Here is a 55,408-nt window from a genome sequence, read left to right as displayed (position 1 = left end):
GAAATTCGGCCGCGAGGCCAGGTCGTCGCGGACTGCGAACGGCTCCTCGCCGATGGACATGCCCCATCCTCCGTAGGATCGAAGAGCGCCACGCCGGCGGGCCGGCGGTGGATGACGCGCAACGTTACCGCTGCTCCGACTGCTCTGTCGTCCCACCCCGGTACGGATTTCGGGCTGCCTGACGGGTGGCCCGGCATCGGCGTCCCGCCCGATCGCAGGTGGCTGCTCGTCCGGGTTCGCGCCAGGGAACCGGTCGGCGACGCGGCGTGCCGTATCGACCCTGTTCACCAGCGCCGGGAGGGGACGGGTGGGGCCGATGAGAGTGAGACAGACCCGCGTCTTGACAGGTACTTAGGTTAGGTTAGCCTAACCGCATGTCGAGCGGACTGATGTCGAAAGACGCCGAGCAGAGCCTACGGGGTGTCGACCTGCGCCTGGGCTACCACGGCACCACGGTGGTGCACGGCGCCGCGATCACCCTGCGTCCCGGCACGGTGACCGCGCTCGTCGGTCCCAACGGCAGCGGCAAGTCCACCCTGCTGCGGGCGTTGGCCCGGCTGCATCCGCTCGACAGCGGCAGTGTGCTCTTCGCCGACGGCATCGCCGCCGCGGGTCTGCCCGCCAAGGAGTACGCCCGCCGGGTGACCCTGCTCGCCCAGAGCAGGCCGATCCCCAACGGCGTCACCGTCCGCGACGTCGTCGGCTACGGCCGCCACCCCTACCGGGGCCGCTGGCGGGCCGACGACCCGGACGGCCCGGCCGCCATCGCCCGCGCGATGGAGGTCACCGGCGTCACCGCGATGGCCGGCCGGCCGGTGGACGAACTCTCCGGTGGCGAACTCCAGCGGGTCTGGCTGGCCACCTGCCTGGCCCAGGACACCCCGGTGCTGCTGCTCGACGAACCCACCACCTTCCTCGACCTGCGCTACCAGGTCGGGATTCTCGATCTGATGCGTGACCTCGCCGACGACCACGGGGTCGCGGTCGGCGTCGTGCTGCACGACCTCAACCAGGCCGCCGCGGTGGCCGACGAGGTGGTCCTGCTGCACGGTGGCCGGGTCCGCGCCACCGGCACCCCGGCCGAGGTCTTCACCGAACACGACCTGACCGAGACCTACGGCATCCGGATCGAGGTCAGCATCGACCCGCTCAGCGGGCTGGTGACGACCCGACCCGTGGGCCGGCACCTGGCCCGAATCCCGGTCTGAGCACAGACCGTTCACGACACCCACCCGAGAAAGAACATCATGTCCCGTACCCGTGTAACCGCCCTGGTGGCCGCCGCCACCGCGGTGCTGCTGGCCGCCTGCGGCACCACCGAGAACACCACCGAGCCCGCCGCCACCACTCCCGCCGCCAGCGGCCCGGTCACCGTCACCGACAGCCGGGGCAAGGAGGTCAAGCTCGACGCCCCCGCGACCAAGGTGGTCGGTCTCGAATGGGGCGAGGTCGAGATGCTGGTCAGCCTCGGCGTCATGCCGGTCGGCGTCGCCGACCCCAAGGGGTACGCGACCTGGGTCAGCGCCGCCAAGCTCGACGCGGGCGTCAAGGACGTGGGCACGCGCGGTGAGCCGAGCATCGACTCCATCGTGGCGCTGCAACCCGACCTCGTGGTCATGGAGGACGACCGCGGCGCCAACGTGATCACGCAGTTGGAGAAGTACGTCCCGGTCATCGTGACCAAGGGCAGCGACGCCGCGGACAACCTCGGCCGGATGCGGGCCGACCTGAACATGATCGCCACGGCGGTCGGCAAGGCCGCCGAGGCCGAGAAGCTGCTCGCCGACTTCGACGCCGCCATCGCCGACGGCAAGAAGAAGATCGCCGACGCCGGTGCCGCCGGCAAGCCGTTCGCCATCGCCGACGGCTGGAAGGAAGGCAGCACGGTAAGCATCCGGATGTTCGGCGAGGGCGCCCTGGTCTCCCAGATCGGCATCCAGCTCGGCCTCACCAACGCCTGGACCGGCGAGACGGACCCGGCCTGGGGCCTGGGCCAGACCGACGTCGAGGGCCTGACCGTGCTCAAGAGCCCGGACCTGCACTTCTTCTACAACGCCTCGGACGGCGTCGACGTCTTCGCCGACGGGCTGAACAGCAACGCCATCTGGAAGTCGCTGCCCTTCGTGAAGCAGGGCAACCTGCACCGGATGCCCGACGGCATCTGGACCTTCGGCGGGCCGCTCTCCGGCAAGCAGTACATCGACCAGCTCGTCAACACCTACGCGGTGTGACCATGCTGTCCGCGCCCTCGCGTCCGGAGCCGGCTGTCCAGCCGGCTCCGGCCGGGCGCCCCTCGGTTCCGCGCGTCGCCGGGATCTTCGTCATCGCCACCGTGCTGCTGCTGGTGGTCGTGGCGGTGCACCTCACCCAGGGCACCTCCGCCGTGGGTGCGCTCGACCTGCTCCGCCTGCTGACCGGCGGGGACGACGAGACCGCCCGGGTGCTCGTCGCGTCCCGGGTGCCCCGGCTGCTCGCCGGGCTGACCATCGGTGTGGCCCTCGGCTTCGCCGGTGCGGCACTTCAGTCGATCGCCCGCAACCCTCTCGCGTCCCCGGACACCCTCGCCGTCAACGCCGGCGCACACCTGGCCATCGTCTCGGTCGCCGCGTTCGGCATCGCACTGCCCGCGCTGCCCGCCGGTGGTCTGGCCTTCTGCGGTGGCCTCGCCGCGGCCGGCCTGGTGATGGCGATGTCCTCCGGCGGCCAGGCCGGCACCACCCGGCTGATCCTCGCCGGCTCGGCCACCGCGCTGGCGCTCAGCTCGGTGACCATGCTGCTGCTCCTGCTGTTCGAGCAGGCCACCATCGGCCTGTTCGCGTGGGGCAACGGCTCCCTGGTGCAGAGCGACCTCGACACGCTCACCCAACTCGCCCCGGTGATCGTGGCCGCCGTCGCGGCGTTGATGCTGTTCGGCCACCGCCTCGACATCCTCGCCCTCGGCGACGACACCGCCACCGTGCTCGGCATCGACGTACGCCGGACCCGGCTGATCGTCACCGTGCTGGCCGTGCTGCTGTCCGCCGCGGCGGTCACCCTCACCGGCCCGGTCGGCTTCGTCGGCCTCTGCGCGCCGGTGATCGTCCGGCTGCTCGGTCCGCTTGTGCCCGGAGTCCATCGGCACCGGATCCTGCTGCCGCTGTCCGGCATGGCCGGCGTCATCATCGTCCTCGGCTCCGACGTGCTGCTGCGGGCCCTGATGGGTGGTCAGGCCGGCGTCGACATTCCCACCGGCGTGGTGACCACCCTGTTCGGCGCGGGAATCCTGATCTGGCTGGCCCGCCGGCACCGCGACGCAGGCCCCACCCGCCGCCCGACCGGCGGGCACGCCGCCGTACGCTCCGCGGCCTTCCACCGCACCGTGGTGGCGGTCGCCGCCACGGTCACCGCCGGGGCGGTGCTGCTCGGCATGCTCGCCGGGGACACCTGGCTGCTGCTCGGCGACATCGTCAACTGGATCAACGGCAGCACCGGGCCGGCGTACACCTTCGTGCTCGATCAGCGGTGGCCGCGGGTCGCCGCCGCGATGCTGGCCGGCGCGGCCCTGGCGGTCGCCGGCACCACCGTGCAGGCGGTCTGCCGCAATCCGCTGGCCGAGCCCGGCATTCTCGGCATCACCGCCGGCGCTGGACTGGGGGCGGTCTCGCTGCTCACCTTCGTACCGCTGGCCGGTGTCTGGGCCGTCTCCGGGGTCGCCGGGCTCGGCGCCATGCTGGCCTTCGCGCTCGTGTACGGCGCGGCCTGGCGTGGCGGCCTCAGCTCCGACCGGTTGGTCCTGATCGGCTTCGGTGCCTGGCAGGGCGGCATGGCCATGATCACCTTCATGATCGTCGCCTTTGATCCCTGGAACACCGGCAAGGCCCTCACCTGGCTCTCCGGCTCCACCTACGGCCGAACCGCGACCCAGGTGCTGCCGGTGGCGATAGCCCTGCTGGTGCTCACCCCGGCCGTGGTGGCCGCCCGGCGCGAGCTGGACCTGATGACACTCGACGACGACACCCCACGGGTACTCGGCGTCCGGCTGGAACGCACCCGACTGATCGCGCTCGGCGCGGCGGCCCTGCTCACCTCGACAGCGGTCTCCGCCGTGGGCGTGATCGGCTTCGTCGGCCTGGTCGCACCGCACGCGGCCCGGGCCCTCGTCGGCGGCCGGCACACCCGGGTGCTCCCGGTCGCCGCCCTCCTCGGCGCGGCCCTGGTCAGTCTCGCCGACACGCTCGGCCGCACCGTGATCGCCCCGGCCCAGATCCCCGCCGGGCTGGTCACCGCCATGATCGGCACCCCCTACTTCGTCTGGTTGCTGTGGCGTTCACGCGCCGCCGCCCCACCCCGGTAAGCGCACCGAACCGACCCGGAGAGGCACCATGACCCACACCCTGCCCGTCGCACCCTGGCGACTGTTCGCCGTCGAGGTCCGCGCGGTACGTCGGCTCAGCCCGTCCTTCGTCCGGGTCACCTTCACCGGTCCCGACCTGGACCGCTTCGCCGACAACGGCTACGACCAGCGGATCAAGCTGGCGTTGCCGCTGCCCGGCCAGGCCAGCGTCCACCTCCCGCAGGGGCCGGACTGGTACGCGCGGTGGCGGACCCTGCCGGATCACGAACGCAATCCAATCCGTACGTACACGGTGCGCGCGGTCCGGCCGTACCTGGGCGAGGTCGACGTCGACCTGGTGCTGCACGGCGACGGCGGACCAGCCACCCGGTGGGCCCGCCGGGTCCGCCCCGGTGACGAGATCGCCATCGTGGGCCCCGACTCGGCGTACGGCGGCGACCACGGCGGGGTCGAGTTCCGGCCCCCGTCGACCGGGTGCCTGCTGCTGGCCGGGGACGAGACGGCGGTGCCGGCGATCAGCGGCATCTGCGAACGGCTACCGCTGGACGCGCGCGGCCGGGTGCTGCTGGAGGTCCCCGAGGCCGGTGACGCGCTGCCGCTGATCACACCGCCGGGTGTCGAGGTGACCTGGCTGCCCCGGGGCGCCGGTGGATACGGCAGCCGCCTCGTTGCCGCGGTCGCCGCAGCCGCCGGCGACCTGCTGGGCAGCGCCCCGGTCAACGGGAGCGGGCCGACCCCGCAACCGGTCGACGAGGTGGACGTGGACCACGAGATCCTCTGGGAGGTGCCCGACGCACTCCCGACGGCCCCGCTCTACGCCTGGCTGGCCGGAGAGGCCGGAGTCATCCGTAGCCTCCGCCGACACCTGGTCGCCGAGCGCGGCCTGGACCGCCGCGCCGTCGCCTTCATGGGCTACTGGCGCAACGGCCGCCCCGACCCCTCCTGACCCACAACCCCACCCACCCACCCCACCCACCCCCCCACCCCCCCACCCACCCACCCACCCACCCCGTTGATCATGAGGTTAGCGGCAGTCTTGGAGATCAACACCGCCGCTAACCTCATGATCAACCGGGCGAGGCGGGGTGGGTGGGGTGGGTAGTGGGGGTGGGGGGTGTGGGGTGGCTAGGGGAGGGGGTGGGAGATGTTGCGGGCGTGGTCGGTGAGGGCGGCGGAGACGACTGTGGCCTCCAGGGGGAGCACTTCGAGGCAGCGGCGTACGGCGGTGGCCATCAGGGCGTTCGGCACCCGCATGGACAGGGTGCAGTGCGGTACCCACCGGCCCGGCCGGTAGTGCTCCACCAACGTCACCCCGCCCGCGACCAGCAGGTCGTGCACCCGCCGGTGGTGCGCCAGCAGTTCCGGGGTGGGTACCGGACCCAGCCAGAGCACCCGGCCGACGAACTGGCCGGCGTGCTGGAACGACAACCGCAGCGGTGCCGCCACCGTGGTGCCGGCCAGCGCCGCCGTGACCTGCTCCGGGTCGAAACGCGGCGCGACCGCGAGTGAGACGTGTGGCCGGTGCCGCTGTTCCAGCAGGGAGCGCATGCTCTGCACCCCCTCGGCCTCCAGGGCGTCCCACAGCACCCGGATCCGCCGGGTGGCGACGGTGTCCAGGTACAGCTCCAACGCGGCGACCACATGATCATTCTATGGGGACGACTCGCCCGGGCAGCTCACGGCACGATGACGGCCCGACCTTCCAGACTGCCGTCCTGCATCATCCGGTACGCGCTCATCGCCTCGTCCAGGCCGAACGTGGTGGTCTTCGGTCGCACCAGCCCGCGCGCACCCAGGTCGAGCACCTCAAGCAGTTCCGGGCGGCTGCCCCAGTAGGTGGTCTGGATGCTGACCTCGTACGGCACGGAGAAGAAGCCGACCGACAGGGAGCCGCCGCCGAGCCCGACGACGGTCAGGTCACCCACGGTGCGGGCGGCGGCGACGCCCAGCTTCAGCGTGGTGTCGGCGCCGACGAAGTCGAGCACCACGTCGGCGCCCCGGCCGCCGGTGACCCTGCGGATCTCCTCGGCGGTGCCTTCGGCCGAGCGCATCGTCAGGTCGGCACCGCACTCCTCGGCGAGCCGCAGCGCCTCCTCCCGGGTGTCCACCGCGACGACCCGGGCCGCGGTGGTCGCCTTGAGGATCTGCACGCCGACGTGCCCGAGCCCACCGACACCGATCACCAGCGCGGTGCTGCCGGGTGGCAGCTTCGGCCAGGACCGGCGAATCGCGTGGTACGGGGTGAGCCCGGCGTCGGTCAACGGCGCGGCGTCGACCGGATCGAGCCCCTCGGGCAGCGGCAGCACGTGCCGGGCATCCGGCACCAACTCGTATTCGGCCATTCCGCCGTCCAGACCGAGGCCACCACCTCCACCCGGCACCGGCGCGGCGGTCGGGTTCTCGCAGTAGTTGTCGACACCGACCCGGCAACGGGCGCAGCGACCGCAGCCCCAGGGGCCGTAGACCGCCACCGGCTGGCCCACCTCCAACCCGGTGACCCCGGAGCCGAGCCGGTGCACCCAGCCCGCGTTCTCGTGACCGAGCGTGAACGGCGGATTCCAGGGCAGACCACCGGCTTCGAAGTCGTGCATCAGGTGCAGGTCGGAGTGGCACGCACCGGCGGCCCCGATCCGCACCACCACCTGGCCCGGGCCGGGTGTCGGTTCGTCGACCTCGACCAGTTCGGGCTCGGTCTTCCAGGCGGGTAGCCGCAGTGCACGCATCCCTGTCTCCCGTCCTCGTGACGCCTGCCCGGGGGCTCCCCGACGGAACCCGACTCAAACCACCTCCGCCGACCTCGTGCCCTCCGCCCCCTCCGCCGTCGGTGCCACAGCGCCGGGCGGTGCCGACCCGGCAGGACCAGGCGGTGCCGACCCGGCAGGACTAGGTCGGGCCGCCGGCAGCGGGTCCGCGTCGGCCGGCACGGATGCCGGGCGGAGCCGGGTCAGCGTCCGGTCGGTGCCGACGAGCAGCAGGCCGAGCAGCCAGAACACCACGGCGAGGCAGGCCGAGACGATCCCCACCCCGACGTAGCCGAGCTCTGCCGCGTCCAGGAAGGGGTACGGGTAGCGGTGCACCAGCAGCCCGCGCACCAGGGCGAAGCCCAGGTAACCCAGCGGGAACGCCAACCACCACAGCGCATGCCGCAGGCGCAGCAGCCCGTGCCGGCCGAGCAGCGCCCAGTCGGCGACGGCGAGCAGCGGCACCACCGTGTGCAGGAACTGGTTACCGAACGCCTCGCCGAGGGCCCGGTCCGGCTGGGGCATGGCGAACGGGCTGGCCGGGTTGGCCAGCACCAGGTGGTACACCACGGCGGTGATGGTGATGTAGAGGGTCACCGCACCGGTGAGCCCGTCCGGCGGATCGGGCCGACCCCGGCGAGCCCGCCAGACCGCGTACCCGGCGACCAGACCCACGGCGAGGTTGCTCTGGATGGTGAAGTACGGCAGCAGTCCGGTCACCGTGGCCGGGCCGAGCGCGGTGAGCACCACACCGGCCAGCACACTGATCACGATCGTCAGGCGGAGCACCACCGCCACGGATCGACGCCGCAAGGTCATCGCGGCACGTTACCAACGGGTCGGCCCGGCGGTCACCGCCCAGCGGTTGCCGATCCGCCCGTTCGGCGGTCCACTGAATTACATGGGTGTCATCAAGGTGGGCACGTCCTCGTGGGCGGACCGGACGCTTGTGCGTTCCGGCTGGTACCCGCGCCAGGTGAACACCCCGGCCGGTCGGCTGGGCCACTACGCCGGCCGGTTCGGGTTGGTCGAGGTGGACACGTCGTACTACGCGGTGCCCGCACCAGAGACGGCGCAGGGCTGGGTCGACGCCACACCCGACGGGTTCACCTTCAACGTCAAGGCGTTCAGCCTCTTCACCGGTCACCCGACCCCGGTCGCCACCCTGCCCGCCGACCTCCGCCCTACCGGCGGGCCGGCTCGGATCCGGCGGCGTGACCTGCCGGCGGCCGCGTACGACGAGCTGTGGAGCCGGTTTCGGACGGCGCTGACGCCGATCGCGGCGGCCGACCGGCTCGGTGCGGTGCTGTTGCAGTTTCCGCCGTGGCTGGCCCGTGGCGAGGCGGCCCGCCGACGGATCGCGGAGCTGGCGTCGCGCTGCCGGCCGTGGCGGGTCGCCGTCGAGCTGCGGCACGCCTCCTGGTTCGACGGGACGGCGGCGCTGGAGACGCTGGCCTTCCTGCGCGCGCAGGAGCTGACCTTCTGCTGCGTGGACATGCCGCAGGGGCATCCGGACTCGGTGCCGCCGATCCCGGTCGCCACCGCCGATCTGGCGATGATCCGGTTCCACGGCCACAGCAGCGCCTGGACCAGTGGCGACAAGGAGAACCGGTTCCGGTACGCCTACGGCGACGAGGAACTGCGCCGCTGGTCCGAGCTGCTGGTCGACCTCGCCGGGCAGGCCGACGAGTTGCACGTGCTGTTCAACAACTGCTGCGCCGGTCAGGCCCAACGTGACGCGGAACGGCTGGCCGGCCTGCTCGACGAGGCCGCCCGGCGGGCCGTACGGTCCTGACCGGACGCCGTGGTGGCGCTCAGCCGCGCCAGGTTCCCTCCGGGTGCATCCCGGTCGCCTCCTCCAGCGCGTTGTCCGGCAGGTCTCCGTCGGCCTCGTCGTCGGGGAAGCTGCGCCGCGACGGCGCCGGGTCCGGCGGCGCACCGGGCCCGGCCACCGGCGCACGGGTCGGCTCCACCGAGCCGAACCCGTGCCGCCCGGCGGGCCGGTCCGTCGGATCACCGGCGACGGTGCCGGCCGCGCGTCGTTCACCACGCCGTCCCTCGGGCACGGCGGTCTCCTCGCTGCCCTCGTCCATCGGGGAGTGCTCACCGGCACCCCACGGCGGATCCGCGTCGAAGCCGTCGGTGGTCCCCCAGGGCGCGACACCCTCGGGTGCCCGGTCCTGCCTGTCCCGATCCGTCATGGCCACCTCGCTGATCGGTGCCCGGTCGCCGGCCTATGTGACGCCGACGCTCGGCACATGGGTGCGCTGGCGTTCGTGCGGTCTCGCCGTCAGTGGCCGGACATCGTCATCTGCCGGATCGCCTTGGCCGCCGCCATCCCGCCGGCACCCTTGCCCATCGTCTTCGACGTGTGCCCCAGGCCACCCACGCGGCCGAGCATGCCGCGCAGGACCTGCCCGGGCTTCTGCTGCTCACCCATGTAGGCGGTGACCACGATCAGGGCGCCGGTCAGTGCCGGAATCGCCCATTGCAGCATCTTCAGCTGGCGTTGGGAGGAGGCCACGTTCGCCGGTGTCTGCTGGTTCGGCTCGGTGATCCCCTCGACCGACGGCTGGCCGGCCTTTGCCAGTCGCATGCCGAGTAGTCGGCTGTACCCGGTCACCGCCAGGGCGCCGACGGTCAGTGCGGTCTTCACGGTGCTGGCCCGGCCGACGCCGGCCTGGGCGGCCATGCGTGGACTCTCGGTCACCAACTCGCCGACCGCCCCGGCGAGGTGGGCGCCGATGGCCGCCGCGTTGACCGGCGTCCACCGGTTCCAACCGGTGGAGGCCACCGAAAGTCGTTGGGTCGAGTCGCCGATCCGGGCCGCGGCTCCGTTGACGCCGAAGGCACCCATCAGGGAGCCGCCGAACCAGGCCGCCAGGCCCAGGTCGTGCATCGAACGCAGTGCGGTGTGGCTGTCAGACATCTGGTCCCCTTCCGCCGTGTCGGGCGCAGCGGCTTACCCACCTTCGGTGGGGCTAATCGCCGCGACCTCGGGCGACGCGCCCCCGACGCTCCGGCGTTCAGCGTCGGGCGAGTCGGGTCTCCGATTCGACCCGGGTCAGCTTCTCCGGGTTGCGGACGTAGTAGAGGCCGCCGATGCCCGCCTTCCCGACCCGGACCGCCATCACGCCGTCGAGCTCACCATCCAGCTGTACGACGAGGGCCGGGCTGCCGTTGAGCAACGTGACCGCCGCGGTCAGCCGGCCCGGCACCTTGCCGAGAGCACCGACGATCATGCGGGCCACCTTGTCCGCGCCGATGATCTGGTTCGGTACGGCCTGCCGCACGCCGCCGCCGTCGGCGACCAGGACGACCTCGGGGGCGAGCACGTCGAGCAGCGCCTGGAGATCGCCGGTCTCGACCGCGCGCTGGAACGACTCCAGCGCTGCCCGGGTCTCGCCGGGGGAGACCACGTCGCGGGGCCGGCGGGCGTTGACGTGCTGGCGGGCCCGGTGCGCGATCTGCCGCACGGCCGCTGGGCTGCGGCCGACCGCGGCGGCGATCTCGTCGTAGCTGACGTCGAACGCGTCGCGCAGCACGAACACGGCCCGTTCGGTCGGCGACAACGTCTCAAGGACGAGCATCAACGCCATCGAGACGCTCTCGGCGAGTTCGACGTCCTCGGCCACGTCCGGCGCGGTGAGCAGCGGCTCGGGCAGCCACGACCCCACGTAGGCCTCCTTGCGGCGGCGCATCGTGCGCAGCCGGTTGAGGGCCTGCCGGGTGGCGATCCGGACCAGGTAGGCACGCTGGTCGCGGACCCGTCCCAGGTCGACGTCGATCCACCGCAGCCAGGTCTCCTGAAGGACGTCCTCGGCGTCGGCGGCCGACCCGAGCAGCTCGTACGCGACGGTGAACAGCAGGTTGCGGTGGGCGACGAAGGTCGCGGTCGCCGGTTCGGTGGCGCGATCACTCACTGTCTCGACCTCTCCTCCGTGCGGGTTACGGTACGTCCACGGCGCGGTCCGATCGGACCGCGCCGTCGACCGCCGGTCTACGCACGCTCCGCCGTGGACGGAGCCGTGCGGGCCCGGCCCGCAGCACCTGGCGGCGCTTGTCATCCTTGAACGGCCAGCGGTACGAGCCGGGTTCGCGCGCCTCGTGCGCCAGCTCCTTGAGCACCGACCTGATGGCGTACTCCTTGATGGTCGCGGCGAGCCGTCCGCCGAGGTAGAACCGGTTCGCGGTGTCGTCCCGGGAGGCGATCTGCGCGGTGGCGGCCCGACGGCCCAGCCCGATGCACTGGCCGAAGAACCCGATGTTGATCGGCTCGGGTGGTTCACCGGCGATCCGGCGGAGCACCGTGTCGGCGGCGTGCGCGCCGAGCGGACGTGCGGACTGGCAGCTCATCCGCAGCGGCCGGTCCGACGGCGCCGCCGCGTCACCGGCGGCGACGATGTGTACGTCGTCCACGCTGGTCAGCGTCTCGTCGGTGCGCAGGCGACCCAGTGCGTCGGTGCTCAGCCCGCTGCGCGCGGCCAGGTCAGGCACGCCGAACCCGGCTGCCCAGACGGTCACCGTGCTGACGAGTTCCCGGCCGTCACCGAGCCGCACGGCGTCCGGCGTCACCGCCGTCACCTTCGTGCCGGCGCCGTCGAGCACGGTCACCCCGAGCCTGGCCAGCCGGCGGGCGATCGACCGTCGGCCCCGGGGATGCAGGTACGGCCCGAGCACCCCACCGCAGACCAGGGTGACCGTACGACCCGCCTCCGCCAACTCGGCGGCGGTCTCGATACCGGTCGCACCGGCGCCCACCACCGTCACCGAGGCCGTCGGCGGCGCGGCGGCGATCACCCTCCCCAGCCGCTGTGCATCCTCCAGGGTGGCGACCGAGTGGGCGTGTTCGGCCGCCCCGGGCACCTCCGGCTCGACGCTGCCGCTGCCCGCCGCATAGATCAGGTAGTCGTAGTCGATTGTCCCACCGGACCAGGTCGTGATCCGGTGGCCCGCCGCGTCGATGCTGGTCGCGGCATCGACCTCGAGCCGGACGCGGTCGGCCAGTATGTCCCGGTAGTCGACGACCGCCTCGGCGGACCCGCCCGCCACCTGGTGCAGTCGCAGCCGCTCGACGAAATTCCGCCGCGGGTTCACCAGCGTCACCTGCACGTCGGCGCGCCGGGTCAGGCGGTTGGCGGCCATGACACCGGCGTACCCGCCGCCGATGACGACCACCTTCGTGTGCTGGGTCATGGTGCCTCCTTCGCGTCAGGGTCCGGCCGCAAGACACCGCAGCCCTGGCCGCTGTGCCGCCGAGTGGCGTAGGTCACATTTACCTCGGGTGGGTCGCCCGGGCGGCGGTGGTCGACCGCCGCCGGTAGGTCCCCACCCGATCGCATTGACCGGTCCCATTAGGCTCGCCGCATGGCGCACCCGGCACCCGAAACGGGCTCGGAACACCAACTCGTGTGGGCCCCCGGCGAGGTGATGGCCCGCATCGAGCAGGAGGTACGCCCGCAGCCGAGCCTGCCGGGCAGGATCGCGCTGGCGGCGCCAACCGCCTTCGTCCTCACCTGGCCACCGAGCTTCGTCGTGTTCGCGCTGGCCACCCTCGTCGCGCCGTCGGTGACCGACGAGGCCGGTGTCGGGCGGGTTGCCCTCTGGGCCCTGCAGTTCGCCGGTCTGACCGCGGTCGCGGCGGCGGTCGGCGCGGCTCTGCGGCGATCCGGCGAGCCCGACATGAATCTGTCGCCGGGACGGATCGTGGTGCGGATCGCGGGTCATGCGCTGGTCACCGTGGTGTGCGCCGGGGTGGTGCTGGCCGTGGCCGGGCTCTCCGTGGGCCAGTACGCGACGCTGACGGCCGTGCTGGTGGTGGTGCTGCACCTGCTGCCGATGACCGTGGCCCGGCTGCTGTTCCGGCTTCGCCGACGCGGTTCGGCCGGCCCGTCGGCTTAGGCACTGCCCTGCCGACAGTCAAGATCGACTAGGCGGGCCGAGCGGCTGTCGGGGAGCCCGCGTGGAGTCCCGACCGGCCGCTCGGCGGATCAGCGTGCGGGCAGGGTGGTGACGAAATCGGCCACCCGTGCGGCCAGCGGGCCGGCGGCGCGTACCCAGGTGAAGTGGTCCAGGTCGGTGCCCGGTGCGCCGTAGCGCTCACGCTCGACCGGAGCTGCGGTCAGCTTGGCGCAGAGCCGGTCCAGCGTGGGATGCGGGGTGTACTGGTCGCCGTCGACGCTGATCGCCAGCACCGGGGTGCGGATCCGGCGTACCGCCGCCTCGGTGTCCATCCCGTCCAGCTCGGGAAAGCGTCCGGTGCGGGCGGTGTGCGCCCAGTCGCGGATCACCCCGCGTGCCTGCCGACCACCGAAGCCCCATCCGGGCCAGACGCCGAGCAACCGGGCGGTGGCCGCGATGCCCTGGGTGTACGGCAGTACCCCGTACCGTCGGGGGCCGGCGAAGTCACGCCAGTAGGGGATGCCGACCGCGATCAGGGCCAGCCCGTCCACCTCGTGCTCGCCGTGCAGGGCCAGGTGCAGCACGGCGGCCTGGCCGCCGAGGGAGTGCCCAAGCAACAGGGTCCGCCGGCCGTCCAGCCGGGGCTTGAGCGCCGCCCGTACCGCCCCGATGTCGGCGGCCAGGTCGGCGTAGCCGTACCGGCAGGTCCGGCTCGGCCTTGGAGTGCTCTCGCCGGTTCCGCGCAGGTCCGCCACGACCACGGCGAGCCCGGCGGCGCGCAGCGCGGCGGCGAACGGTCGGTAGTAACGGGCCCGGACCCCCATCGCGGGCGCGATCACCACCACCGGGGCGTCGGTCACACCGTCGGGCTCCGGGTAGACCTGGATGCCGAGCCGGGCACCGTCGACCTGGACGAACTCCTGCTGGTACTCCACCGCGTTCACGACCACAGGTTACCGGCGGGTAGGTAGCGGCCGGGGGTCGCCCCCGGCGGGGCATCGGCCGCCGGGGACGACCGGGGAGTCAGTGTGCCTCGCCGCGCAGCATGCCCGGGCCGAAGACCTCGTAGGCGATCCGCTCCACCGGTACGCCCCGACGCAGCAGACCGCTGCGGACCACGTTCATGAAGGGCAGCGGACCGCAGAGGTGCACGTGGGCGTCGGGCGTGAGCGGGATCAGCTCCGGATCGACCCGACCACCGCTCACCGTGGCGGCGAGTCCGCCTGGCGTGGCTTCGCTCGTGTCCTCGTACCACAGCGTGGTGTGCAGGTTGGGCAGCGCGGCGTGCAGGCGTGGCAGGTCGCCGCGCAGGGCGTGCGTCGCGCCGGCCCGGTCGGCGTGCACCAGCACCACCGGGCGTCGTGGTGCGGTGACCGCCAGATGCTCCAGCGCGGCCATCGCCGGGGTCAGCCCGATACCGGCGCTGACCAGCAGTAGCGGCCCGTCTCCGGCTACCGCGTTGACCTCGCCGAAGGGCGGGCTGAGCCGCAGCGTGTCACCGACCGCCACCTGCTCGTGCAGGAAGGTCGAGACCAGGCCGTCGGGTGCGCCGTCGATCCCGCGTAGCCGCTTCACGGCGATCCGCCAGTCGGCGGCCCCGGGGCGACCGGTGAGGCTGTACTGCCGGATCTGCTGACCGCGACCGCCGTCGAGGTCGACGGCGACCGAGGTGTACTGGCCGGGGATGAAGGTGGGTGCGGCCGTGCCGTCCGCGGGTGCCAGGGCGAACGACACCACGTCACTGGTCTCCTGTCGGCGGGCGGTGACGCGCCACGTCCGCCACACCGACTCGCCCTCCGCCAGCCCGGCAGCCGCGTAGAGCCGGGCCTCCCGGGCGACCAGCTCGCAGGCCAACAGCCAGTAGACCTCGTCCCAGGCGGCGGCGACCGGCGGAGTGACCGCATCGCCGAGCACCTCGCCGACGGCGGCGAGCAGGTTGCGACCCACGAGGGTGTACTGGGCCGGGGTGATGCCCAGCGACGCGTGCTTGTGGGCGATCCGGTCCAGAATCGGCCCCCAGGGCATGGTGCTCGCACCGGTCAGGTGCTCGGCGTAGGCGACCACCGCGGCGGCCAGGGCGGCCTGCTGCGTCCCGCTTGCCTGGTTGCCCCGGTTGAACAGGTCGAGCAACTCCGGATGAGCCTCGAACATCCGCTGGTAGAACCGCCGCGTGATGGCCTCGCCGTGCGCGCGTACCGCGGGCAGGGTCACCGACACCACCGCTGCTGAGGACTGCGTGAGCACGATGTTCTCCTTATGGTTCGACCGTTCGGGCCCTCACACAAAACAGGAGTCCCAGATACCTGTTTTAGGGTCGAAGGTCCCGGATCGACGGTCGCACAGGTCACACCGACGCCTCGGCCGACCGTGGCACCGTGCCGTCGCGGCCTAGGGTCGATACGTGAAGCTCAACAGGTCCACCGACATGGCACTACGGATCGCCATGCACGCCGCGGCGACCGGCCGCCGGACGACGGTGGACGAGTTGGCCGACCAGTTGGCGCTGCCCCGCAACCATGTGGCCAAGGTGGTGCAGCGACTCCAGCGCCTCGACGTGCTGGTGACCATCCGGGGTCGCTTCGGCGGGGTGGCGTTCGCCGCCGAAGGCGCGGCGTACACCGTCGGGCAGGTGGTCCGGGCGTTCGAGGGCGACGGCGAGGTGGTGGACTGCGACGCACCGGCCTGTCCACTGCGGACAGCCTGCCGGCTGCGGGCCGAGCTGCGCCGGGCACAGGAGGCGTTCCTCGCCGTCCTCGACGAGGTCAGCCTCGGCGAGCTGGTCGACGGGCCGGCCGGGCCGGTGCTGCTCGCCCTCGGCCCGACACCGGCATCATGAGCAACGGGTACCGCCCGGACCTCGCGGGTCCGGGCGGTACCCGAGCCGGTCAGGAAACGCTGATCGTGCCGTTCGAGCCGCGTACGCAGGCGACCGAGCGGGCAGCGGTGGTGGCCGCGCCGGAGAGGCACTGGCCCAGCACCTGGTGCCCGGCGGCGTTCGGGTGCCACGACTCCTGGCAGGTCTGGAAGTAGCTCACACAGGTGTTGGCGATCCGCTGGATGGCGATCTTGTCCTTGCCGGAGAGGCTGGTCACGAAGGTCCCGTTCGGCGGGTTGTCCATCAGCCGGATCGGGGTGGCCAGGGTGCCGGTCGGGCTGTTCGTGTTCTCGCAGAGCCGGGCGCCGTCGAAGGCCCGCTGCACGTTGAGGTAGACCAGATCGGTGCCGGCGAACTCGGCGGCCAGGGTGTCCCGGGCGGAGCGCACGATGGTTCCGAGGCCCTGCGAGAACCGGTGACCGGGAGCGAGGCTCGCCCGGTGGATCGGGCAGCCGGCCGCGTACCGCTCGGCACCCAGTGCGCGGAACTTGTCCCGGGTGTCGTCCCGGTTGTCCTCGGAGTGGTAGGTGGGGGCCAGGTCCAGCGGCAGCGGGTTGGTGTAGTCCTGCAACACCACCCGGTGCTGGCCGTCGGCGTCCACCTCGCGCAGGGTGTTCAGGATCTGGCGTACCGCCGCGGTGGTCTCCGCCGTCGCGGCGGTGAGCTGTGCCGCGGTGGCCAGGTCGGCGTCCGTGCACGGCTTCTGCTCCACCGGCCCGTTCAGGTATGCCCAGAACTCCCACCAGCCGGTCCAGGCGTCGGCGATGAACCGGTTGGCGCACTTCTCGGCGACCCCGCCGAAGGTGAACGAGCTGTTGTTCGAGCCGAGACCGATCAGCACCAGGTCGATGTCGTGGCTCTGGGCGACTGCGCGGAGCTGGTCGAGTTGGGCGGCGACCTGTCGGCCGTTCGTCCGGGCCGACGAGGCGGCGGCGATGTCGTGCGGCTGGCCGCCGGAGCAGGCGAGATTGAACCGGTCCTGGATGCCGGGCAGCGTCGCCTTGTGCAGTGAGGCGTTTGCCGAGCGGTGACAGAAGAAGGCGTCGCTGTTGGGCGCTGTCCACCCCGGGAAACCCCGCGCCACGCCGGTCACGTCGACCACCGGCTGGTAGGAGCCGGCGCCCTCGCCGCTGATGAAGCTGTCGCCGAGGGCCACCGCCGCGGTGGGTGGTGCGGCCGCGGCGGCGGGGGCCGCGACGGCGGTGGAGAGGGTCGCCGCGGTGACGGCCAGGGCCATCGCGGCGGCGGTACGACGCAACGCGGACATCGGCATCCCCATCCGTTCATAGAAATATGAAAGATCCTCTGGTGCCGTGATGAGATCACGCGGGTGTGACGAACGTCAACAGTGGGAAACATCTGTGACCGACGGGCCCACAGAGGTGGCAGATGCTCCCGTGACCGGTCGCCGGGCCGGCGTCGAGCAGCACCGCCGGGCATAAGACCGGTGGCCGGGGCGTTGACCGCAGCAGGTCCGCCAGCAGCGGCCCTCGGCGTGCCGGGCGGGTGTCCGCACAGGTTGTCGGGGCGTGCGGCTACGCTCGCTGCGGCGTGCCCGCGCCGGGCCGACCGCCGACGGCGCGGGAGAGCACATCGCCGAGACCGGGGAGTACGACCAGTTGACCGCAGAGCCTGACACCCTGTATGGGGCCGACGACCTCACGCACCTTGAGGGGCTGGACGCCGTTCGCAAGCGGCCCGGCATGTACATCGGCTCCACCGACAGCCGTGGCGTGGGTCACCTCGTCAACGAGATCCTGGACAACTCGACCGACGAGGGCGTCGCCGGCCACGCCACCGCCGTCGAGGTCGTCCTGCACGCCGACGGCTCGGTTCAGGTCGACGACAACGGCCGAGGCATCCCCACCGACGTGCACGCCCGCTCCGGCATCTCCGGCGTCGAGTTGGTGCTCACCCGCCTGCACGCCGGCGGCAAGTTCGGCGGCTCCGGCTACAAGACCTCCGGTGGGCTGCACGGCGTGGGTGCCTCGGCGGTCAACGCCCTGTCCCGCCGCTTCGACGTCACCGTGCGCCGGGGCGGCAAGGTGCACGCCATGTCGTTCCGGCACGGCGTGCCGGGCATCTTCGACGGCGACGGCCCCGACGCGCCGTTCACCCCCGGCCCCGGGCTCCAGGTCGTCGGCGCCATGAAGCGCGGCCACCGCACCGGCACCTCGATCCGCTACTGGCACGACGCCCGCTACTTCGAGACCGGTGCCACGCTCGACCACGACGCCGTGCGGGCCAAGCTGCGCCACACCGCCTTCCTGGTCCCCGGCGTCGGCTACACGCTGCGCGACCGCACCACGGAGGAGCCCACCGAGGAGCGCTTCCACTACCCCAACGGCCTCACCGACATGGTGGAGTTCCTGGCACCGGCCGGCGACCGGCCGGTCTCCGGCACCCTGCTGGTCACCGGCGAGGGGACGTACCGGGAGAACGCCGCCGACGCCAACGGCGTCATGCAGTCAAACGTGCAGCGCCGGGCGGAGGTCGAGATCGCCTTCCGCTGGGGCACCGGCTACGAACGCACGGTCGAGTGCTTCACCAACACCATTCGCAACGCCCACGGTGGCACCCACCGCAAGGGTTTCGAGCGGGCGCTTGCGCGTACTCTCGCCGACGCCGTGCGCAACACCCGGGGCCTGCTCAAGGCCAAGGAGGACGCGCCCACGCTGGACGACGTCCTGGAGGGCATGACGGCGGTGGTGCACGTCCGAGTGCCCGAGCCGCAGTTCACCTCGCAGACCAAGGACGAGCTGTCCACCGCCGGCATCACCAAGGTCGTGCAGGGCCTGGTGGAGCAGCACGTCAAGTCCTGGCTGGACGACCGTAAGACGCGCACCGAGGCGCGTACGGTCCTCCAGAAGATCGTCGACGCGTCCCGGGTACGCCTCACCCAGAAGCAGCAGAAGGACGCGGCCCGCCGCAAGACCGCGCTCGAAGGCGCGGCCATGCCCGCCAAACTCGTCGACTGCCGCGCCTCGGGCATCGACAGGAGTGAATTGTTCATTGTGGAAGGGGACAGCGCCCTCGGAACAGGCCGACTTGCCCGTTCTGCGGAGTATCAGGCGCTTCTTCCGATTCGAGGCAAGATCCTCAACGTGCAGAAGGCCAACCTTCAGCAGGTGCTCGACAACGCCGAGTGCGCGGCGATCGTGCAGGTGCTCGGTGCCGGCTCCGGGCGCACCTTCGACCTGTCGGCGCTGCGTTACGGCCGGGTGCTCATCATGGCCGACGCCGATGTCGACGGCGCACACATCCGGACGCTGCTGATCACCCTCTTCGCCCGGTACATGCGGCCGTTGATCGAGGCGGGCCGGCTCTACGCCGCGATGCCACCGTTGCACAAGATCACGACCAAGGGGCGCAACCCGGAGACCGTCTACACCTACACCCAGGCGGAGATGGAGTCGACGGTGCGCCGGTTCGAGAAGGCCGGCAAGCAGATCGTCACCCCGGTGCCCCGGTTCAAGGGTCTCGGCGAGATGGATGCCGACGAGCTCTGGGAGACCACCATGAATCCGGCCACCCGCGCGGTCCGCCGGATCACTCTGGACGACATCGAGGCCGCCGAGCGGATCCTCGAACTGCTGATGGGGGAGAAGGTCGAGCCGCGCCGCAAGTGGCTGATCGACTCCGCCGACCGGGTCGACCGTGACGCCATCGACGCCTGACCATCGGGTCTCTCGGAAGGAAAGCTGAGCCATGGCACGCCGCAAGGAAACGAAGGTCGACCGTTCCGCGTTCGACCTGGCCGGCGCGCGGATCATCGACAACCCGCTGACCACCGAGGTGTCCGACTCCTACCTGGAGTACGCCTTCTCGGTCATCCACTCGCGGGCACTGCCCGACGCGCGCGACGGCCTCAAGCCGGTGCACCGACGCATCCTCTGGTCGATGTACGAGCAGGGCCACCGCCCGGACCGGGCGCACGTGAAGTCGGCTCGGATCGTCGGGGACGCGATGGGCAAGTACCATCCGCACGGCGACACCGCGATCTACGACGCGATGGTGCGGCTGGCGCAGGACTTCTCGCTGAACGTGCCACTCATCGACGGGCATGGAAATTTTGGGAGCCCGGACGATGGACCGGCGGCGGCGAGATACACCGAGGCCCGGATGTCGCGGGAGGCGATGCTGCTCGTCGGTGAGCTGGGCGAGGACACCGTCGACGTCGAGCCCAACTACGACGGCTCACTGACCCAGCCCACCGTGCTGCCGGCCGCCTTCCCGAATCTCCTGGTCAACGGTGCCGCCGGGATCGCGGTCGGGATGGCGACCAACATGATCCCGCACAATCTGGGCGAGGTCGTCGCGGCGGCCCGGTGGCTGATCCGGCACCCGAACGCCACCCTCGACAAGCTGATGGAGTTCGTGCCCGGTCCCGACCTGCCCACCGGCGGCATGCTGCTCGGCCTCGACGAGGTGCGCCGGGCGTACGAGACCGGCCGGGGCGTGGTGCGGATGCGCGGCAAGGTGGAGATCGGGCCGCTGGAGGGCAGCCGGGGTCGGCAGGCCATCACGGTGGTCGAGTTGCCGTACGGCGTCGGCGCGGAGAAGGTCATCGCCGCGATCACCAACGAGGTGACCAAGACCAAACGGCTCACCGGGATCGCCGACGTCAAGGACCTCACCGACCGGGAGAGCGGCACCCGGCTGGTCATCGAGTGCAAGGTCGGCGTGAACCCGCAGGCCCTGCTCGCCGATCTCTACCGGTTGACCCCGCTGGAGCAGTCCTTCGGCGTCAACAACCTGGTGCTTGTCGACGGGCAGCCGCGCACCCTGGGGCTCAAGGAGCTGCTGGAGGTGTTCCTGGCCCACCGCTACGAGGTGGTGACCCGGCGCAGCGCGTACCGCAAGCGTAAGCGGGAGGAGCGGCTGCACCTGGTCGACGGTCTGCTGATCGCCCTTCTCGACATCGACAAGGTGGTGAAGCTGATCCGGGCCAGCGAGGACGCCCAGGCGGCCCGCAGCGGCCTGATGCGCCAGTTCAAGCTCTCCGAGATCCAGGCCAACTACATCCTGGACACTCCGCTGCGCCGGTTGACCAAGTACGACCGGCTGGAGCTGGAGGCCGAGCAGCAGAAACTGCGTGCCGAGATCGCCGAGCTGTCCACCATCCTCGACGACGAGAACGTGCTGAAGAAGGTCGTCTCCGACGAGTTGGCCGCCGTGGTCAAGCAGTTCGCCGCGCCCCGGCGGACGACGCTTGTCGACGGTGACCTCAAGGAGGTGCTGGCCGCGTCCGCTCCGGCCGGGCCGTTGGAGGTGGCCGACGACCCGTGCCAGGTGATCCTGTCGGCGACCGGGCTGGTGGCCCGTACCGCGGCCGAGTCGGAGGAGTCCGCCGAGGGGCGTCGGCGGCACGGCCGGGTCAAGCACGACGCGGTACGCGCCGTGGTGCACTCCACCGCCCGGGGGCGGGTGTTGCTGGTGACCAGTGCCGGCCGGGCGTTCAAGGTGGACGTGCTGCCACTGCCGGTGCTGCCGGAGCAGGCCGGCACGGTGTCGTTGCGTGGCGGGATGTCGGCCGCCGAACTGGTGCCGCTCGAGCCGGGGGAGACCGTGGTCGGCCTGGCGCCGCTCGGCGCTGCCGCGGAGGGTTCCCCGGGTCTGGCACTCGGTACCCGGCAGGGTGTGGTGAAGGTGTGTGCCCCGGACTGGCCGGTGCGATCCGACGAGTTCGAGGTGATCGGGCTGCGGGACGGTGACGCGGTGGTCGGGGCGACCTGGCTGGTCGACGGTGCCGAGACGCTCGCCTTCCTGACCAGTGCGGCCGCGCTGCTGCGGTTCCCCGCCGGGACGATCCGCGCCCAGGGGCTCAAGGGCGGCGGGATGGCCGGGATCGCCCTGCCGTCCGGGTCGCGGGTGGTGTTCTTCGGCGCGGTCCGCACCGACGATCCGGAGCACGGTGAGCCGATGGTGGTCACCTCGACCGGCGCGACGGTCAAGGTGACGCCGCTGTCGGCGTACCCGGCGAAGGGGCGGGCGACCGGCGGAGTGCGTGCCCATCGGTTCCTCAAGGGTGAGACCGACGTGGTGGTCGGTTGGGTCGGTCCCCGGCCGGTCGGCTCGACGGCCAACGGTGAGGCGGTGGAACTGCCGGCGGCCGACCCGCGCCGCGACGGTTCCGGCTTCGCCGTCATGCTCGGCCCAGGCGTGGTGGGTCACCAGATCGACCGCGAGTAGGTATCTGCGCCTCGACTGCGGCGTGCCGGACACGATCGTCCGGCACGCCGTCATCCATCGACGTCGGTCATTGACGTATGACGTATTACGACGATACGTTGAGCCTTGCTCGCTGGTGGCCCGACGTGTCGACACCACCATCCACAACGTCGGTGCCTGCGACAACACGCGTCCTTCCCGATCGCGTGTGGTCCTAGTCGAAGGAGTGGATCAATGAATGGTGAGGTTCGTCCCGCCTCTCCTCCCAGGCGTCGGCGGCGGTCGGTCGTGGCGGCGGTCGGTGCGGCGGCCCTGGTGGCCGGCAGCCTCGTCGCGGTAAACGCGGCACCCGCAGCGGCGGCGACGGTGGACCCGAACGCCTGGTACGTGTTGGTCAACCGCAACAGCGGCAAGGCGTTGGACGTGTACGGCCTGGCGACCAACGACGGCGCGCGGATCAGCCAGTGGACCCGCAACGACGGCGCCAACCAGCAGTGGCAGTTCGTGGACTCCGGCGGAGGCTGGTACCGGCTCAAGTCGCGGCACTCCGGCAAGGTCCTGGACGTGTCGAACGCATCAACCGCCGACGGCGCCACGATCGTGCAGTGGTCCGACCACAACGGCACCAACCAGCAGTTCCGGTTGGCCGACTCGGACGGCGGTCACGTCCGGCTGATCAGCCGGCACAGCAGTAAGGTCGTCGAGGTGCAGGGCGCCTCCACCGCCGACGGCGCGAACATCGTGCAGTACGCCGACTGGAACGGCGCCAACCAGCAGTGGCAACTGGCCCGGGTCGACGGGGGCGGCCCCACGTCGCCACCACCGACCGGTGAGCCGGGCGCGGGGTGCGGCCGGACGCCGACGCTGGGCAACGGTACGCACACCATCCAGAGCGGCGGCCAGAGTCGTAGCTTCATCCTGAGGATCCCCGCCAACTACAACAACAACACCCGCTACCGGTTGATGTTCGCGTTCCACTGGTGGGGTGGCACCGCCGGCGATGTCGCCTACGGTGGAGCCGACGGGGCCGCCTGGGCCTACTACGGGCAGCAGGAACAGTCCAACAACAGCGCGATCCTGGTCGCGCCCCAGGGCATCGGCAACGGCTGGGCCAACTCCGGTGGTGAGGACGTCACCTTCGTCGACGACATGATCCGTCGGATCGAGAGTGACCTGTGCGTCAACACGGCACAGCGCTTCGCCCTCGGGTTCAGCTACGGCGGGGCGATGAGCTACGCCCTCGCCTGTGCCCGCGCGAACGTCTTCCGGGCCGTCGCGGTCTACGGCGCTCCCCGGGAACTGAGTGGGTGCAGTGGTGGCACCCAGCCGATCGCGTACTTCGGCATTCACGGCATCTCCGACAACATCACAAGCGGGCGGTCGTTGCGTGACAGGTTCGTCCGCAACAACGGCTGCACCCCGCAGAACCCGCCGGAGCCGGCGGCGGGCAGCCGGACGCACATCACCACCGTCTACTCGGGATGCCGCGCCGGCTATCCGGTGCAGTGGGGTGCGTTCGACGGCGGCCACACCCCCGGCCCGGTCGACGGCGGCGGCGACAGCGGCGCCAGGACCTGGACCAAGGGCGAGGTGTGGCGGTTCTTCGCGCAGTTCTGAGTTGAGGGGTCGGAGTCCCCGGTCGAGGCCGGGGACTCCGACGTGCCCCGACCGGTGGGTCAGGCGACGCCGGCCGGGCGGAACTGGACGCTGACCCGGGGGCCGACCGGGCGGGAGGTCTTCGGTATGGCGTGTTCCCAGGTGCGCTGGCAGGAGCCGCCCATCACCACCAGGTCGCCGTGGCCGAGCGGAAACCGCAGGCTGGGCCCGCCGCCGCCGCGCGGGCGGAGCAGCAGTTGGCGGGGGGAGCCGAAGGAGACGATGGCGACCATGGTGTCGGTGTGCGCGGAGCGGCCCTGGGTGTCGCCGTGCCAGGCGACGCTGTCCCGGCCGTCCCGGTAGAGGCACATGCCGGCGGTGACGAAGGGCTCGCCAAGCTCGTCGGCGTAGTGGCGGGTCAGCGCCGCGCGGGCGGCGGTCAGCACCGGGTGCGGTAGCGGCCGGCCGGCACCGTACCAGCTGAGCAGCCGGGGCACGTCGACCTCGTTGTCGTACATGGTGCGTCGCTCGGCCCGCCACGGCACCTCGCGTAGCAGCACGTCGAGGACCTGGTCGGAGCCGTGCACCCAGCCGGGCAGGTGGTCGACCCAGGCGCCCCGGCTCAGCGGGTGCCGGCGCTGCTGCCCGACCAGCGGGCCGAGTGCGGGCGCCGCGTCGGTGACCTCCAGCATCGACGGCTGGTACGCGGTCTGCGACATGCCCGCAGCCTAGCAGGTGTTTAGTACACCAGTGCTACCCAGTCATGCCGACGGGAGGATCCGGGTGGCCTGGACGGCGCGGCGCAACCGGCCGTCGGCGGCCAACTCCCCGAACATGTAGATCTCCGTGGTGATGGTCCCGCCTTTGCGCAGCTCTGCGACGAGCCGGTACCGGGCGGCCACCTGGTCGCCGTCCACAAGCGCCTGCTGCACCTCGACCCGGAGACCGGCTGCCCGTCTGCGAGCCGGACGGATGTGCTCCAGCAGCCGCTTCCGGTCGAGTGACACGCCGTCGTTGACCAGCTCGTAGTCCGGCGTGTGGTAGCGGTCGAGCACGGTCGCCGGATCCTCGTCGCCCAGCCCTGCCTCCTGCGGATAGCGGATCAGATAGCTGGTCAGATCGGTGCGAGGCGTCATTGGCCCCCCTCAAAGGCCTAGCTTTGACATCGTGTCTACCTTAACCTCGGGCGGTAACTTGGACAACGTGTCAGAGGTCAAGGACGGGCGACGTCGACGGAGGCGTTCGGACGCCGAGCGCAGCGCCGCCGCTGTGCTGGATGCCGCCGTGCGGGTGCTCGGTCGGCATCCGGACGCGAAGGTGGAGCAGGTCGCCGCCGCGGCCGGCGTCACCCGCCAGACCGTGTACGCCCATTACCCGTCCCGACAGTTGCTGGTGGCCGCCGTCGTCGACCGCATCACTGCCGAAGCCGTCGCCGCGCTCGACGCCGCCGACGTCGACAGCGGCACCGCCGCCGAGGCGCTGGTGCGCTGGCTGGACGTCACCTGGGGGCTGCTCGACCGGTACCCGCTGCTGCTGCATCCCTCGGTGACCACGATCGACCAGGGGGACTCCGACCGTCAGCACGCCGTGGTCGCCGAGCGCCTGGCCCGGCTGATCGGCCAAGGTCAGGCCGCCGGTGAGTTCGACGGCACCCTCGACCCGGTCTGGTTGGTGTCCGCGACCATCGCGCTCGGTCATGCGGCCGGCGGTGAGGTCGCTGCCGGCCGGATGGCCACCGCGCGGGCGGCGACGATGCTGCGCCGCAGCATCCTGCGTCTCTACGGCGCCCGCGAGCCCTGACCGGCGACGACGCGCCTGGGCCGTCGGCACGCCCGGCTGGCCCCAACCGGCTCGTTCACCACAGGGTTGTTGTCGCTGCCTCGGCGGGTCGCGCGGCACCAACCTGCTTGTCGATGGCCGGGCGGGGCTGCGGAGGCCGGAACGGCCTCCGCAGCCCCGCTGCTGAGCGGAAGATCAGCTCCGGTACAGGCAGAAGGAGTAGAGGGTACGACCGGTGGTCGTGCTGTCACCCCTGGGCTCGAACCACAGCGTGCCCTTGCCCTTGGCGCGATAGCCCACGGCGACGTCCTTCGTGACCTTCTTGCCCGAGGTGCCGAGCAGGGTGGTGGAGGTGCTGGTGCCGCCCTGGGACATCCGAACCCGGATCGACTTGACCGTGCCCGAGATCTTGTACGTGGCCTTCACCCGTGCATTTCCACCTGGCCACCCGGAGTAGCTGAATCCGAGTCCAGTCCCGACCGAGTCGCCCGCCGAGGCGCTCCAGGAGCGTACGCAGGTTGCTGCTTCCGCCTTCGTCGCCATCGGGGCCACCAGCGCGGCAGACGTCAGTAGGGCAAGCGCCGGCATCAACAGGGCCACTCTTCGTACGGACAAGATCACACGTTCTCCTTTGTGACTACACGATGGAGGGAGATTCGGACCGTAGGGGCCGCCGAGCGGCAGCCAGTAGGAACTCTCCGCCCTGGGTGCTGGCCACTGTAGTCAGGGCTCACCTGCATCAGGACGGTCGGGCTGGTGCGTCTCTGGCCGTCGGTGGCGAAGCCTTGCGCACACTCCGCCAACTGTTCTATAACTCTAGATGAGAGTTATAGAACAGTTGGAGGTTGCCATGGAAGCTCTGGCACTGCGCGACCCGATCGACCCGACCGCCGTGCCGGTGGCCGGCCGGTTCGGGCGCCACGGTGGCCGGTTCGTACCCGAGCCGCTGATACCCGCGTGCGAGGAGGTCGAGGCGGCCTTCGCCGAGGCGTGGGCGGATCCGGGCTTCCGGGGCGAACTGGCGCGGCTGCTGTCGACGTACGCGGGTCGACCGACGCCGCTGACCCCGGCCCTGCGGCTGTCGGCCGAACTCGGCGTGACGGTGCTGCTCAAGCGGGAGGACCTCGCGCACACCGGCTCCCACAAGATCAATAATGTGCTGGGGCAGGCGTTGCTGGCCCGCCGGATGGGCAAGCGGCGACTGCTCGCCGAGACCGGCGCGGGAATGCACGGCGTCGCCACCGCTACCGCCGGTGCCCTGCTGGGCCTGCCGGTGACGGTCTTCATGGGCGAGCGAGACGTCGAGCGGCAGGCGCACAACGTGTTCCGGATGCGGCTGCTCAGCGCGCAGGTCGTACCGGTGCGGTCGGGCAGCCGGACCCTCAAGGACGCCACCAGCGAGGCGATGCGCCACTGGGTCGGCGTCACCGAGGACGCGTACTACTGCGTGGGCTCGGTGATCGGGCCGCACCCGTACCCGTGGATGGTGCGCGAGCTACAGGCGGTCATCGGGCAGGAGGCCCGACACCAGTGCGCCGAGCTGTTGTCGGCCGGCACACCGCAGCATGTGGTCGCCTGCGTCGGTGGTGGCTCCAACGCCGCCGGCACCTTCGCCGGATTCGTCGACACACCGGCGCGGCTGGTGGGGGTCGAGGCGGCGGGCGGTGCCGGCGCGGCCCTCGGTGAGTTAGGCGTCCTGCACGGCTTCCAGTCGCTGTTCCTTCAGGACGAGCAGGGCCAGATCCGCGAGGCGCACTCCGTCGCGGCCGGCCTGGACTACCCCGGAGTCGGGCCGGAGCACGCCCACCTGCGCGACCTCGGCCGGGCCCGGTACGTCACCGCCACCGACGAGGAGGCGCTGGCGGCGGCGGTCCGGCTGGCCCGCGCCGAGGGCATCGTCCCGGCGATCGAGTCGGCGCACGCGCTCGCCTGGGTCATCCGGTCGGCCGGCACCACCGAACTACCCACGGGCAGCAGTGTGCTCGTCACGCTCTCCGGACGCGGCGACAAGGACATCGCGACGCTTATGACGTACCTGGGCGACGAGGAGGCGGAATGACCAGTCTGGAGACCCGGCTGCGGCTGCGGCGCGACCGCGGGCGCAAGCTGCTCATGCCCTATCTCACCGGTGGAGTCACCCCGGACTGGACCGACCACCTGCGCGCCCTCGCCGATGCCGGAGCGGACGCGATCGAGGTCGGCATCCCCTTCTCCGACCCCACCCTCGACGGCGTCACCATCCAGGAGGCGTCCGACGCCGCGCTGTCCCGGGGCGCCACCACCGGTGGCATCCTCGCCGACCTGTCGAGGAGCCGGATCGACGTGCCGGTCGTCGTCAGCACGTACGCCAATCTCGCGTTGCGGCGCGGCCCGGACCGGTTCTGCCGGGCCCTCGCCAAGGCGGGCGTGCAGGGCCTGATCGTGCCCGACCTGCCGCTTGAGGAGGTCGGATCGACGGGCACGGCCGCGCGGGCCGCGAACGTCGACCTCGCGTTGCTGGCCTCGCCCGCGACCCCACCACGGCGGCTGCGGGACATCGCCGAGCGCAGTCGCGGCTTCGTCTACGCCGTCTCCCTGATGGGGATCACGGGTGAACGGGAGCAGCTCGGCGCCCCGGCCGCCGGACTGGCGCGGCGCCTGCGGGGCGTCACGGACCGGCCCGTATTCTTGGGATTCGGCATCTCGACACCGGCGCAGGCGGCTGCGGCGGCGCGGGACGCCGACGGCGTGATCGTCGGCGCGGCGCTGATGCGACGCCTGCTCGACGGCGCGGATCCGGCGTCGACCGCCGGATTCGTCCGGTCCCTGCGCGCGGCGCTGGACGGCGTGCCGGCAGGGACAACGGCGGACGCCGGAGGTTAGGGGGCGGGGCGGCGGCATGGCTACCGGGCAGGACGCGCCCGCGGCGCGGTACCGCACCATCGCCGCGGACCTCGCCGCCAAGATCCGATCCGGGGACTATCCGCCCGGCGCGGCGCTGCCCTCCCAGCGCGACCTCAGCGCCGCCTACGGCGTCACGCTGATGACGCTGCGGCAGGCGTTGCGGCAGCTCAGCGACGAAGGGCTGATCGAGCAGCAACCCGGCCGGGGCACCTTCGTCGCCCCGCCGCACCTGGCGTACCGGCTCGGCTCGCTGCGCAGCTTCGCCGACGACCTGCGGGACCAGGGCCACGAGGTGCGTACCGCCGTGGTCGGCCGCGCGGTGCGCCGCCTGCCCGCGCGGATCGCCGGGGCGCTACGGGCCAGCGCGACCGACTCCGGGCTGCGGCTGGAGCGGGTCCGCGCGTTCGCCGGCCGCCGCGCCGTGCACCAGGTCTCGTGGGTACGCGCCTCGCACGCGGACGGTCTGCGCGAGGTGGACTTCACCGCGACATCCCTGTACGAGGCGCTCGCCGTCCGGGGTGTCTCGGTCGCCCGGGCCACCGAGACGATCCGGCCCGGCGTCCTCGACGCGGCGCTGGCGGCACACCTCGACGACGCACCGGGTGCCGCCGTGCTGATCAGCGACCGGACCACCTACACGCTTGACGGCACCGCCATCGTCGCCGACCGGGCCACGATCCTCGGCAGCATGATGGAGATCAACACCGATCGCGCCGCGCGGGGCCTGTCACTGCACTGGGGTGCCAGCCGCGACGTGTCGTAGCGCCTCCAGCACCGCGTCCACCACCCGTTGCCGCCCGCGCCCGTCCACGGCCGTCCAGGCGCGGGCGGACAGCTCCGCCCGGCGCGCCCCGTCGCCCAGCAACCCGGCCAGGGTGCGCCCGGCGGCGCGGGTCGCCGGACCCTCGCCGGCCAGCGCGGACAGCTCACCGAGCCCGGCGGCAAGACCTGCCGCCACCACCCGGTGGTACGACTCGCGTTGGTTGTCCACCACGCAGACCAGCGCCGACGGTGCCCCGAGACAGCACAGTTCCCAGGTGGAGGTGCCGGCCGCGCTGACCACCAGGTCCGCCGCGGCGATCAGGGCGGGCAACGCACCGGTGGGTGGCACCGGCAGCAGCGACTGCCCGGGCCCCGGCGTCAGCCGAGCCATCCGCGCGGCCAGCTCGGGCCGGCCGACGACGACGGTGAGTTCCATCGGCCGACCGGTCGACAGCAGCACCTCGGTCAGCACCGGTGCCGCGCCGGCCGCATCGGTGCCGCCGAAGAAGGCCAGCACCGAGGGGGGATCCACGGTCATCGCCGGGCGCGGGGCCGTCGGCCGGGCGGCCAGGACACTCTCGCGCAGCAGGGCGTACCCGCTGCCGGCGAGCAGCCGGCCCGCCGGCACCGCCAGGTCGGTGGCGAAGTTCTGGTCGAGGTAGAGGTCGGCGTCCTGTCCCCGGGTGTCCCCGTCGACGATGGCCAGGGTCAGCACCCCGGCCGCCCGCAGTGCGCCCGCACCGGCGGGATCCAGCTCGTACGAGTCGAGGACCAGCACGTCGAGGTCGTGCCGGCGGGCCGTGGCGACCAGGTCGTCCGGGGTGTCCGGGCCGGGATGCAAGGGGATACCCCGGGCGGTGAGCTGGTCGGCCGCCCAACCGACGCCGTCGACGGTGCCGAAGACCTCGACGGTGGCGCCTCGGGCCTGGAACTCCTCACCGAGGGCGAGACAACGGACCAGGTGCCCGACACCGCGCAGCGGCCCGGCGTCGCAGCGTAGTCCGACACGTAACGTGCTCAGCGCTCCTCCAACCGCTTCTGCCGTACGTCGGCGTTGAGCGCGCGCAGCGCCGGCTGCCCGTCGAGCCAGTCGGCGAGCTTGGCCAGCGGCACGCTGACGTCACCGAAATGGTCGGCCACCGCGCGGACCAGCTCCCAGTCGCGGGCAGTGTCCAGGGTGAGGCGCAGCTGCGAACGGTCCGGGGTGAGGGTCACGCCGAGTACCCGGAACACCTCCGGATGCGCGTACGCGTACGAGGTCACGTGCACCCGGTGGTGGTCGGTGGCGAGCCGGTCGACGGTGCGCAGCGCGTCCGCCCGGATGATCTCGACGTCCAGACCTCGGGGGAGGGTGCGGGCGATCGACGTGCTGGCGTAGTCCAGCCCCGGCACGGCGCGGTACACCGAGGCGACCAGGCTGACGATCTCCGGATCCAGCAGCGGACAGTCGGCCGTGAACCGCATGACCGCGTCGGCGGGATGGTCGTCCAGGGCACCGACGAAGCGGGTCAGCACGTCGTCGACGGGGCCCCGGTGCCAGGGGACGCCGAGCCGGTCACACTCGGCGACGACCGCGTCGTCACTGCTGTCGCTGCTGGTCGCCACCACCAGGTCGGCCAGCACACCGCTGTCCTGGGCGGCCCGGACCACCCGGCCGAGCACGCTGCGCCCGGCCAGCGGGCGCAGCACCTTGCCGGGCAGCCGGGACGAGCCCATCCGCGCCTGCACGATGCCGACGATGCGGTCGGTCACTGCTGTCCTCCCTGCTTCGCGGAGATGGCGGCGCGGGCCCGGCGTTTGGCGGCGCGGGCGCCGCGCCTGGCCATCCGCGCCGGAGTGATGGCCAGTCGCCCGACCTTGTAGCTCAGCGAACCGCTCAACAGGTTGATCTTCGCTTCGGCCCGACGGAGTGCACGTTCGCGGGTGGTGAGCAGGTTCTCGGTCCACTTGAGCAGCGCCGTCAGCCGGGTGTTCTCCTCCCGCTGGCGCAGCCACGCCTCGCGCAGCTGCTGGTAGCTGCGCGGGCCCGGCGGCGGGTCGGTCGGTGCGACGGCGGCCGCCGTCTCCGGCTGCATCGCGGCCTCGACGACGGCCCGGTCGAAGTCGCGTCCGGCGACTCCACCGAGCACCACGGTCAGCCCCGCAACATCCAACGTGGAGGTCCACGGGTGGGCGTACCCGCCGGTGAGCAGGTCGGCGGCGAAGCGCCACAACGTCCGGGCCAGCACCACGTCGACCGGCGACGGTGCGTCGGCCCGCCGACTCCGGTCGAGCACCGCCCAGCGGTCACCGTCGACGACCAGGTTGTCCGCCCCGGCCAGTGCCACCGCGCCGACGAGCTGTCCCTGCTCGGCCTGGCCGTCGAGCCAGTCGGCGTACCCGCGCAGCAGCCCGCGCAGCAGCGCCGTGTCCCGGCGCAGGCATCCGTCGAGCAGCAGGCTGCGCAGCAGGCGCCCGTCGGGTACCGGCTCGTCGGGGCCATCCGGTTCGCGGTGGGCCACCTCCCGGCCGGCGTACGGTGTGGCCCCGCCCTCGGGCCGGTGCCAGTGCCAGCCCTGCGGCCCGTCCCGCACCTCGACCACCGCGCCGCCGGTCATTGCGACCAATGCCACCGGCAACGGGCTGGTTTGGCCGCTCCCGGGTGGCGGGTTCTCCGACCGGTCGACGCCCGGCTGCGGGCGAGCCGCGTCGTCGGTGCCGGCTGGCTCGTGGTCGGTCGACTGGCGATCGGGGTCGGTCGGCGCGGCGGCCGGTCGGCGGGCGAGGATCAGCCAGGACGGGGCCAGGTCGGCGGCGCGGCCGGCATGCAGGGCGTCTGCGGCCAGCCGGGCCGGATCGGCGAGGACGAACCGGCCGGTGTACCCGTCGGTGCCGGCGGTGTGCAGCACCGCGTCGAACAACCCGCTGCTGGTGTGCCGAGCCAACTCGTCGACGGCCAGCAGCGCGGTGGTCAGGTCGGGACGCGGGTACGCGGCGTAACAGCTGCCGGCGCGCATCCCGGCGGCGGCCAGCCGCTCGCGTGCCTGCTCCAGGTTGGCGGGACGGGCGGCGTCGAGCACCCCACCGACGGTCCACTCGGCATCGCTCCGGCCGGCGTGCCAGCTCTCGGCGGCGACCAGCCGGTGCACGCCGAGCGGGTTGTCCAGCCGCAGCAGCAGGTCACCACCGGGTCGGACGGCCGCCACCAGGCGGGCCAGCAGCCCGTCCCAGCCGAGTCGCTCACCCTCGACCGACTCGACCGCGTCCAACCCGGCACCGGCGATCACCACGTCGTACTCCTCGCCGGCGGGCAGGCCGTGCGGGCCGGCCACCAGCACCCGGTCCACCCGGTCGGCGAGCACCGCCGCGTCCGGGTAGCCGCGCAGCAGGCAGGTGAGCCGGGCGTGGGCCAGCGCGTCGAGCAGCGCCGGGCCGTGCGGTCCGGCCAGCAGCACCCGGGCACCGGCCGGCACCAGGCGGGCGGCCAACGCGGCGAGGGGGCCGTCGCCGGCTGAGTCCGTCCGATCGGACCAGGCGAGCATCTCGCCGCCGGGCAGCGTCACCGCTGACGCCGTCTCCGTTGTCACGTCGTCTCCTCCTGCGGGTACGCCCACCCCAGCAGTTCCCGCAGCGCGGCGGGCGGGTGGCGGTGGTCGGTGCCCAGTTCGGCGTGGGCGATCGCGACGGCGGTCGGCAGGTGCACCTGTTCGCCGTGCAACTGCGGCCACTGCCGGCGGATCCGGGCGGTGCCGCCGAAGGTCGGGTCCTCGTCGGCCAGCACCATCGGGTCGCCGTACACCGCCGGCTCGCAGCCGGCCGCGATGCCGTAGAAGATGGCGCTTGTCAGCCGGTTGGACGCGACCCGGCGGTGCCGGCGCAGCTCGGTGAGCTGACGGTCCAGGAACTGCGGGTCGGTGTCCTTCCACCAGTGCCCGCGGTAGCCGTGGCAGATGACCCGGAAGCCGGCGTTCTCGTAGAGCCGGCGTACCCGCCGCATCCGGTGCTCGTGCCAGTACAGGCAGACCGTGACCGGGCCCGGTTCGGTGTCCCGGATGCGGGCGATCAGTTCCTTGTGGTCACCCTTGACGTGCTGGCCCTCCCAGCCGTGGAACGGGTACCAGATGGTGCCCTCCCGGGGCGGCTGGGATTCCTCCTCCGGTCGCATGGCCAGCAGGTAGACGAACGGTGCCCCGATCACCGTGACGTTGCGCCGCCCGACCGACCAGGCCCGCCGCCGGGTCTGCTCCGACCAGAGCAGACTCGGCGTGCGCTCGGCGTACGGGTGGCCGGGGGCCAGGCCGTCGCCGATGTTCCAGCCGTGCTGGACGTACCCGTTGATCCGGGGCGGGTGGCCGTCACCCAGCCCCGCGTAGCGGGCCAGCACGTGGGCGTGACCGTAGAAGTGGTTCGCGTGGTGCATCGGGCGTTCCCTCAGGCGGTGGGCCGGAGCGAGACGCCGCGCAGGGCCGCGGCCAACGCGTCGATGACGCGGTCCTGGTCGGCGTCGCGCAGCCCAGGGTAGAGCGGCAGCGACAACTGCTGGGCGTAGAAGGCTTCCGACACGGGACAACTGCCGCGCCGGTAGCCGAGGTCGGCGAAGGCCGGGTGCCAGTGCGCGGGGATGTAGTTGACCTGGACGCCGATCCCGGCCGCGCGCATCCGTTCGTAGATTTCGCGACGGCGGCCGTCAAGCACCCGGATCGGGTACAGGTGCCAGGCCGGTGCCGCCCACTCCCGCCGGCCGGGAACGAGCACGCCGGGGAGATCGGCGAGGGCCGCGTCGTAGCGGGCCACCAGTTCGGCGCGGCGGGCGAGGAAGGCGTCGAGGCGGCGCAACTGACTGCGGCCGAGCGCGCACAACACATCCGGCAGCCGGTAGTTCAGGCCGAACTCGTGCACCTCCTGGTGCCAGCCGCCCTCGTCCGGCCACCGCAGCTCGTCGGGTTCCCGGACCAGCCCGATGTTGCGGAACCGGCGGGCCCGCTTGAGCAATCCGGGATCGCTGGTGGCGACCGCGCCGCCCTCGGCGGTGGTCAGGTTCTTGGTCGGGAAGAACGAGAACGTGGTCAGGTCGGCAAGCGATCCCACCGGCCGGCCCCGGTAGGTGGCGCCGATCGAGTGGGCCGCGTCGGCGAGCAGCAGCGCGTCGCTGCCGTCGAGCGCGGCGCGCAGCGCGTCGTAGTCGGCCGGGTGGCCCGCGTAGTCGACCGCGGCGACGACCTTCGTCCGCTCGGTGGTGGCCCCGGCCACCGCCGCCGGGTCCAGGGTGAACGTCTCCTCCTCCACGTCGGCGAAGACGACCCGCGCGCCGAGGGCGACCGCGCTGCTGGCGGTGGCCACGAACGTCATCGGCGGCACGATCACCTCGTCGCCGGGGCCGACACCGGCCGCCGCGTACGCCACGTGCAGCGCGGCGGTGCCGTTGGAGACCGTCGCCACGCCGGCCCCACCGGCCCAGGCGGAGATGTCCGCTTCGAAGGCGGCGACCTCCGGGCCGGTGGTGAGCCAGTCGCTGCGCAGGGCGGCGACCACGGCGGCCACGTCGTCGTCGGTGACCGACTGTCGACCGTACGGGAGGAAAGACGTCATGCCGCGATGCCGAGCATGTCGCGTAGCTGGGGCACGGTGAGCCACTCGTCGTTGGTGTCCGACTGGTACGCGAAGCCGTCGGCCACCGGCTCGCAGCCGACGGGCGGCTGATAGCCCCAGGTGGCGATGGTCGGCTGCACGATGAACCGGTCCTTGGTGATCAGCGTCCGGCGGCTGTCGTCCGGGGCGATCATCTCCTCGTGCAGCTTCTCACCGGGCCGGATGCCGATCTCGTGGGTGGTGGCCTCCGGGGCGACCGCCTCGACCAGGTCGAGGATGCGCATGCTGGGGATGCGGGGCACGAACAGCTCGCCGCCCTGCATCTGGTCGAACGAGTCGATGACGAACTGCACGGCCTGGTCCAGTGTGATCCAGAAGCGGGTCATCCGCTTGTCCGTGATCGGCAGGCTCTTACCCTCGGCGGCGAGCCGGCGGAACAGCGGAACCACCGAGCCACGGCTGCCGACCACGTTGCCGTAGCGCACCACCGCGAAGCGGGTCGGGTGCTGTGCCGCGTAGTGGTTTGCGGAGATGAACAGCTTGTCGCCGACCAGCTTCGTCGCGCCGTACAGGTTGATCGGGCTGGACGCCTTGTCGGTGGACAGGGCCACCACCTTCTGCACGCCGGCCTCGATCGCCGCGTCGACGACGTGCTGCGAACCGGTGATGTTTGTGGCGATGAACTCCGACGGGTTGTACTCCGCGGTGTCGACCTGCTTGAGGGCGGCGGCGTGCACGACGTGGTCCACGCCGTGCATGGCCCGGGTCAGCCGGTGCCGGTCCCGGATGTCGCCGATGAACCAGCGCAGTCGGGGGTCGTCGCCGAGCTGCTGGCGCAGCTCGTACTGCTTGAGCTCGTCACGGGAAAAGACCACCACCCGGGCCGGATCGGTCTCGGCGAGTAGGTGCCGCAGGAAGGTCCTGCCGAAGGAACCCGTTCCCCCGGTGACGAGGATGGACGATCCGTTCAGCTCGCTCAACTGGTGCTCCCGTGTGTGTCGGATTCGCGGTCGGCCTCGGCCGGCCGGGTGGGAACGCTAGACGCGGCGGGTTAACGGGCTCATGCCCTGCGGTTAACCACGTGGCGTGCGGCGGTGAATGGCGGGCACCCGGTTGGCGAACACCTGCCGTCGTCGCGGCATGCCCGCCGACCTGCGCCGACCGGGCCGTTAGCGTCTCGACCCGACCGGGAACCGTGGCGCGTCCGGACGGCGGCTGCCTGCCCGGCCGCGTCGTGGGAGGAACGATGACCGTCGAGGCCGAGACGACCCGGGCCGAGGCCACGGGCGGGTCGGTGGACCATCGTGGGCCGGTGCGGTCCAACCGTCGCCGCTGGTTGCTGCCCCTGCTGCTGGTCGGCGGCTGGCTGCTGGGGACCGCCTGGCGGATCTGGTTGGCCCGCCACGCCGGCATGCCGTTCGCGCACACCGATGAGGACAGCTACCTCAACACCGCACGCGCCCTGGCCGGCGGTCCCGGGGGATTCAGCAGCGAGAACGAGACCCTGCGCCGGATCGGCTACCCGCTGCTGATCGCGCCGGCCTTTCTCCTCGACCGGGACTTCCTCGACACCTACCTGCTGGTGCGGGTGATCAATGCGGCGTTGAACGCGACGGTCCTGCCGCTGGCGTACCTGCTCGGTCGCTGGCTGCTGGGGCTGCGACCCGGTCCGGCCCTGGCGGCGGCGGCCGGCGCGGCGACGTTGCCGGCGGTGGCCTTCCACGCCACGGTGGCGATGACCGACGCGGTGCTCGGGCCGCTGCTGCTGGCCTGGCTGCTCGCCGTGCACCGGCTGGTCGAGCGGCCCGGACCGGCCGTCGCGGCGGTGTGCGGTGCCCTGGCGGGCGCGGCGCATCTGGTGCATTCGCGCGGAGTGGTGATCGTCGCCGGTTTCGCGCTGCTGGCCCTGGCGCTGGTCGTCCGCCGCCGGCTGGACCCGGCCGCGTTGCTGGCGGCGGTGCTGCCGGTGGTGGCCGCCGTGCTGGGCAACGAGGCGGGAGTACGGCTGCTCGGCGAGACCGTGCACCTGCTCGGCGACCCGGCCGGTGGCAACGCCGTGCGGGCGGTCACCTCGGTCCGAGGACTGTCGCAGGTGCTGGCGTCCGTCGGTACGCAGGTGTGGTACCTGACGGTCGTCACCTTCGGGCTGGCCGGGCTGGCCGGTGCCGAGGCGGTGACCCGGCTGTGTCGCCGGGGCGGTGACGCCGCCAGGTGGACGTTCGGCGTGGCCGTGCTGACCACCGTCGGCGTCGCCGTCGGCGCGGAGATCGTCCTGGCCGGTGTTCCGGACCGGGTGCCGGACGCCATCTACGCCCGGTACGTGCAGATGTTCGCCCCGTTCTGGCTGCTGGTCGGCCTCGGGCTGCTGTTCGGTACCGCGTACCGTCCGCTGCTGCGCCGGATCGGGGCCACCGTGCTGCTGCTGGCGGCGGGCGGCGCACTGATCCAGTTTCGACTGTCCCAGGCAGCCGCCGACGGTGCGCCGCTGCGCTGGGGCGGGTTCAGCGCGCCGGACCTGATGGCCCTGACCGACGGGTGGCGACAGCTGCGGCCCCTGGTCGGCTCCGCGATCGGGGTCGCCGGGTGCCTGCTGCTCGTGCTCGTGCTCGCGACCCGCCACCGGATCGCGCGTACCGGCCTGCTGGCGGTGGTGCTCACGGCGCTGCTCGTGGTCAACGTGGCGACCATGCAGGTGATCACGCAGCGGCTGATCGGCCCATTGGCGGCGGCCGGCACACCCGTGCCCAGCGTGGCCGAGCTGGGGATCCGGCCGCCGGAGCGGGTCGCCGCCTCCACCGGCGTCCCCTACCAGCTCCGGTTCAACCTCAGCCACCAGGTCACCTGGACCGAGGTGCCGTGGTTCCGTGACCGGCCGCCGGCCGACGCGGAGGTGGTCTTCGCCCGCTGGGCGCCCGGCGAACCCGACGACTGGGACGGTGCCCGGCACGGCTTCGTCCGGCTGGGCGGCGACCCGCAGCGGAAATGGGCCGGGTGGCGGCGCCGGTGATTCCCGCAGTGGTGGCCAACGCAACTCGTCGGCCACGTGAACAATGCGTGGACGGGAAACCAAAAATCAGCGAACGCGGCGGTCGGCGCGCTCCAGAGAAATGGGAATGACGGTGATTTCCCGGCCGTCGTGGGTCTCCTGGCGGCCGGGCCCCTCGACAAAACGGAGCCGACGGTTCATCTGGCGCACCACCGTGTTGTGGGCGAGCACCTCACCGTCGAGCCGGTCCAGCGCCAGCACGTCGAAGGCGTGGTCCACCGCCTCCCGCATCACCTCCAGCCAGGCGGGCAGCGTCTCGCCCCGCTCGGCCAGCCCCTCGGCGTCCAGGTAGAAGCCCCAACCGCCGGTACGCGGGCCGGACAACCGCAGGTCGAAGTAGGTGACCGCGCCGCTGGGCACGCCCTCGCGCAGGTAGGTCAGCACCCGACGGGCGGGGTCCTGACGGACCGCCGACCACCACCGTCGGTGCTCCTCGGCGGTGATGACATGACTGGTCTTGCTGACCTGTCGGTTGATTTCCTGATTACGCCAGGACAACATCAGGTTAACGTCGTCCTCGGTGGCGTCACGCAACACGTACCGCTCGCTTTCCGTTCCGTTTACCTGGTCACCGGGCACCCTAATCACGATTCACCTGGCTGTACACTCCGCCGCATGAAGGAATTGAGTCGGGCGCAGATTCGCGACCTCATGGGCGAGGTTCTCAAGAACCAGGGCAAAGCGTTGCCCGTCGACGACGCCGCCGATCTGCGCGAGGTTGGCTTCCGGTCGCTGGACTTCTCCGAGTTGGCGCTGCGCGTCGAGGACGCCACGGGGGAGGAGCTGAACTTCGACGCGCCCGGGCTGCGGCGGATCGCCACCGTCGGCGACGTGCTCGACTTCCTCGTCGAGTTGCAGCGGCAGTGAGCGTCGAGACCGCCCCGCAGGCCCCCGTCCATCCGGCGGGGGCCGACAACCGGGTCGTCGTCGACGGTGCCACGCTCACCTGGCGTGACCTGCCGGAGCTGACCCTCCCCGGGCCCGCCGCCGCGCTGTCCCACTCGGCCCGGTACGCGCTCGCCGCCGCCCGGCACCACGCCGTGCACGGCACCGAGCTGCTGCTCAGCACGGCCAGCCGAGTCGACGCGGCGATGCGCGCGGAACTGCGCGACGCCGGGTTCGCGGTGACGGAACTGGGCGGTGACCGTACGGCCGGGGACGCGACGACGCCCGCCGCGCGGGCCGCCGAGCCAGGCCGGCTGTGGCTGCTGACCTCCGGCTCCACCGGCCGTCCCAAGCGGGTGGGGCACACCCTCGAATCGCTTACCACCGTCCGGGGGCAGCAGCCCGTCCGGACCTGGCTCTGCCCGTACGCTCCCGGCACGTACGCCTGGTGGCAGGTGGTCACGCTGTCGCTGACCCAGCCGGGGCAGCATCTGGTGGTGGTGGAGCCGGATCAGCTCGACGACTGGCCGGCGCTGGCGGCCGAGCACGGCGTGGACGCCGCCTCCGGCACCCCGACCTTCTGGCGACGGGCCCTGCACCGCGATCCGGCCGGGCTGGCCGGGGTGCCGCTGCGTCAGTTGACCCTCGGCGGCGAACCGGTCGACCAGACCATCCTGGACCGGTTGCGGGAGGTGTTCCCGGCCGCCCGGATCTCCTGGATCTACGCCTCCTCCGAGGTCGGCGCGGCCATCGTGGTGCACGACGGGCGGGCCGGGTTCCCGGTGGAGTGGCTGGACCGGGCAGCCCCGGGCCGCCCCACGATCGGGGTGCGCGACGGTGAACTGGTGATCACCTCGCCGTACCACGGTGCCGGGCTGGCCGGTCCGGTCCGCACCGGCGACCGGGCACAGGTGAGCGATGGTCGGGTGCTGATCACCGGCCGGCTCGACGCGGACGAGATAAACGTCGGCGGCAGCAAGGTCTCCGCCGGTGTGGTCCGCGACGTGCTGACCGCGCATCCGCAGGTGGCCTGGGCCCGGGTCACCGGGCGGCGCGCCCCGTTGCTCGGCCACATGGTCGTCGCCGAGGTGGTGCCGACCGGAAGCGCCACGTTGGACGAGGCGACGCTGGTCCGCTGGTGCGCCGACCAACTGCCCGAGTACGCGGTCCCGCGCCGGATCCGCGTGCTTACCGAGATTCCCGTCAAGGAGACCCTGAAGAGCGATGTCTGACCCCACCACCCCCGCCCGACCGGTACCGCCCAGCTCCGTGGTGCTCGTCTCCGGCGGTTCCCGCGGCCTCGGCCTCGCCATCGTCACCGACCTGCTCGAATCGGGCCTGAAGGTGGCCGCCTTCGCCCGCACCGTCACCCCCGAGCTGGCCAAGCTCGCCGACGCACACCCGGAGCGGACGCACGTCGGCCCGGTCGACGTGACCGACCTCGCCGCCGCGCAGGCGTTCGTCCGGGCGGCCGAGGAACGGCTCGGCCCGATCGACGGCGTGGTGAACAACGCGGCCGTCGGGCAGGACTCGCTGCACGTGCACACCGCCACCGCCGACATCGCCCGGATCATCGAGACCAACCTGACCGCACCGTTGCAGCTCACCCGGCTGGCCGTGCGGCGGATGCTGGCCCAGGGGCGGCGCGGGCGGATCGTCAACATCACCTCGATCTGCGCGCAGCGCGGCTTCCCGGGTCTGGTGGCGTACTCCGCCACCAAGGGCGGGATGGACGCGGCGACCCGCTCGCTGGCCCGGGAACTGGGCGGGCGGGTGCTTGTCAACGCGGTCGCCCCGGGTTTCTTCGCCTCGGAGATGTCGGCGGTGCTCGGCCAGACCCAGCTCGACCAGATCGTGCGCCGTACGCCGACCGGTCAGCTGACCGAGCCGGAGGAGGTGGTGCCGGTGGTGCGGCTGCTGCTGCGCGACCAGACGAACATCAACGGCCAGGTCATCGTGGTCGACGGTGCCGCCTCGATCTGATCCGCCGCACCCGTTGTCCCGCACCCACGACGGTGCGGGACAACGGGTCTCCGCCCTGCTCGCCGCCGCACCACGACACCTGCGGGTGGCGGCGGTGGCCGACTCGGGTGACGCCGTCACCCGCAGCCACCTCGGCGACGGACGTTGTGTCGGCTGGTACGCCCCGCCGGTGCCCGGCTGGCGGGTCGCGATCGACGCCGAGCGTGCCGGCGCTGCGTTACCCGCCGCGTTGACCCGTCGGTTCGGGGCCACCGACTTCTGGGGCCGGTGGACCCGCGTGGAGTGTCTGGCCAAACTCGCCGACGTACCGGTGGCCACCTGGTGGCATCGGCACGGCCTGGAGGTGCCACCCGGCACCGTGTGGCTGTGGCGCACCCTGCCGCTGGCCGACCTGGTCGTCACCGTCGCCTTCACCCCCACCACCCCCGCCGACCCGGCCGGCCGGGATTCGTGCACTTTCCCGATGTCGCGGTGTCCGGTACCGGTTGAGACCGCACCATCAGGGAAGTTGTGCGGGCTCCGGCGTTTCCGAGCGCGAGCTGGTGCTGCGCAGGCTCCAGGCGATCGACACGGCGATCGTGGCCACGATGACGCCCAGGGTCACCGGGATGGGAAGCTTGCCGACGGGGGTCTCGGACAGGATGAGCTTGACCCCGGCGAAGGCCAGCAGCACCGCCAGGCCGTAGTGCAGGTGCACGAAGCGGCGGAGCAGGCCGGCGAGGCAGAAGTACAGGCTGCGCAGCCCGAGGATCGCGAACGCGTTCGCCGTCCACACGATGAACGTGCTGGTGGTGATGGCCAGGATCGCCGCGACCGAGTCGATCGCGAAGATCAGGTCGGTGGTCTCGACCGCGATCAGGACCACGAACAGCAGGGTCGCGACCCGCCTGCCGTCGACCCGGGTGAAGAACCTGTCGCCGTGGTAGGCCGGATCGGTCGGCACCAGACGGCGGACCAGGCGTACCACCGGGTTACGGTCCGGCGGGGTCTGCTCGCCGTGCCGGAACGCCATCTTGTAGGCGGTCAGGATGAGGAACGCACCGAACAGGTAGGCGGTCCAGAAGAACGTCTCCAGCAGCTCCGCGCCGACGAAGATGAACACGAACCGGAACACCAGCGCACCGATGACTCCCCAGAACAGGACCTTGTGCTGGTACGCGGCGGGAACTCCGAAGTAGGCAAAGATCATCGCGAAGACGAACACGTTGTCGATGGACAGCGCCTTCTCGATGAGATAGCCGGCGAAGTACGTGCCGGCCACGTCGCCGCCCTGCCACGCCCAGAGGATCACACCGAACAGCAGGCCGGCGGCGATCCAGATACCGGACCAGGTCGCGGCCTCGCGAAAGCCGATGACGTGGTTGTCACGGTGCAGGAACAGGTCGACGGCCAGCATCGCGGCGATCGCCAGCATCAGCAGGGCCCAGACCCACCAGGAGACAGACACCGGGAAGACCTCTCGTCCGGCCGGGCCCGTCGCCGGGCCCGGCGTTGCCGGACGAAGGTCTCCCCGGCCACCTGTGTGGTGGCCGCGTCACCGAGGCCCGGATGGGCCGGGCCCGTACTGACGGTGGCGCGCAGTGCGTCGGGTACTCCCCCTCGAACTGCGCACCAGTATTCACGAAGCATGCTTCGTGTGTCAAGGGGTGCGTGTGCTCGTCCGGGCGAGCCACCCCGATCGGTGGGCCGTCGCGGGTGACCCCGAGCACCGACCAGCCGCGCAACGCCGCGAGGAACGGCAGCGACTGGGAGAGCAGTTCGTGGACCAAACCGTCACCGCCCGGCGGCTGATCGAACCGCGGCCCCAACTCATCGACCAGCCGAGCGTGCAGCCGTCGTAGCACCTCATCGGGATCCGCGTCACCTGCTGCCGGCTCGCTGCGCGCGGGCAGCAGATGGCGCCCCAGGTAACGACTGGCGATGGTGTCCTGGAGCCGCAGCAGGGCGTACGCCAGTTCCTCCGCCCGGGGTCGGAGGCCGCGCCACGGTTCACACCTGGCGGCCAGCAGCGCCGCGACGGTGACTGCGGCCATCTGCTCCAGGGCGGGCTCGATGTCGTAGTCCCGGCGGCGGGGCCGGTAGGTGAGGGCGACCAGTGGATACCGACGAACGGTGTCGTCGACCTCCCGCAGGGTCGCCGCCCAGGCCATACACCGCTCTCGGGCGACGTCGACCCCCTCGTCGGTCAAGCTTCGGGCGAGCAGGCCCACCCCGTCGGTGCCGCGCACCTGGTCATGGATGGTCAGCGCGAACCGATTGCGGACCGCCAGCCCGGTGATCAGCTCGATGAGATAGGTGGCCAACGCGGCGAAGAAACCGAAGCCGAGGGCGGCGGCGGTCACGGCGAACAGCTTCTGTGCCCCGGTGTCCGGGGTGATGTCACCGAAGCCGAGTACGGTCAGCAGCCCGGTGGCGTAGTAGAGGGCGTCGACGAAATCGGCCGGCCCGTAACCGGCGACCCGGTGGTAGCCGTCCAGGTTCGGCCAGACGACGAGCGCGACCCCGAGCACCAGCGGCCCTAGCCAGGCGAGGAATGTGCCGGTGACCAGGATCGGTCCCGCCCAGACCAGCGGCGTGCGGCGAGGCGTCCGACGTCGGCCGGCGGTCAGCGACGAGGCCCGCCAGACCAGCCGCCGGACCGTACGGGCGACCGGTCCCTCCGCGTCCGGATGGAGCACGGTGAGCCAGACGTCGACCACCACCACGGCTATCAACGCCAGGCCCACCGTCACCGCCACCAAGGTCATACGCAGAGGTATACCCGTCCGGTGGAACCGGCACCCTCAGATCAGGTCCCAGCTCAGCGCGGTGCCGCGCGCCAAGTCGGCGGTGAATCGGCGGCCCAGCACCCGGTCGATCTCCACCGGGGGGAGTCCACCGGCCGGTCGGATCGAGCGGACGTTGTGCACGGTCACCTCGTCGCCGGCGCGTACGTCCGCCACCACGTACAGCGAGCGCCGGAAGCGCAGGCCCTCCTGCTCGGCCGGGGTCGGCCCGACCGCCGTGCCGCCCAGTGCCGCGTACGCCCGCTCCGACTCGACCACCAGGGCGGCCAGTTCGGTGGGGTTGAGGGAGAAGTCGGAGTCCACCCCGCCGTCGGCGCGGTCCAGGGTGACGTGCTTCTCGATGAAGCAGGCGCCGAGCGCCACCGAGGCGACCGGCACCCCGATACCCGGGGTGTGGTCGGACAGGCCCACCGGCACGCCGAACGCGTCGGCCAGCACCGGGATGCGGCGCAGGTTGCTGTCGGCCGGCGGCGCCGGGTAGGAGGCGGTGCAGGCCAACAGGATGATCCCGCCGGCACCGCCGTCGCGGGCGGTGCGTACGGCGGCGTCGATCTCGGCCAGCGTGGCCATCCCGGTCGAGATGACCATCGGCTTGCCGGTGGCCGCGACCAGCCGGATCAGCGGCAGGTCGACCAACTCCGACGAAGCGATCTTGTACGCCGGAGCATCCAGTTCCTCCAGCAACTCCACCGCGGAGGCGTCGAACGGGGAGGAGAAGACGGTCAGCCCCAGGGAACGGGCCCGCTCGAAGATCGGCCGGTGCCACTCGTACGGGGTGTGCGCCTTCTCGTAGAGCCGGTACAGGTTCTGCCCGCCCCACAGCTCGTGCCCGCCGGAGATGCGGAAGTCCGGCGTGTCCACGTCGATGGTGATGGTGTCCGGCCGGTACGTCTGAAGCTTCAGCGCATGCGCGCCGCTGGCCGCCACGGCATCCACGATGGACAGCGCACGGTCCAGGTCTCCGTTGTGGTTGCCGGACATCTCGGCCACCACGAAGGGGCGCTCTCCGGCGCCGACCAGATGCGACCCGATCTTGAACGTCATTCCGATCCGTTTCCGTGCGTGCTTACCAAGGTGCGGTCCCGGGTCGGGCTGCCCGATGCCGGGTCCGTCCCGCCCGTCGCGGGATCCCCGCCGGTGCCGCCGCGTAGCCGGCCGGCGAGCCGATGGGCCCGCCGCAGCGCCGCGTACGCCAGGTAGCTGTCGCGGCCGACCAGCCGGTGCTTGAGCCCCGACACTCCGCCTGGCCGCGGGTAGCCGCCGCTGGGCAGGTACCTGCGGTAGTGCGCGGCGACCCGGCGGAAAAAGTCCCGGCGCAGGTGCGGATGCAACCGGTCGTCGTTGCCCACCACCACGAGGAAGTGGTTCACCATCAGGTCGAACAGTTCGGCGTGCCAGCGCCCGTCGGGATGCCGTTGACGAAGCCAGGCGAACAGCCGATCGTACTGCTCGAAGGAGTCGAAGTGCCGACCGCTGCGCGTCGAGGTGATCGCGCCCTGGCGACCCTGACGGTACAGATAGCAGACCCGGTCCAGCACGCTGATGCGCTCCGCGCCGATCAGCAGCGGGTGGCTGAACGGGATGTCCTCGTACCAGCCGGGGTGGAAGCGCAGCCCCAACTCGGCCATGAACTCCCGGCGTACCACCTTGTTCCAGGCGGTGTGCTGCACCCGCAGCAGTTGCGGCCGGTCCGCCAGCCGCACCACGCCGGGGGTTCCGCGCAGCAACCGGCTGCTGGCGTCCACCTCCTCGCGGCCGCACTCGTGCACCCGCAGGTGGTCGACCATCATCACGTCGGGGCGGTCCACGCGGAGCCGGTCCAGCACGGCCGGGATCGTCCCGGCCGGCAGCCGGTCGTCACTGTCGACGAACCACACGTACCGGCCGGTGGCCACGTCCAGGCCCGCGTTGCGGGCCGGCCCGAGACCGACATTGCGGTCCAGATGCAGGACGCGCAGCCCGGGACGCTCGGTGGCGTACCCGCGCAGCAGTTCACCGCACCGGTCCGGTGAGGCGTCGTCGACGGCGATCACCTCCACCTGCGTCGCCTCGTCACCCGGCAGGTCGGCGTGGATGGAGTCCAGGCACTGGCGCAGGTACGCCTCGACGCCGTAAACCGGCACGACGATGCTCAGCAGCGGCGTTGGCGTCGGCTGTGTGACCACCCGGAAACCTTGAGCCACCCGGGTTGACGTACCTGGAACCTGACGTGGCCGGGCCCGGTGGAGTTTTTGAACAGCCGATGAGTGCCGGGTTAACGACGGTAACTGGGCAAATGCCGCGGCAGTGGCCTCCGGAGTACGCAGGACGGCAGAGGCAGCGGTTGTGCGCCGACTCCCGGGGTAGGGTGCCCGGCGGGCCGCACCACACCGGTTACCACGGGGGATCCGGCTCCCGCCCGGGCGGCCGGGAGGAGATGGGCGTGCGTGTGACGTGGTCGAGAACCGGGAGGTGGGTATGACGAGCACTTCCCTCGCGGCGCCGGCGACCGCCCCCGGGCGTACGGACGCCGATCGCCTGCCGTCGCTGACCGGACTGCGGTGGATCGCCGCGCTGCTGGTGTTCGGGTTCCACGCCGGCACCATGCGCATCATCGCCGACCCCGGCCCCCAGGCGGTGGTGGGCGAGATCTTCACCCTGGGCCTGTCCGGGGTGCAGTTCTTCTTCATCCTCAGCGGCTTCGTGCTGGTCTGGTCCGCGCGGCCCGGTGCCTCCCGGCGCCGGTTCTGGCGGCGTCGGTTCGCCAAGATCTATCCGAACCATCTGGTGCTGTGGGCGCTGGCCATGCTGGCGATGCTCTGGTTCGCCGATCCGATCAACCCGGTGGCGGCGCTGGAGAACCTCCTGCTGGTGCAGGCCTGGGATCCCCGGCCCGGCCACTTCTACAGCGTCAACAACGTCAGCTGGTCGCTCTCCTGTGAGCTGTTCTTCTACCTGTGCCTGCCGCTTGTGCTGCCGGCGGTGCGACGGGCCCGACCGTGGCTGCTGTGGGCCGTGGTGATCGCGGTGCCGCTGCTGATCCTGGCGCTCTGGCCCGGGCAGGCACTGGTGCCGGAGCCGGATCGCTGGTGGTTCGCCCAGGTCTTCCCGCTGGTCCGTTCGCTGGAGTTCTGGATGGGCGTGGCCGCGGCCGAACTCATGCTGCGGGGCCGCTGGCGGGGGCCCCGGCTACCCCTGGCCAGCCTGATCTTCGTCCTGACCTGGGTGGCGGCCTCCCAGTGGATCCGGGCCGAATTCTGGGCGGCGCTGTTGTCGGCGGCGTACGTCCTGGTGATCGCCGCGGCGGCCGACGCGGACGTGCACGGGCGACGCTCGCCGCTGCGCTCCCGGACGATGGTCTGGCTCGGCGAGGTCTCGTTCGCGTTCTACCTCGTGCACGTCTTCGTCATCATGACGATCCTGCGATCGACCGGCGACTGGGGCACCGGCCTGCCCGGCTGGTGGGGCCCGCTCGCGGTGATCGGATTCCTGCTGCTCACCCTGGGGCTTGCCGCTCTGTTGCACCGGTACGTGGAACAGCCGATGATGCGCCGCCTGGCCCCGTCCCGACCGCCGCGACCCGGCCGGCCGGGTGGTGGCGCGGCGTCCACGACGCCCAGTGGTGCGGCGCGAGCAACGGAATCGGGTGTGGCGGTGCGATCCGAGACCCCGATGGACGGGCTGCCGCGCCAGCGGGTGACCGGTGCCGGCGCGGATTCCGCGACGGGCGCGGAGCGCCGATCCATCCACTGAGGACGGCGAGTTGGAGGCTACCTGACCTGCGCGGATCGACGTGCATGCGCGACGCGCCGGACGGTACGACACGCCCGACGACCGGTGCGTGCCGGCGGCTGTGGCGGTAGCGTGGTGAGGTGCTTCCCGTCGCGCCCGCCCGTCCTCTGTGGTGGTTGGCGCGCTGGGCCGCGCGGCTGCTGACCGGGCTCGCGGTCGCCGCCGCCTTCACCCTCGGCGCCTGGGCGCTGCCCGGCCATCCGGCTCCCGCCGACCGGCTCGTCGCCACGGCACCGCCGGTCGAGACCGCCGCACCACCCGCGTCCGCCGACTGGTACCAGGCCGCCCCCCTCGACCTGGCCGCCGCTTTCGCTCTGGTCGCCCCCCTCGACCTGGTCGGCCTGGTGACGCCGACCGCGCGGTGTGCCGGTGACTCAGCCGACCCGGCCGGGGCGTCCACGTCGCCGACCGAGCGTGCTGCCGATGATCACGCCGACCGGGCCGGGGCGTCCGCGACGCAGCCGGCGGCCTGTGGTCGGCCCGGGCTGACGGCGTTCGGCGGCGTCGCTGTGGGCGTCACGCGGGGGCCGGCGGCCCCGGTTGCGGGCGCCCGGGCCGCCCGCGCCCCACCGCACGCCTGATTCCGGCGACACCGCACGCCAAGCCTCCGGCGGCTGTCCCGTCGCGTCCGCACCGCTCGGTGCCGCACCCGCGCCGAGCACCTGCCAGCCCGTTGCCGCCAGCCGCGCCGTCGGGCTCGCCAGATCGAGCCGCGCCGTCGGTGCTCGGCAGAACGAGCGGGACCGCCCACACGAGCCCGAGGCTGCGCGCAACGCCATCCGCGATCCACTGCCGGTACGGCCACCGGCGCCGTTTCGATCTCCCCGAGGTGCCGCCATGGAGAAGACCGTCCTCTACCAGTTCCTGATCGAGGTGCCACGCGCCGCCGCCATCTGGTCGGTCCTGCTCGTGCTCGCGCTGGGCGTACTCACCGTGTTGGTCGCCCGCCCGGAGCCGGCCGGGCCGGTGGAGAAACCCGCCGACGAGGACGCGGCCCGTGTCGCGATCGAGCAGGCCGACCTGAGCCGATACGCCGGGGAGGTGGCGGTCGCGGCAGCCGGCGCCGGGCAGAACGCCGAGCGACGGCGTACGGCCTGGCGGGTGGCCCAGGCGGAACTGGACCGCGCCTGGGCCGCGTACGACGAGGCGGAGGCCGCCGCCCGTCGGCTGGCCGGCGTCGCCGGACTGCCGACCCCGCGCACCCCCCGGACCCCGGCCGAGTACGCGGCCCGGGAGCGCTGGCTGCGCCGTGCCGCAATGGCCGCCCACTGGCGTGGTGACCTGACCGCCCGGCAGCTCAGCGACGTGCTGGCGCACCGGTCCGGTTGGGATCCCCGGCGTCACCCGGCGGACCAGGAGGTGGTCCTCGCCCGAGTGGTACGCGACAACCGCCGGGCCGCCTACCGATCGGCCGCCGAGCGGGAGCGGGACCTGTGGCGGGCGGCGGAACTGGCCACCGAGGCTGCCCGCGCTCTCTCCGCCGAGGCGTACGCGGCGGCCGAACGGCTCCGACCGAACCAGGTGCCCGTCTCCGGCCGGGCCATCATCGGGCGGCCCGGCCCGGTCCCACGCTGGCGCCCGGCTCGACTCGGCTGAAATTCCGTGAGCTGGGTCACATCAGCCGGGAATCCGGTCACTGTTCGTAGGTGAGGCGATTACCGCAGCAATCTCCGTCGAGATTGTCCACCAGCCGTCCCGTTGTCACCCAAAGGTGCCCGGAATGCCGTCGGTCCCATTGAGCGACGCCAGTTCTCAGATACCCGAAAATTGCCGTACCCGATCATGTTTAAGCAGGTCAAGGCGGGTTGGCTTCGAGGTGACCGGCCAGTAGTGTCAGCGCGTCCGGTGCGGTAACCGATCGCAGGAAGCGACGCCGTACCGACCCGCTCAATCGTGATCTCACGAACCGGGGACCCACTGCACCACTGGGGTGAATCCGCGAGCTTCGGCCCGCGGTAGGGCGTCTTCCCGCCCGAATCCGTCAGCTAACCCGGTCGGCGGTGACGGAAGGAGTACCAACCCTCGTGCAGTCCGATGTGATCCCCCTGTTCCCCCGCCTCCACGGCACCGCGGTGCCCGTGCTCGCCGGCCCGACCGCCGCGAGCTGACCCCGGTCATCGCCACCGCCCGGGTTCTCCGGGCGTACCCCTGAACGGCCTGTCCCGCTCACCCGGGCGGTCGTCGGTGCCCTGTGCCGACCCGACCGTCCGAGCCGGTGTGCCGTTCTTCCCCTCAGCCCGTGGAGGAATCGTGAAGCACACCCTCTCCCGCCGGCTCCGCCGGCTGGTCAGCGAACGCCCCTATCAGCTCGTTGCCGGATCTGCCGTGGCACTCGTCCTGGCCACCGGCACCGGAGCCGCTCTCGCCGGCACCGGGAACACCCCGGCACCCACGCAGCCCACGACCGCCGCCGAGCTGCGCGGGGACATCGCGGTGCCGCCGAGCCAGGACCAGGTCGCGGTAGCGCCGACGACCGCCGCACCCAGCAGTGCCGCATCCAGCAGTGCCGCACCGAGCAGTGCCGCACCGGCCAGCGCGGCGCCGGCCAGCGCCGCCGCCTCGCCGTCACCGAAGGCCACCGCGGACCCGGACCTGGTAAGCAAGAAGGCGGCACCGAAGCCGCCGGCCTCGAAGGTTCTGGAGTACGACCACCAGGCCCAGATCAACGGCTACTACTGCGGTCCCGCCGCGGTACGTAACGCCCTCAGCGCCGCCGGTGTCACCCGTAGCCAGGATGCCCTGGCCGGCCAGCTCGGCACCACGTTCGCCGGCACCAACTCGGCCGAGGACACCACCCGCGTCCTCAACGCCGTCGTCAAGGGCGACCCGTACGAGACCACGATGATCCGTGGCGGTGCGGCCACCCCGGCCCAGATGGACCAGCTCCAGGCGGACGTCGTCGCCGCCGTCACCGACGGGCGGGGCGTCGTGGTCAACGTCGCCGGCAGCGTCACCGACACCGACGGCCGCTGGCACTCCTTCCCCGGCGGCCACTACATCGCCGTGGTCGGCTACAAGGACTCCGGCCGGCTGGTGAGGATCGCCGACTCGGCGGACGCCTCGTACCCGTCGTACTGGCTCAGCACCATCGATCTGGCCAACTGGGCCGCCACCCGCGGCTACTCGGCCTGACCGCATCGTCCCGCTGCACCCGGAAGCCCTCGGCCCGCTGGCCGAGGGCTTCCGTTTCGGGTACGTCGGGCGTGTGGGCCGTGTTGCCTGGCCAGGCCGACGGAGTTCGGGTACGTCGGGCGTGTGGGCCGTGTTGCCTGGCCAGGCCGACGAAGCTCGCCCAGGCGGCCGGGGTGAAGGCCAGCGTGGCGGCGTCGCGGTTCTTGGTGTCGCGGACCAGCACGATGCCGGGCAGGTTGTCGGCGACCTCCACGCAGTCGTTGCCGCTGGAGCCGCTGCGGGTGGACTTGCGCCAGGTCGCGCCGTTCAGATCCATGGCTTCACAACATCCTTCATGCGCTCGATCGACTGGCGGCCGGACAGTGCCTCGTTGCGCACCGTCTCCCACTTCGACAGCAGGACACTCAGGTCGTCGTCCTTGTCGACCAGGACGCCGCCGAGTTGGGTGTCCAGGTTACCCACCCAGCCGCCGTCCGCGCCCCTCGCAAGGATGAAGGGGCCGGTCAGTCCATCGTGCATGCCGACGCCGGTGGGCACCAGGTGCACGCTGATGTTGGGCCGGGTGGCCAGCGCCATGAGGTGGTGCACCTGCTCGACAAGCACGTCCTTCAGCTCCTCGTCGACCCGCCGCAGCACCACCTCGTCGATCACCGCGACGAGCTGGGGTGGGTCGTCCTGCTCCAGCACCGCCTGCCGGGCCATCCGGTTGGCCAGCCGACGCTCCACCTCCGCCTCGGTCAGCGCGGCGTCGGTCCGGATCACCGCTCGGGCGTAGCGCTCGGTCTGGAGCAGGCCCGGCACCAGCGTCGGCTGGTAACAGCGGAGCTGCCGGGCGTTCCGCTCCGCCTCCAGGTAGGGCAGGAACCACGCGGGTTGGCGCAGGACCTCGGCGGTCCGCAGCAACTCCTCGAACATGCCCCCGGTCTCCAGGACCTCATCCGCCCGCTTCGCGTACGGCCGATCGAGCGGGCGGGTGCCCACCTCCACAGCGGACACCAGCGACGCCGAATAGTTCGTCCGCCGACCGAACTCCTCCTGGTTCATGCCGGCGGCAGTACGCAGCCGGCGAAGCTGCGTACGGATCAACTCATGCAGGTCGGAAGGCTGCTCGCGTTCCATGTCCCCTCCACCGGGTCAGTCAAGATCGCCAAGGGGTCACCCAGGGCTGGATCGGGGCACCCGGACCCCACCGTGGCCAGCGTCGATGCCTTCCGACCGTAGTGCCGTCCTCACCAGACTGTCACGCAACGGGGCCGCTCCCATCCACAGGGGACGGGGCGGTTCTGTCCCGGGGCCGCCCGTGCGCCTTCCCCCGCGTCCGGGCGGCCCTTCCGATCGCTGACTGGGAGGTCGATGTGCGTACCCGGGTTGCCTGGTACCTGTGCCCGACAACGCTGCTGCCGGTGTACTCGCCGGGACGGCAGTCGCTGCCGGAGTGCTCGCCAGGGCGGCAGTCGCTGCCGGTGTACTCGCCAGGGCGGCAGTCGCTGCCGGTGTACTCGCCACGGCGGCAGGAGCAGCGCGGCGCCCGGCTACCACCGCCTCAACCGCGCACCGGACAGTGTCCACTTCAGCGTGACCCGCAGTTGTCGCGGGGCCAGCAGGTGTCGCGTGACCCGCGGTTGTTGGGGCCGGCAGGTGTCGTGGGGCCAGCAGGTGTCGTGGGGCCGGCAGGTGTCGTGGGGCCGGCAGGTGTCGTGGGGCCGGCAGGTGTCGTGGGGCCGGCAGGTGTCGTGGGGCCGGCAAGGGGGCACGGGGTTGCCGCAGGTTCAGCACGGAACGTACCTGCCGCAGCGGCAACGGGGTACGCACCTGCCGGAGTGGATGCGGGAGCCGACCCGGCCGTTGCCGATGCTGCGTCCGGGGCGTCCCGGTTGGTTGACGCCGGGGCAGCAGTGGCGGGCCAACGGGGGCCGGCGGTGACCGTGGGCCGGTCGGGTGCGATCACCACCCGACTCTTCGCTCCCGAGCGGGGTCCGCGTCCGCTGCGTCCGTACGCCTGTGACGCCGAGGTGCCGCACACTCCGTTGCGGCCGATGTGGTGCTGCCGGGCGGACGGGCAACCCTGGCCCTGCGGGCAGGCCCGGCTGCTGCTACGCGTCGAGTACGACGGGAACCTGCCCGGCCTGTGCATCTACCTGGCCGGCCTGATGTACGACGCCATGCGCGACCTCTACCACCTCAACCCCCACGACGCCCCCGAGCCCACCATCCTCTTCACCCGCTTCATAGCCTGGACCCGCCGCCCGACCTAGCGACCCCGTCGCCGCCCGACCGCCAAGGTTCATGCGGCGGCGAGAAACACGAGATCTTGGACATTTTCCGTTAGCGCAGAACTGTTCGCGAAGAACGGAAACTGTCCAAGATCTTGGGGATCGGCCGGCCGCAGCGGACCGCGAGGGGCGATGGGCGGCGGGTCGGGTGGGGTGCCGGGGTCGGTGGGGTGGCGAGTTGGGTGGGGCGCCGGGTTGGTGGGGTGCCGGGTTGGGTGGGGGCGCCGGGTCGGGTGCGGGCGGCGGGTGGAGTGGGGACGGTGAGTGGGTGGGGCGGTGGAGGGAGGTTGGCGGGTGGGGGTGATGCGACGATCAGGGGTGACATTGACCTCGGTGTCCGACACATGTGCGGGGGAGCAATGGGGGAGCAGGAGCCTTACGCGGGGCTGGCGACGACGTTCGACACGGCCGCTGAGCTGTACGAGCAGGCCCGACCGGGCTATCCGGAACGGATGTTCGGCGACCTGGCCACGACGACGGGCCTGACCACCGGGCCGGCCAGGGTGTTGGAGATCGGCACGGGTACCGGCCAGGCCACCTGTGGTCTGCTGGCGCGCGGCTGGCAGGTGGTCAGCCTGGAACCGGGACGGGAACTGGCCACCGTGGCACGTCGCGTGCTCGCCGGTCGCGGGGACGTACGCGTCGTGGTGTCGCCCTTCGAGCGGTGGGAAACCGGCGACTTCGCGTCGTTCGACCTCGTCTTCGCTGCCACGTCGTGGCACTGGCTGGACCCGGAGGTCGCCTACCGCCGGGCCGCCGAACTGCTGCGCCCCGGCGGTCATCTGGCGATCGTGGCCACCGAGCACGTGTCGCCACCCGGGGGCGACGATTTCTTCCGTCAGGTCGAGCGGATCTACGACGAGGTCGGCATGGGCGACGGGCAGGGCGGTCCGAAGCCACCCGAGGCGATCGCGGCCCCCGACGCGGCGGCGATGGCGGGCAGCGGGTTCTTCGCCCGCCCGACCGTGCACCGCTACGTCTGGAGCCGCGACTACACCGCCGAGGAGTACCTGAGCCTGCTCTCCACGTACTCCGGTCACATCGCCGCCGCGCCCTGGCAGCGGCGGACCCTGTTCGACGGGATCCGGGAACTGATCGCCGCGCGCCCGGCCGGGACGGTACGCAAGCACTACCTGAACATGCTCCAGATCGCCGTACGCCTCGACTGACGGCTGACCTGTCGCCCTCTGACACCATGGCGACGTGCTGATCTACAAGATCTTGTTGCCCGCCGAATGGGCCGAGTTCCAGGCTGCCGGCCGGTTCGACGGCTCACCGTTCGATCGGGACAGCGGCTTCATCCACTGCTCGTCGCGATCCCAACTGCCCGCCACGGCGGCGCGGGTCTTCGGCGACCAGCCGCAGCTTGTCATCGTCGCGCTCGACGCGTCCCTGCTCCGTGATGTGCTGCGGTGGGAGGACGCCCCGAACGGCGGGCCGTTCCCGCACGTCTACGCGGCACTGCCGGCGGAAGCGGTTCGTGAGGTCCACGAGGTCGCGGGTGCGGCCCGGGTGGACGAGGACGTTCCAGCGACGGCGGGCGCGTGACGAGTAGTCCATCCGCGCCCGCCGTCGGGTGGCTCGGCGGCGTGGCAGTGCCGGATCAGGGCATCAGCACCGTTCCCACTTGAGGTTGAACAGGGTGTCCACGTCACCTTCGGTCGTCGTCATGGACATGCTGACGTTCGAGCCGGCCGTGCCCGCGTCCACTCTCAGCTCGGTGTTGACGTTGAGTACCCGCTGTTGTCCGCACGGGACGTAGACGAGCACGGGGGCGACGTCCGAGGTGCCCCAGAAGCCGTTGTAGGGACCGGTGAAGGTCGCGTCGGTGCGGCTGGTCTCGGACGAGCCCTGCCAGTAGTAGGTCGTACGCTGGCGACCTGTCGCGCCGGTGGGGATCCGGGCCCGGCCCCGGTAGTCGGCGGCGGCGACGGCGATGGTCCACCCGGCCGGCACGTTGACGAGCACGCCGAGCTGGCAGTTCTTACGGCTGTCGGTGACGTCGACGCCCCGGCCGGCGGTCGCGACGAAGTCGTAGTACCGGATCCGGAAGCCGGTGTTGTCGGGATGGGCCACCACCCGGGCGGTGCCGGGCGAGCAACCGGAGCCGTTGGCTGCCACCACCTCGACGGTGATCTCGCTGTCCGGTGCAGCGGTGGAAGCGGATGGAGCGGCGTGGGCCGGTGCGGACAGGGACAACGCGAGAACCGTGCCGATTACGGCGAAGATCCCGTTTCTCGCGCCGACGAGGTTCTTTGTCATTCCGTTCCTCTCGGATGCAGTTGATGTTCACCGAATTCAACGCGTGTTTCTTCGCCGAACGGCCGTGAGGCTCTGCGCGTACCGGCCCGTTGTGGGTGGCGGAGAGTGGTGGGTGTAGAGCACTCGGATGGCGTTCTGCGAGAGGATGCTAGCGATGCGGAACGAGGCTCGCAAGCATCAGCCTACGTCTATGTGATCCATTACTGGCGGGTGCTTGATCGGAATTGTCACACGTGGAGATCAACCTCTATAACTGTTGCTGCGTAAGGGGTATGTGCCTGATCGACTGGCGGCCCGGGTCGAAGCTTCGCGTGATCTCCACCCTGTGGGACGGCACAATGCCGCCAGACCAAGCCGAATAATATTCGACTCGAAGTTGGTATCGCGAAATTGAAATTACGTTGACATCCATCTATGTCTGTACGTAGCTTGTTCCGCATGTGGCGTCGTTTCCTGTACCGGAGGAGGATTCATGCGTAAACTGCTGACGCGGGGCGGCGTGGTGCTTGCGCTACTCGCTTCATCGTTGACCGTGGGGGCGCCGGCGTCCGCTAAGGGAGTCATGGATGATCCGCCCACCGACAAGGTCGTGATCGACCTCGTCGCGATGGCCGGCTCCGGGTGCCGGCCCGGCACTGCCGATGTCGCGGTCTCCCCGGAC

55 protein-coding genes, 1 pseudogene and 1 riboswitch (2 of these 57 cut by a window edge) are annotated in these 55,408 nt (G+C 71.8%); of the genes and pseudogenes, 28 read left to right on the top strand and 28 right to left on the bottom strand.

Annotated elements, in window-relative coordinates; translation table 11 throughout:
- A protein-coding gene (locus AB0J93_RS07760; RefSeq protein ID WP_363919207.1) for a hypothetical protein crosses the window boundary here: on the bottom strand, window positions 1-60 show its start. The gene continues 1,671 nt to the left of window position 1, outside the view; 60 of the gene's 1,731 nt are visible here — the first part of the coding sequence; the start codon lies at window positions 58-60; the stop codon falls past the left edge of the window.
- A 314-nt stretch (window positions 61-374) separates the two neighbouring features.
- On the opposite strand from AB0J93_RS07760, the gene AB0J93_RS07755 reads away from it, so the two are divergent.
- Genes AB0J93_RS07755 through AB0J93_RS07740 form a run of 4 tightly spaced genes read left to right on the top strand, consistent with a single transcriptional unit; the run spans window position 375 to window position 5,279 of the window.
- The gene (locus AB0J93_RS07755) at window positions 375-1,208 is read left to right on the top strand and encodes an ABC transporter ATP-binding protein (protein ID WP_363919205.1); all 834 of its coding nucleotides are present in this window, start codon (window positions 375-377) and stop codon (window positions 1,206-1,208) included.
- Between the two features lie 39 nt (window positions 1,209-1,247).
- Window positions 1,248-2,231, top strand: a complete 984-nt coding sequence (locus AB0J93_RS07750; protein WP_363919203.1) for an iron-siderophore ABC transporter substrate-binding protein — start codon at window positions 1,248-1,250, stop codon at window positions 2,229-2,231.
- A gap of 5 nt (window positions 2,232-2,236) precedes the next feature.
- Window positions 2,237-4,333: an iron ABC transporter permease gene (locus AB0J93_RS07745; protein WP_363919490.1), complete on the top strand. Its 2,097-nt coding sequence runs from the start codon at window positions 2,237-2,239 to the stop codon at window positions 4,331-4,333.
- 28 nt (window positions 4,334-4,361) lie between these two features.
- Window positions 4,362-5,279 carry a siderophore-interacting protein gene (locus AB0J93_RS07740; protein WP_363919201.1) on the top strand — a complete coding sequence of 306 codons (918 nt, stop codon included), beginning with the start codon at window positions 4,362-4,364 and terminating at the stop codon, window positions 5,277-5,279.
- 179 nt (window positions 5,280-5,458) lie between these two features.
- Here the strand turns inward: AB0J93_RS07740 and AB0J93_RS07735 are convergent, their stop codons facing one another.
- From AB0J93_RS07735 to AB0J93_RS07725, 3 genes are read right to left on the bottom strand one after another with little or no spacing between them, the layout of a single operon-like run.
- Window positions 5,459-5,974 carry a 2'-5' RNA ligase family protein gene (locus AB0J93_RS07735; protein ID WP_363919199.1) on the bottom strand — a complete coding sequence of 172 codons (516 nt, stop codon included), beginning with the start codon at window positions 5,972-5,974 and terminating at the stop codon, window positions 5,459-5,461.
- 35 nt (window positions 5,975-6,009) lie between these two features.
- Window positions 6,010-7,056, bottom strand: coding sequence for an NAD(P)-dependent alcohol dehydrogenase (locus tag AB0J93_RS07730; protein WP_363919197.1), 1,047 nt, complete (start codon window positions 7,054-7,056; stop codon window positions 6,010-6,012).
- 54 nt (window positions 7,057-7,110) lie between these two features.
- Window positions 7,111-7,893, bottom strand: a complete 783-nt coding sequence (locus AB0J93_RS07725) for a Pr6Pr family membrane protein (RefSeq protein ID WP_363919195.1) — start codon at window positions 7,891-7,893, stop codon at window positions 7,111-7,113.
- An 82-nt stretch (window positions 7,894-7,975) separates the two neighbouring features.
- On the opposite strand from AB0J93_RS07725, the gene AB0J93_RS07720 reads away from it, so the two are divergent.
- Window positions 7,976-8,869, top strand: a complete 894-nt coding sequence (locus tag AB0J93_RS07720) for a DUF72 domain-containing protein (RefSeq protein WP_363919193.1) — start codon at window positions 7,976-7,978, stop codon at window positions 8,867-8,869.
- A gap of 19 nt (window positions 8,870-8,888) precedes the next feature.
- On the opposite strand, the gene AB0J93_RS07715 is transcribed toward AB0J93_RS07720, so the two are convergent.
- The 4 genes from AB0J93_RS07715 to AB0J93_RS07700 all read right to left on the bottom strand — a co-directional run bounded on the left by AB0J93_RS07715 (window position 8,889) and on the right by AB0J93_RS07700 (window position 12,270).
- Window positions 8,889-9,275 carry a hypothetical protein gene (locus tag AB0J93_RS07715; RefSeq protein ID WP_363919191.1) on the bottom strand — a complete coding sequence of 129 codons (387 nt, stop codon included), beginning with the start codon at window positions 9,273-9,275 and terminating at the stop codon, window positions 8,889-8,891.
- An 89-nt stretch (window positions 9,276-9,364) separates the two neighbouring features.
- Window positions 9,365-10,003, bottom strand: a complete 639-nt coding sequence (locus AB0J93_RS07710; protein ID WP_363919189.1) for a hypothetical protein — start codon at window positions 10,001-10,003, stop codon at window positions 9,365-9,367.
- A 97-nt stretch (window positions 10,004-10,100) separates the two neighbouring features.
- On the bottom strand, window positions 10,101-10,997 hold the full coding sequence (locus AB0J93_RS07705; RefSeq protein ID WP_363919187.1) for an RNA polymerase sigma-70 factor: 897 nt from the start codon (window positions 10,995-10,997) through the stop codon (window positions 10,101-10,103).
- Window positions 10,998-11,022: 25 nt separating this feature from the next.
- The gene (locus AB0J93_RS07700; RefSeq protein ID WP_363919185.1) at window positions 11,023-12,270 is read right to left on the bottom strand and encodes an FAD-dependent oxidoreductase; all 1,248 of its coding nucleotides are present in this window, start codon (window positions 12,268-12,270) and stop codon (window positions 11,023-11,025) included.
- 171 nt (window positions 12,271-12,441) lie between these two features.
- Here AB0J93_RS07700 and AB0J93_RS07695 point away from each other — a divergent pair, with 171 nt between their 5' ends.
- Window positions 12,442-12,975, top strand: coding sequence for a hypothetical protein (locus AB0J93_RS07695; protein WP_363919183.1), 534 nt, complete (start codon window positions 12,442-12,444; stop codon window positions 12,973-12,975).
- 89 nt (window positions 12,976-13,064) lie between these two features.
- On the opposite strand, the gene AB0J93_RS07690 is transcribed toward AB0J93_RS07695, so the two are convergent.
- A complete protein-coding gene (locus AB0J93_RS07690; RefSeq protein ID WP_363919181.1) occupies window positions 13,065-13,919 on the bottom strand; it encodes an alpha/beta fold hydrolase in 855 nt (284 codons plus the stop codon).
- A gap of 79 nt (window positions 13,920-13,998) precedes the next feature.
- Window positions 13,999-15,219, bottom strand: coding sequence for a globin domain-containing protein (locus tag AB0J93_RS07685; RefSeq protein ID WP_363919179.1), 1,221 nt, complete (start codon window positions 15,217-15,219; stop codon window positions 13,999-14,001).
- Window positions 15,220-15,376: 157 nt separating this feature from the next.
- On the opposite strand from AB0J93_RS07685, the gene AB0J93_RS07680 reads away from it, so the two are divergent.
- The gene (locus AB0J93_RS07680) at window positions 15,377-15,811 is read left to right on the top strand and encodes an Rrf2 family transcriptional regulator (protein ID WP_363919177.1); all 435 of its coding nucleotides are present in this window, start codon (window positions 15,377-15,379) and stop codon (window positions 15,809-15,811) included.
- 49 nt (window positions 15,812-15,860) lie between these two features.
- Here the strand turns inward: AB0J93_RS07680 and AB0J93_RS07675 are convergent, their stop codons facing one another.
- Complete coding sequence (locus tag AB0J93_RS07675; protein WP_363919488.1) at window positions 15,861-17,117, bottom strand: hypothetical protein; 1,257 nt, start codon at window positions 17,115-17,117, stop codon at window positions 15,861-15,863.
- Between the two features lie 352 nt (window positions 17,118-17,469).
- Between AB0J93_RS07675 and AB0J93_RS07670 the strand changes: the two genes are divergently transcribed.
- From AB0J93_RS07670 to AB0J93_RS07660, 3 genes are all read left to right on the top strand, one after another.
- The gene (locus tag AB0J93_RS07670) at window positions 17,470-19,527 is read left to right on the top strand and encodes a DNA topoisomerase IV subunit B (protein ID WP_363919486.1); all 2,058 of its coding nucleotides are present in this window, start codon (window positions 17,470-17,472) and stop codon (window positions 19,525-19,527) included.
- A 31-nt stretch (window positions 19,528-19,558) separates the two neighbouring features.
- Complete coding sequence (locus tag AB0J93_RS07665; protein ID WP_363919175.1) at window positions 19,559-22,042, top strand: DNA topoisomerase IV subunit A; 2,484 nt, start codon at window positions 19,559-19,561, stop codon at window positions 22,040-22,042.
- 213 nt (window positions 22,043-22,255) lie between these two features.
- A complete protein-coding gene (locus tag AB0J93_RS07660) occupies window positions 22,256-23,638 on the top strand; it encodes an RICIN domain-containing protein (RefSeq protein WP_363919173.1) in 1,383 nt (460 codons plus the stop codon).
- Between the two features lie 59 nt (window positions 23,639-23,697).
- Here AB0J93_RS07660 and AB0J93_RS07655 read toward each other — a convergent pair whose 3' ends face one another.
- The gene (locus AB0J93_RS07655; RefSeq protein WP_363919171.1) at window positions 23,698-24,336 is read right to left on the bottom strand and encodes an alpha-ketoglutarate-dependent dioxygenase AlkB; all 639 of its coding nucleotides are present in this window, start codon (window positions 24,334-24,336) and stop codon (window positions 23,698-23,700) included.
- 42 nt (window positions 24,337-24,378) lie between these two features.
- Window positions 24,379-24,753, bottom strand: coding sequence for a nuclear transport factor 2 family protein (locus tag AB0J93_RS07650; RefSeq protein WP_363919169.1), 375 nt, complete (start codon window positions 24,751-24,753; stop codon window positions 24,379-24,381).
- A gap of 67 nt (window positions 24,754-24,820) precedes the next feature.
- Between AB0J93_RS07650 and AB0J93_RS07645 the strand changes: the two genes are divergently transcribed.
- Window positions 24,821-25,417, top strand: coding sequence for a TetR/AcrR family transcriptional regulator (locus tag AB0J93_RS07645; RefSeq protein ID WP_363919167.1), 597 nt, complete (start codon window positions 24,821-24,823; stop codon window positions 25,415-25,417).
- Between the two features lie 174 nt (window positions 25,418-25,591).
- Here the strand turns inward: AB0J93_RS07645 and AB0J93_RS07640 are convergent, their stop codons facing one another.
- The gene (locus AB0J93_RS07640; protein WP_363919165.1) at window positions 25,592-26,011 is read right to left on the bottom strand and encodes a hypothetical protein; all 420 of its coding nucleotides are present in this window, start codon (window positions 26,009-26,011) and stop codon (window positions 25,592-25,594) included.
- A 235-nt stretch (window positions 26,012-26,246) separates the two neighbouring features.
- Here AB0J93_RS07640 and trpB point away from each other — a divergent pair, with 235 nt between their 5' ends.
- From trpB to AB0J93_RS07625, 3 genes are read left to right on the top strand one after another with little or no spacing between them, the layout of a single operon-like run.
- Window positions 26,247-27,455 carry a tryptophan synthase subunit beta gene (trpB, locus tag AB0J93_RS07635; RefSeq protein WP_363919163.1) on the top strand — a complete coding sequence of 403 codons (1,209 nt, stop codon included), beginning with the start codon at window positions 26,247-26,249 and terminating at the stop codon, window positions 27,453-27,455.
- Window positions 27,452-28,258: a tryptophan synthase subunit alpha gene (gene trpA / locus AB0J93_RS07630; RefSeq protein WP_363919161.1), complete on the top strand. Its 807-nt coding sequence runs from the start codon at window positions 27,452-27,454 to the stop codon at window positions 28,256-28,258. Before trpB ends, trpA begins: the two co-directional genes overlap by 4 nt.
- 16 nt (window positions 28,259-28,274) lie before the next feature.
- Window positions 28,275-29,042 carry a GntR family transcriptional regulator gene (locus AB0J93_RS07625; RefSeq protein WP_363919159.1) on the top strand — a complete coding sequence of 256 codons (768 nt, stop codon included), beginning with the start codon at window positions 28,275-28,277 and terminating at the stop codon, window positions 29,040-29,042.
- Here AB0J93_RS07625 and AB0J93_RS07620 read toward each other — a convergent pair.
- Window positions 29,007-29,888 carry a spore coat protein gene (locus tag AB0J93_RS07620; protein WP_363919484.1) on the bottom strand — a complete coding sequence of 294 codons (882 nt, stop codon included), beginning with the start codon at window positions 29,886-29,888 and terminating at the stop codon, window positions 29,007-29,009. The two genes, AB0J93_RS07625 and AB0J93_RS07620, sit on opposite strands and share 36 nt — an antisense overlap.
- On the opposite strand from AB0J93_RS07620, the gene AB0J93_RS07615 reads away from it, so the two are divergent.
- On the top strand, window positions 29,877-30,041 hold the full coding sequence (locus AB0J93_RS07615) for a hypothetical protein (RefSeq protein WP_363919157.1): 165 nt from the start codon (window positions 29,877-29,879) through the stop codon (window positions 30,039-30,041). The genes AB0J93_RS07620 and AB0J93_RS07615 overlap by 12 nt on opposite strands.
- A 17-nt stretch (window positions 30,042-30,058) precedes the next feature.
- On the opposite strand, the gene AB0J93_RS07610 is transcribed toward AB0J93_RS07615, so the two are convergent.
- Genes AB0J93_RS07610 through pseB form a run of 5 tightly spaced genes read right to left on the bottom strand, consistent with a single transcriptional unit; the run spans window position 30,059 to window position 35,589 of the window.
- A complete protein-coding gene (locus AB0J93_RS07610) occupies window positions 30,059-30,793 on the bottom strand; it encodes a glycosyltransferase family protein (protein ID WP_363919155.1) in 735 nt (244 codons plus the stop codon).
- On the bottom strand, window positions 30,790-32,607 hold the full coding sequence (locus tag AB0J93_RS07605; RefSeq protein ID WP_363919153.1) for a class I SAM-dependent methyltransferase: 1,818 nt from the start codon (window positions 32,605-32,607) through the stop codon (window positions 30,790-30,792). The genes AB0J93_RS07610 and AB0J93_RS07605 overlap by 4 nt, the downstream gene beginning before the upstream one ends.
- Complete coding sequence (locus AB0J93_RS07600; RefSeq protein ID WP_363919151.1) at window positions 32,604-33,440, bottom strand: hypothetical protein; 837 nt, start codon at window positions 33,438-33,440, stop codon at window positions 32,604-32,606. The genes AB0J93_RS07605 and AB0J93_RS07600 overlap by 4 nt, the downstream gene beginning before the upstream one ends.
- Before the next feature lie 11 nt (window positions 33,441-33,451).
- The gene (locus tag AB0J93_RS07595; RefSeq protein WP_363919149.1) at window positions 33,452-34,609 is read right to left on the bottom strand and encodes a DegT/DnrJ/EryC1/StrS family aminotransferase; all 1,158 of its coding nucleotides are present in this window, start codon (window positions 34,607-34,609) and stop codon (window positions 33,452-33,454) included.
- Window positions 34,606-35,589 (bottom strand): UDP-N-acetylglucosamine 4,6-dehydratase (inverting), encoded by a 984-nt coding sequence (gene pseB / locus AB0J93_RS07590; RefSeq protein ID WP_363919147.1) that lies wholly within the window; start codon window positions 35,587-35,589, stop codon window positions 34,606-34,608. Before pseB ends, AB0J93_RS07595 begins: the two co-directional genes overlap by 4 nt.
- Window positions 35,590-35,855: 266 nt before the next feature.
- On the opposite strand from pseB, the gene AB0J93_RS07585 reads away from it, so the two are divergent.
- A complete protein-coding gene (locus AB0J93_RS07585) occupies window positions 35,856-37,616 on the top strand; it encodes a hypothetical protein (RefSeq protein ID WP_363919145.1) in 1,761 nt (586 codons plus the stop codon).
- A gap of 66 nt (window positions 37,617-37,682) precedes the next feature.
- Here the strand turns inward: AB0J93_RS07585 and AB0J93_RS07580 are convergent, their stop codons facing one another.
- Entirely contained in the window at window positions 37,683-38,243 is a 561-nt protein-coding gene (locus AB0J93_RS07580; RefSeq protein WP_363919143.1) for a GNAT family N-acetyltransferase, read from the bottom strand.
- Between the two features lie 27 nt (window positions 38,244-38,270).
- Between AB0J93_RS07580 and AB0J93_RS07575 the strand changes: the two genes are divergently transcribed.
- The 3 genes from AB0J93_RS07575 to AB0J93_RS07565 are packed head-to-tail and all read left to right on the top strand — an operon-like array spanning window position 38,271 to window position 40,523.
- Complete coding sequence (locus tag AB0J93_RS07575; protein ID WP_363919141.1) at window positions 38,271-38,522, top strand: acyl carrier protein; 252 nt, start codon at window positions 38,271-38,273, stop codon at window positions 38,520-38,522.
- Window positions 38,519-39,772 (top strand): AMP-binding protein, encoded by a 1,254-nt coding sequence (locus AB0J93_RS07570; RefSeq protein ID WP_363919139.1) that lies wholly within the window; start codon window positions 38,519-38,521, stop codon window positions 39,770-39,772. The genes AB0J93_RS07575 and AB0J93_RS07570 overlap by 4 nt, the downstream gene beginning before the upstream one ends.
- The gene (locus AB0J93_RS07565) at window positions 39,765-40,523 is read left to right on the top strand and encodes an SDR family NAD(P)-dependent oxidoreductase (RefSeq protein WP_363919137.1); all 759 of its coding nucleotides are present in this window, start codon (window positions 39,765-39,767) and stop codon (window positions 40,521-40,523) included. The genes AB0J93_RS07570 and AB0J93_RS07565 overlap by 8 nt, the downstream gene beginning before the upstream one ends.
- Before the next feature lie 499 nt (window positions 40,524-41,022).
- Here AB0J93_RS07565 and AB0J93_RS07560 read toward each other — a convergent pair whose 3' ends face one another.
- Genes AB0J93_RS07560 through AB0J93_RS07545 form a run of 4 tightly spaced genes read right to left on the bottom strand, consistent with a single transcriptional unit; the run spans window position 41,023 to window position 45,474 of the window.
- A complete protein-coding gene (locus tag AB0J93_RS07560) occupies window positions 41,023-41,970 on the bottom strand; it encodes a TerC family protein (RefSeq protein WP_363919135.1) in 948 nt (315 codons plus the stop codon).
- Window positions 41,888-43,270, bottom strand: coding sequence for a potassium channel family protein (locus AB0J93_RS07555; RefSeq protein WP_363919133.1), 1,383 nt, complete (start codon window positions 43,268-43,270; stop codon window positions 41,888-41,890). Before AB0J93_RS07555 ends, AB0J93_RS07560 begins: the two co-directional genes overlap by 83 nt.
- Window positions 43,271-43,306: 36 nt before the next feature.
- Window positions 43,307-44,359, bottom strand: a complete 1,053-nt coding sequence (gene pseI / locus AB0J93_RS07550; RefSeq protein WP_363919482.1) for a pseudaminic acid synthase — start codon at window positions 44,357-44,359, stop codon at window positions 43,307-43,309.
- Entirely contained in the window at window positions 44,350-45,474 is a 1,125-nt protein-coding gene (locus AB0J93_RS07545; RefSeq protein WP_363919131.1) for a glycosyltransferase, read from the bottom strand. Before AB0J93_RS07545 ends, pseI begins: the two co-directional genes overlap by 10 nt.
- A 292-nt stretch (window positions 45,475-45,766) precedes the next feature.
- On the opposite strand from AB0J93_RS07545, the gene AB0J93_RS07540 reads away from it, so the two are divergent.
- The 4 genes from AB0J93_RS07540 (at window position 45,767) to AB0J93_RS07525 (ending at window position 50,212) form a co-directional block, all read left to right on the top strand.
- Window positions 45,767-47,041 (top strand): acyltransferase, encoded by a 1,275-nt coding sequence (locus AB0J93_RS07540; RefSeq protein ID WP_363919129.1) that lies wholly within the window; start codon window positions 45,767-45,769, stop codon window positions 47,039-47,041.
- Window positions 47,042-47,160: 119 nt separating this feature from the next.
- Window positions 47,161-47,661, top strand: a complete 501-nt coding sequence (locus tag AB0J93_RS07535; RefSeq protein WP_363919127.1) for a hypothetical protein — start codon at window positions 47,161-47,163, stop codon at window positions 47,659-47,661.
- Between the two features lie 256 nt (window positions 47,662-47,917).
- Window positions 47,918-48,676: a hypothetical protein gene (locus AB0J93_RS07530; RefSeq protein WP_363919125.1), complete on the top strand. Its 759-nt coding sequence runs from the start codon at window positions 47,918-47,920 to the stop codon at window positions 48,674-48,676.
- 278 nt (window positions 48,677-48,954) lie between these two features.
- A riboswitch (cyclic di-AMP (ydaO/yuaA leader) is annotated at window positions 48,955-49,095 on the top strand.
- A 235-nt stretch (window positions 49,096-49,330) separates the two neighbouring features.
- Window positions 49,331-50,212 (top strand): C39 family peptidase, encoded by an 882-nt coding sequence (locus tag AB0J93_RS07525; protein ID WP_363919123.1) that lies wholly within the window; start codon window positions 49,331-49,333, stop codon window positions 50,210-50,212.
- 130 nt (window positions 50,213-50,342) lie between these two features.
- Here AB0J93_RS07525 and AB0J93_RS07520 read toward each other — a convergent pair.
- Together AB0J93_RS07520 and AB0J93_RS07515 are read right to left on the bottom strand one after the other, a co-directional pair.
- A pseudogene (locus tag AB0J93_RS07520) lies at window positions 50,343-50,528 on the bottom strand (DUF397 domain-containing protein); the annotation flags it as partial.
- Window positions 50,519-51,331, bottom strand: a complete 813-nt coding sequence (locus AB0J93_RS07515; RefSeq protein ID WP_363919121.1) for a helix-turn-helix transcriptional regulator — start codon at window positions 51,329-51,331, stop codon at window positions 50,519-50,521. The gene AB0J93_RS07515 and the pseudogene AB0J93_RS07520, both read right to left, overlap by 10 nt.
- A gap of 492 nt (window positions 51,332-51,823) precedes the next feature.
- Between AB0J93_RS07515 and AB0J93_RS07510 the strand changes: the two genes are divergently transcribed.
- The 4 genes from AB0J93_RS07510 to AB0J93_RS07495 all read left to right on the top strand — a co-directional run bounded on the left by AB0J93_RS07510 (window position 51,824) and on the right by AB0J93_RS07495 (window position 54,033).
- Entirely contained in the window at window positions 51,824-52,135 is a 312-nt protein-coding gene (locus AB0J93_RS07510; RefSeq protein WP_363919119.1) for a hypothetical protein, read from the top strand.
- Window positions 52,136-52,197: 62 nt separating this feature from the next.
- The gene (locus AB0J93_RS07505) at window positions 52,198-52,467 is read left to right on the top strand and encodes a hypothetical protein (protein WP_363919480.1); all 270 of its coding nucleotides are present in this window, start codon (window positions 52,198-52,200) and stop codon (window positions 52,465-52,467) included.
- A 377-nt stretch (window positions 52,468-52,844) separates the two neighbouring features.
- Window positions 52,845-53,654, top strand: coding sequence for a class I SAM-dependent methyltransferase (locus AB0J93_RS07500; protein WP_363919117.1), 810 nt, complete (start codon window positions 52,845-52,847; stop codon window positions 53,652-53,654).
- A gap of 34 nt (window positions 53,655-53,688) precedes the next feature.
- On the top strand, window positions 53,689-54,033 hold the full coding sequence (locus AB0J93_RS07495) for a DUF952 domain-containing protein (RefSeq protein ID WP_363919115.1): 345 nt from the start codon (window positions 53,689-53,691) through the stop codon (window positions 54,031-54,033).
- A 63-nt stretch (window positions 54,034-54,096) separates the two neighbouring features.
- Here the strand turns inward: AB0J93_RS07495 and AB0J93_RS07490 are convergent, their stop codons facing one another.
- The gene (locus AB0J93_RS07490) at window positions 54,097-54,747 is read right to left on the bottom strand and encodes a DUF4360 domain-containing protein (RefSeq protein ID WP_363919113.1); all 651 of its coding nucleotides are present in this window, start codon (window positions 54,745-54,747) and stop codon (window positions 54,097-54,099) included.
- A 472-nt stretch (window positions 54,748-55,219) separates the two neighbouring features.
- Here AB0J93_RS07490 and AB0J93_RS07485 point away from each other — a divergent pair, with 472 nt between their 5' ends.
- A protein-coding gene (locus tag AB0J93_RS07485) for a DUF4360 domain-containing protein (protein WP_363919111.1) crosses the window boundary here: on the top strand, window positions 55,220-55,408 show its 5' end (the start). The gene runs 459 nt beyond the window's last position; 189 of the gene's 648 nt are visible here — the first part of the coding sequence; the start codon lies at window positions 55,220-55,222; its stop codon lies beyond the right edge, outside the window.

Source organism: Micromonospora sp. NPDC049374 (genome assembly GCF_040677165.1).
In the GTDB taxonomy this organism is placed as follows: domain Bacteria; phylum Actinomycetota; class Actinomycetes; order Mycobacteriales; family Micromonosporaceae; genus Micromonospora.
This window is presented reverse-complemented; position numbering and strand designations above follow the sequence as displayed.

Coding starts and splice junctions, on each gene's coding strand:
- AB0J93_RS07585 (WP_363919145.1), top strand. CDS start 35,856: ATGACCGTCGAGGCCGAGACGACCCGGGCCGAGGCCACGGGCGGGTCG.
- AB0J93_RS07565 (WP_363919137.1), top strand. CDS start 39,765: ATGTCTGACCCCACCACCCCCGCCCGACCGGTACCGCCCAGCTCCGTG.
- AB0J93_RS07655 (WP_363919171.1), bottom strand. CDS start 24,336: ATGTCGCAGACCGCGTACCAGCCGTCGATGCTGGAGGTCACCGACGCG.
- AB0J93_RS07515 (WP_363919121.1), bottom strand. CDS start 51,331: ATGGAACGCGAGCAGCCTTCCGACCTGCATGAGTTGATCCGTACGCAG.
- trpB (WP_363919163.1), top strand. CDS start 26,247: ATGGAAGCTCTGGCACTGCGCGACCCGATCGACCCGACCGCCGTGCCG.
- AB0J93_RS07665 (WP_363919175.1), top strand. CDS start 19,559: ATGGCACGCCGCAAGGAAACGAAGGTCGACCGTTCCGCGTTCGACCTG.
- AB0J93_RS07740 (WP_363919201.1), top strand. CDS start 4,362: ATGACCCACACCCTGCCCGTCGCACCCTGGCGACTGTTCGCCGTCGAG.
- AB0J93_RS07725 (WP_363919195.1), bottom strand. CDS start 7,893: ATGACCTTGCGGCGTCGATCCGTGGCGGTGGTGCTCCGCCTGACGATC.
- trpA (WP_363919161.1), top strand. CDS start 27,452: ATGACCAGTCTGGAGACCCGGCTGCGGCTGCGGCGCGACCGCGGGCGC.
- AB0J93_RS07675 (WP_363919488.1), bottom strand. CDS start 17,117: ATGTCCGCGTTGCGTCGTACCGCCGCCGCGATGGCCCTGGCCGTCACC.
- AB0J93_RS07490 (WP_363919113.1), bottom strand. CDS start 54,747: ATGACAAAGAACCTCGTCGGCGCGAGAAACGGGATCTTCGCCGTAATC.
- AB0J93_RS07530 (WP_363919125.1), top strand. CDS start 47,918: ATGGAGAAGACCGTCCTCTACCAGTTCCTGATCGAGGTGCCACGCGCC.
- AB0J93_RS07615 (WP_363919157.1), top strand. CDS start 29,877: ATGCAAGGGGATACCCCGGGCGGTGAGCTGGTCGGCCGCCCAACCGAC.
- AB0J93_RS07730 (WP_363919197.1), bottom strand. CDS start 7,056: ATGCGTGCACTGCGGCTACCCGCCTGGAAGACCGAGCCCGAACTGGTC.
- AB0J93_RS07695 (WP_363919183.1), top strand. CDS start 12,442: ATGGCGCACCCGGCACCCGAAACGGGCTCGGAACACCAACTCGTGTGG.
- AB0J93_RS07750 (WP_363919203.1), top strand. CDS start 1,248: ATGTCCCGTACCCGTGTAACCGCCCTGGTGGCCGCCGCCACCGCGGTG.
- AB0J93_RS07600 (WP_363919151.1), bottom strand. CDS start 33,440: ATGCACCACGCGAACCACTTCTACGGTCACGCCCACGTGCTGGCCCGC.
- AB0J93_RS07715 (WP_363919191.1), bottom strand. CDS start 9,275: ATGACGGATCGGGACAGGCAGGACCGGGCACCCGAGGGTGTCGCGCCC.
- AB0J93_RS07710 (WP_363919189.1), bottom strand. CDS start 10,003: ATGTCTGACAGCCACACCGCACTGCGTTCGATGCACGACCTGGGCCTG.
- AB0J93_RS07755 (WP_363919205.1), top strand. CDS start 375: ATGTCGAGCGGACTGATGTCGAAAGACGCCGAGCAGAGCCTACGGGGT.
- AB0J93_RS07575 (WP_363919141.1), top strand. CDS start 38,271: ATGAAGGAATTGAGTCGGGCGCAGATTCGCGACCTCATGGGCGAGGTT.
- AB0J93_RS07720 (WP_363919193.1), top strand. CDS start 7,976: ATGGGTGTCATCAAGGTGGGCACGTCCTCGTGGGCGGACCGGACGCTT.
- AB0J93_RS07540 (WP_363919129.1), top strand. CDS start 45,767: ATGACGAGCACTTCCCTCGCGGCGCCGGCGACCGCCCCCGGGCGTACG.
- AB0J93_RS07660 (WP_363919173.1), top strand. CDS start 22,256: ATGAATGGTGAGGTTCGTCCCGCCTCTCCTCCCAGGCGTCGGCGGCGG.
- AB0J93_RS07555 (WP_363919133.1), bottom strand. CDS start 43,270: ATGACCTTGGTGGCGGTGACGGTGGGCCTGGCGTTGATAGCCGTGGTG.
- AB0J93_RS07650 (WP_363919169.1), bottom strand. CDS start 24,753: ATGACGCCTCGCACCGATCTGACCAGCTATCTGATCCGCTATCCGCAG.
- AB0J93_RS07500 (WP_363919117.1), top strand. CDS start 52,845: ATGGGGGAGCAGGAGCCTTACGCGGGGCTGGCGACGACGTTCGACACG.
- AB0J93_RS07595 (WP_363919149.1), bottom strand. CDS start 34,609: ATGACGTCTTTCCTCCCGTACGGTCGACAGTCGGTCACCGACGACGAC.
- AB0J93_RS07700 (WP_363919185.1), bottom strand. CDS start 12,270: ATGACCCAGCACACGAAGGTGGTCGTCATCGGCGGCGGGTACGCCGGT.
- AB0J93_RS07625 (WP_363919159.1), top strand. CDS start 28,275: ATGGCTACCGGGCAGGACGCGCCCGCGGCGCGGTACCGCACCATCGCC.